This is a genomic window from Christiangramia gaetbulicola (assembly GCF_003054225.1).
Lineage (GTDB): Bacteria > Bacteroidota > Bacteroidia > Flavobacteriales > Flavobacteriaceae > Christiangramia > Christiangramia gaetbulicola.
Genome location: NZ_QBKQ01000002.1, coordinates 634,388 through 692,058 on the forward strand (window position 1 = coordinate 634,388; position 57,671 = coordinate 692,058).

Here is a 57,671-nt window from a genome sequence, read left to right on the forward strand (position 1 = left end):
ATCTCCACTGAAACCAAGTTCTATTTTCTTTCCGCTTTCAGGAATATATGCCGTACCAAAGATATAATCCCAAATACTAAGGCTTAGGCCATAATTCATTCCGTAGGGTCTGTCTTCTGGCAATTCTTTAGAATGATGCCAGATGTGCATTTTCGGGTTATTGAAAATATAACCTAAAGGGCCATAATTCCATCCCAGGTTCGCATGATTAAGGTGACCTATAAAGACCGCGAACATATGCACCACGAAAAATTCCTTTATACCGAAACCTATCATGGCCAGGGGTATATACTGCACCGTCTTATAAATGATGGTTTCCATAAAATGAAACCTGAACTGTGCGGCAAACCCCATTTCTTTCACGCTATGGTGGATCTTATGGAATTCCCATAGCCAAGGTCTCCTGTGTAATTGCCGGTGCACATTCCACTGTATAAAATCGGCGATCACGAACATGATGATCAACTGGCTCCAGGCGGGTAAATTCCCAAATTCTATGGCCACGATATTTTCAATACCAAAAAGACCAAGGAAATCATTGAAAAGCTCCACTCCAACATTGCTCAGGGCATTATAACCTATAAGCGAAAAAAGGAAAAAATTAAAAAGTATATAAAAACTGTCCAGCCAGAATCCTTTTCTAAAGACCTTCTGATCTTTTCTCCATGGAATCAAGATCTCTAAAGACCATACTAAAAGTGACAGACCAATTAACCAGTAGAAATAACTATTCCATGTTGGATGAGTTATTTCATTCACCAGATAATTGAAATACCCCGTAAAGGAATTCTGAATTATGTCTATATACTTTTCCAATCTTTTTTATTCTGGCACAAAAATATAAATATAGGAAGGTTAAGGAAGTAACTTTTGTTACAGTTATTTACAAAAGCATTAACACCCTAAAACCTTATATGTTAGAATGCGTTAAATGGAATCGTCTCCCCTGCGATTCTTATTAAATTTAAGCTACCAAAAAAATCAAAGTTATGAGTAAAGAAGTTTTAAAAGAAAAACTAGGTCTTGGTGGGGTTGCCATTGGGAATGGTTTTAAAGTAATGACAGACAAGGAAGCCGAACAAACGCTGGAAGCGGCCTGGGAAGCCGGGGTAAGGTATTATGATACTTCACCATGGTATGGTTTAGGATTAAGTGAAAGGCGCTTTGGCCATTTTTTACATAATAAAAAAAGGGAAGATTATATCCTTTCTACCAAAGTGGGCCGCGTTTTAAGCGCTACCAGTAACACTCCGGAAACCATGTGGAATGAGCCGGCTCCTTTTGATTATAAGTACGATTATTCGGCAAGTGCAGTAAGAAGATCCATAGAAGACAGCCTGCAGCGTTTAGGAGTGGAAAGCATAGATTATGTATTTATCCATGACCTGTCGCCAGACCATAATGATGAATATGAAGAAGGCACAGACTGGCTGGATCATTTTGAGGTTGCCAGAAAGGGTGCTATGCCAGAGCTTACCAAAATGAGAGAGGAAGGCATCATCAAAGGCTGGGGACTTGGAGTAAATACCATTGAACCCATCATCAAAACCCTGGAAGAGACCGATGCAGATCCAGATCTATTCCTTTCCGCCATCCAATATTCCATGGTGCATCATAAAGATTCGCTGGACAGGTTATTCCCGGTCATAGAAAAGCATAAGGTTGGATTGATCGCTGCGGCACCTTTTAATGCCGGATTGCTTTCAGGAAAAGATCGTTATAATTATTCAGGAGATATGCCCGAAGAGAAGGTTCAGAAACTGAATAAGATCAAGGAGATCGCGAAAAAACATAAAGTAGATCTTAGTACTGCTTCAATTCAGTTTTCTTTCGCCCCAAAGATCGTTAATACTGTTCTTGCAGGAGCAAGCAAGCCAGAACAGGTAAAAGAAAATGCAAAGGCGTTTGATGTTAAGATCCCTGCGGAATTCTGGGAAGATCTGAAAAATGAAAGCCTGATCGATGAGCGAGCCGAGGTGCCTGCATAGATAGAAAAGAGCTTATTTTTCTAATAGCCTAAGATACTGGTTACGGCCAAAGCTCATGAAATAGAAGATATATCCGAAAAGGAACATCATGACCGTAGCCAGGAACAGGCTATTAATATCGAATTTTAAATAGATCGCGAAATACAGGAGCCCGATAAAGACTGCTATGGGTAGCAGGTATTTAGAGTAGATAAATCCCCTTATCTCGATCCGCTTTTCTTCCCCTTCTTTTATTTCAAAATCGACCGGTTTACTGCCGCACCAATCAATTCTGGCCACTAACTGGTATTTACCCTCGGGGAGAGTATAAGATAAAACCTGCCTGTCATTTATTTCAGCAAATTTTCTTCCATTTAAATATAGTTCAAAAGACCTCATTTTATTGGCCCATTCCGAATTTCTCCTGATCAAAAGCTTTGGCATTCAATATTTTATAAGTGTCTATGTAACAAATGTTACAAAGTATTTTTGGTTTAAACTATAACTTGCGCCCCGATAAAGATGGTTTAGATTTTTTTGCCCGAACACAAAGTTTTCATGATGATTTTAACGCCGGTCTCACCCTACAGGGACTGGCGTTATTCATTATAAAAAACACCGATCTCTTCCAGAGATTTTCTTTGTATATCGGGAACGAAAGCATTATCTGCAGCATATCCTACTGGTAATAACAGAAAAGCTCTTTCATTCTTAGGCCGTTCTAAAAGATCAGCTAAAAAATTCATGGGGCTTGGAGTATGCGTGAGCGTTACCAACCCCGCGTTATGTATTGCTGAAATAAGCATACCGCAGGCGATACCTACAGATTCATTCACATAATAATTATTATGCTTTTCACCGTTCTCACCAAGCTCGTAGGCTTCTTTAAAAACCACTATGAGCCATGGTGCAATCTCCAGGAACTCCTTGTTGGTGTCTGTGCCCAAGGGAGCAAGGTCTTTCAACCAGCGCTCGCTCATCCTGTTATTATAATTTTCCTGTTCTTCTTTTTCTGCAGCTTCTCTAATGCTGGATTTTAATTCTGAACTGGATACGGCACAGAATTTCCAGGGCTGTTTGTGGGCTCCAGATGGCGCTGTTCCCGCAGCCCTGATAATATTCTCAATAACCTCCACAGGCACTTCTTTATCTGAAAAATGCCGCACAGTCCTACGTTTATCCAATTCCTGGTAAAATTCGGCAGATCTCTGGATCATTTCCTGAGCTGAAAAATTTTCGCCGTGGTAGGCGATATGCTTAAAACCATTAATGATCTTTTCTTTAAGGGACATAGAACTGTGCTTGCTGTTTTTTCAAATTTAGACAATGGAGAATTAAATCCTCTCAAATTTCAGAGCTTAGATCAAACTTTCGTGATGCTGCCCATGAACTTTATAAGCTTCTTTTTAGCATCTGTAAATGGCGGATGCAGAAAATCTGAAGCTGCAAAACTTCTCTGATGCATTACGGGTCGTTTTTTAGAGAAGGTCTTAAAACCATCATACCCATGATAATGTCCCATTCCGCTGGCTCCTACTCCACCAAAAGGCAGGTTATGTTGCGCCAGGTGATATACGGTATCATTAATAAGCACACCTCCAGACATCGTATGCCTTAGCAGCCATTTGATCCTTTTCTTTTTATCATCGAAATAATAAAGCGCCAGAGGCTTAGGATTTTCGTTAACATAGGAAACCGCTTCTTCCATGCTATCTAAATTCAATACAGGCAGTATAGGCCCGAAGATCTCTTCCTGCATGATCTGCATTTTTTCGGTAACATTAAAAACAAGCTTTGGCGTCATAAGCTTTGTTTCTTTTGACGATTTTTGTGAAGATAACTCCACGATCTTAGCGCCCTGTTCCTGGGCATCCTTCAGAAGATCTTCAAGACGATCAAAATGATCTTCGTTAATGATCTGGCTATATTGCTCGTTATTCGAGATATCTGGGTAAAATTTCTCAACCACCGCTTTTGCCTGGGTCTCAAATTCTGCATTCAAAGCTGCCGGCATGATGATATAATCTGGTGCCACACAGGTTTGCCCACAATTGAAAAGTTTACCGGCCATGATACGTTTGGCAGCTAATTTCACTGAATACGAACTATGTATGATCGCAGGCGATTTACCTCCTAGCTCGAGAGTTACCGGTGTTAGATTAGGTGCTGCGGCAGCCATGATCAATTTTCCAACCCGGGTAGAACCCGTAAAGAAAAGATGATCGAATGGCAGGGAAGAAAAATCCTTCGCCAGTTCGGCATCCCCGGTAACACAATGAATATATTCTTTGGGGAAATTTGAATTTATGATCTCTTTGATCACCTCTGCCGAGGCCGGGGCGATCTCTGAAGGTTTCAAAATAGCGTGATTGCCCGCTGCAATAGCATCAACCAAAGGGCTTAAGGTTAAGAGTACCTGGTAATTCCAGGCGCCCATAATCCCTACGGAACCGAGTGGCTGATATTGAAAATAAGCAGAACTGGGTAAAAGAAACCACGAACCTGGCACCGATCTTTTTTTGGTCCAGTTCCTAAAGTTTTTCATGGCATGGCGTATCTCGTCCTGCAGGGGAAATATCTCAAGGAAAAGGGTTTCTTCCCTGGCCCGCAACCCAAAATCTTTATACACCGCCTCAATAAGCCTGTCCTTATTTTCTTCCACGATATCTGATAGCCTCTTGAGACTTTCCATCCTGTTTTCAAAGGAAGGAGGAGCATTTCTAAAAGCGCTCTTCTGCTTTCTAAGTAATTGCGATAGTTCAGGTTTTGTCATTGTTTCCTTCCTTTAAATTCATCCATAGTACTATATATCCCGAACAACTTACCTATCACCACGTCTAGCATGCGTATAGGAAGCAATCCTTTTACCAACGGTAAGGTGTATATAATCCAGGGCGTTCTTAGAATTATTTTATTTTTCTCGATGGCTTTAATGATCTTTTCTGCAACGGTTTTAGGTTTGAGAATAGGAACCACGGGGGATTTCACTCCTGCGAACATTCCTGTATCTATATAATAAGGGGTTACGGTTAGCACATGTATGCCGGTATTGTTTTTTTCCATTTCGATACGCAGGGAATCTGACCATCCTGTCATGGCCCATTTACTAGCGCAATAGACAGACATTTTCGGGTTAGATAACATACTGGCCGCAGAGGAAATATTGATGATATGTCCGCTTTTTCTTTTGATCATACCAGGAAGTAATGCTGAAGTGAGCTTCATGGGTGCGATAGCGTTCACGGTCATATTCCTGTCTATATCCTCAAAGCTATGATCTGCAAAATTCTTTCCGGTGACCACTCCGGCATTATTTATAAGAATATCCACTTCTAATCCCGCTGAATCTATTGCTGAAACAGCAGATCTTATATCCGCTTCGTTAGTAATGTCTGTTCTTAAAGCAAGAATGTTACAGGTGGGCGATGCAAGATCTTCTTCGGTTTTACGAAGCGCTTCTTTATCGATATCTAAAATGATAACATTTGAAGCACCTTTTACAATTGAGAGCTGTGCCATGAGGTAACCAATACCGGAGGCACCACCGGTAACGAGCAGCGTTTTATCCTTAAATTTTGTCAAAATCCTATTTAGTTATGATCCTAAAAATAGAATTTTTCAGCATTAATAGCCTTATTTAAGGGTTTAACTTACGCTGATAATTCATTTAAGAATAATTCTGAAGGCCATTCTTATTTAATATGCCACTCATATTTGAATAATTGGAAATGGGTTAATTGAATTCTGAACAGTCTTCTGAAGGAATATTAACTCCGGCTGCCTGTTGATAGACAAGTTCTGCTCCCAGATGCCCAACATAGGCCAGGCTGCCTGAACCAGCTATCATTAAGATTACCAGGACAATAGAGACTATTTTTGTTTTAATAAGATCTATGAACCTCATCAAGATATCTATAGCCAGGGCCGCAGTAAATATCCAGGCCGTGGTATAGGCAAAGTTCTCATGTTCTTTTAAAACGGTTGGATCACACAATTGCCTGGAAACAATCCCATCGGCTAGATTCCCGGTATAAATGGAGACCCACACACCTAATACTCCCAGGATCAATAGAAACCTGCCTCCATGGTCCCAGGTGATCTTGGAAGACCAAAGGCCGATCAATTTAAAAAGGGTGGCCATTAATAATAAAACGATCGGAAAATGAACGGACAGAGGATGAAACACCTCTGTCCGCCAAAAATCTGGTAATTGATCCATTATTATTCCATTATTTTAACTGAAATTGGATCTAATCTTTTTCCATTTTTCTCTACTTCCACTTCTACTTTCTGGCCTTCTTCAAGCTCAGAAAATTCAACTTCGCTACCATTCCTGGTAAGGCTTGTAGTTTCTGTGAAATAAAGCTCAAGGGTTTTGTTATCGTCTGTAGTGACATAGATCTCGGTCTTATCTGCCTCTACTTCTTTAACGGTTCCCTGGTATGTTCCAGATTCCACAACATCTGTACTTTCACCACAGGCGATAAAAAGCAGAATAGTACTGAAAAATAGTCCTTTTAGAATTGAAGATTTCATATGCATTGATTTAATTAGATTTCAAGGTTGAAATTAGCCAAAAAAGCTACCATGGCAAAGCATAAGGCTAGTTTTTAGGTTTTTTTAGCAATCATTCCTGCTCTTCTTTAGAAATCTGGGAAGGCAGCCTGATCATATTGAATGATTTCATAAGGTGAAATAAGCCCGGTAAAATTATCGCCCCTCCAATGATTAGTGAATAACCAAGAACCCTGATCACAGAATCTGGCGCTGTCTCATCCATCATGTTCACCTCTCCGGTAGTAGTGATGATCAAATTAGGGAAATGAGTATGCACCGCGGCGAATAAAACCAGTAATATCTGCAGCCCGGCATAAAACCTGGTAAGCAAACTATGCTGTTCCTTGATTGCTTTCCAAAGCGGGATCAACAATAAAGCTGAAAGACTTATGGCACTAAGGGAATAGGCATTTGCCAGGAAATCCTGCACAAAGACCATTTTATTCAAAAAACCGTAGAAAAGTAGTAAACCGCCTGTAATTACTACGGCTACCGTATAGAAGGCAGATTTCTTACTGTAGATCTTCCTTACCTCTCCAGAGGTTTCCCCGATCAATAAGGTTGAAGCCAGGAAAGCGCATAAGGCGGCATAGAATAGACCGGTAAGGAAAGTGAATAAATTCAGCCATGGACGCATAAAGATATCCACGAAGCTAACTTCAGAATAATCATCGGTGATCACGATCTCGCCGCTGATAAGTGTTCCGAAGCACATTCCCAGGAAAATAGGAGTGATCAAACTCGAGATCCTGAAAATACGATTATACCACACCTGCGATTCACCAACCACGGCATCATAATGCCTGAAGATAAAAGCGACTCCGCGCATGGTGATCCCCAATAGAACAAGGGTAAGCGGAATATGCAGGTAAATAATGATAATGTTGAAATAAACCGGGAAAGCGATCCAGAGGATCACTATAAGAATGATAAGCCAGATATGATTTGCTTCCCAAACCGGCCCCATCACTTTATAGATTGTATCTCTATTGAGCTTGCGATCCTTTTTGGGTGAGAACAGCTCCACTATTCCAGCTCCAAAATCGGCACCTCCAAGTAGCACGTATAAAAAGAGGGAAAAGAAAGTAAAGAATAAAACTACGTACAGCATGATCAATCTATTGAATTATTAAGAACTCTGATCTGTCTTTTCATTAGCCAGGTTACTGTGATCGCGAGGATAATATAGACGGCGACATACAGAAAAAAGCTATATTTCATCCCAGGCATGGGCGTTACTGCTTCTGAGGTTCTCATGATATTATAAACTATCCAGGGTTGCCGGCCAACCTCTGTCACCACCCATCCTGCTTCTACCGCAACAAAACCCAGCGGACTAAGCAAAGTAAAGAGCCACCAGTATTTGCGGTTCTCTAACCAGCTTTTTTTCCTCAGACTGATAAAGAATATAAGCCCTGCGATCATCATAAGAGTTCCTATTCCCACCATAGTTTGAAATGCGTAATGTACTATGGATACCGGTGGCAAAACATCTTCCGGAAAATCATTCAGTCCCTTCACCTCAGCGTCAAAATCTCCAAAAGCGAGAAAAGATAGAGCTCCGGGTATTTCGATCTTATGCTTTACCTCTTTTTTCTCTTCGTCTACGATTCCGCCTATATACAAAGGAGCAGATTTCTTAGTTTCATAATGCGCTTCCATCGCGGCAAGTTTTACCGGCTGTCTTTCGGCGACATCTTTTGCGGAAAGGTCACCACTGAGAGGTTGCAATAAAGCTGCTACTGCCCCAAAGAATATAGCGATCTTAAAAGCTTCCTTATGAAGTTCAGGTCTATTGTTCCTGAGGATCTGAAAAGCATGAATTCCCGCCACAGCAAAACCGGTAGCGGCAAAGGCCGCCAGGGTCATATGCAGGGCCTGGGTAAACCAGGCGTCATTAAGAAAGGCAGCTACCGGGTCTATATTCACGAATTCCCCATTCACCACATCAAAACCTGCCGGGGAATTCATCCAGGCATTGGCTGAAACCACTAATATCCCGGAAGCCACTCCAGATATACCCACGATGATCCCGGTGATCCAGTGAAAAGTTTCCGGTAGTTTGTTCCAGCCATAAAGGTAAAATCCGAGGGCGATAGCCTCTACAAAGAAGGCTGCACCTTCCAGTGAAAAGGGCATTCCGATAACCGGGCCGGCGTGTTTCATGAATTCTGGCCAGAGCATTCCAAGTTCAAAGGAAAGGGCGGTTCCAGATACAGCCCCGGTAACAAAAAAAATGGCCACACCTTTTTGCCAGGCTTTGGTAAGTTTAAGGTATACCGGCTTTTTCGTATTCAGCCATTTTCTATGAGCCACGACCATAAAAAAAGGCATTACCATACCAATACATGCAAAAATAATATGAAAGCCGAGGGTAAATGCCATTTGAAGCCTGGCGTAATCGAGATTTTCCATCAAGGGAAGTTTTTGAGAATTAGCCCAGGAAAAGCCCCGGGATCCTTCTGTTCTTTCGGCGAATAAATTTAAGCAAAATTAGGGCTCTGGCCTTAGGGATGAACGGCAATATTTTAAATTTTAGCTTAGTATTAAGAAGTTGCCGGAAATAATGAACAAGGAGCATCTTTCCGGAAAAAATAATTCGAGAACGGTTAAAAAAAAGAATCCCCGATACCGGGGTATCGGGGATGATATATGTTTGAGAATAAATACCCGGATCCTGAACAGAATAACCATTCTAATAGAAATCCAATAGTCTGGACTTCTGTCAGGGAGAAGGTTTTGTATCGGTTGCAACGCGGAGTACACGTGCACTTGTTTCCCCCCAAACCATAACTCCTGAAAAACATTGTTCAGGCATCCGGATAAATCTCATTATAAGTTTATCTCATTTCAATTTTTCTGAAAAACCATAAAACAGGTTTCAGATAAATTGTGGTAAATAAAAGTGGGGGGATTATTGGGAGTATTTCAATTTTCGGAAAGGTAAAAATACATCAAATCAATGAATTAGCCTCTAACAATTGTTATAATCTTTAACTAAAACAGTGTGTTTTAACATATTATTAATATAATTCACTCCAGATTATATAGATACCCATAAGTAAAACGAACCAGCCAAAACCTTTCTTCAGCTTTTTTCCGTCGAAAAATTTATTCAGGTAAACCCCGAGAAAGATGCCCGATATTGCAATAGCTGTGAAAATAAGAAGGAAGGGCCAGTCTATTTCCTGATGTCCCAGGTCTCCCAGGAACCCAAGGAGGGAATTTATGGCGATTATTAAAAGTGAAGTCCCTACCGCTTTTTTCATAGGCAGGCCTGCCAGTAGTACCAGGATAGGTATGATAATAAATCCGCCACCTGCTCCAACTATACCGGTAATTAGACCCGTAAGAATTCCTAACGCACCCAGTAAAAAGAAATTGACAGGTTTCTTTTCCTGCTTCTTTTCCAGTAATTCTTTTTTATCATAGATCATAGAGATAGACGCGAAAAGCATAAGTATGGCAAAGAACAGCATGATCCCGATATCTCTGGTGACCATAAAACCTCCTACCTCAAATAACTCTTCGGGCAAGGCCGGCACAAGGAATTTTCTTGTACTAAAAACGGTGATCACAGCTGGAATGGCAAAGATCAACGCGGTTTTAAATCCCACCAGGCCTTTTTGCAGGTTGCGACCGGCACCCATTAAAGATGAAGATCCCACGATAAAAAGGGAATAAGCAGTTGCGGTGACCGGATTTATGGCCATCATATAGACCAGTACAGGAACGGTTAAAATGGAACCTCCTCCACCTATTAATCCTAATACCACCCCTATTAAAAGCGCTCCAAAGTATCCCAGTATTTCTAGTATATCCATTTCTCTTATTTAATTCGGGGCAAAAGTACCGTCAAAGAACAGCCTATGCAGTAACATGAGTTACAGAGTGAATTATAGATCTATTACTTTTATCTGGTTTCGTTGCAGGGAAATCTTTTTATCCAACTCCAGTTTTTTCAGTAATCTGGAGATAACCACCCTCGAAGTATGCATATCGTAAGCAATTTGTTGGTGGGTACTGTGAATGGTCTCATCGCGATTTATCTTGGCCTTATCCCGCAGGTAACGCATCAATCGTTCATCCATATTTAAAAAGGCAATCGCGTCTATGGCATCCAGCATTTCAGAAAGACGGGAATGATAAGATTCAAAAACGAAATTACGCCAGGACTTGTACTTCGCCGTCCACTCCTCCATTTTTGAAATAGGGATCATAATAAAGGTAGTATCGGTTTCGGCAACGGCACGAATCTCGCTTTTTGTTTCACCAAGGCAACAACTCAGCGTCATGGCACAGGTATCGCCACGTTCCAGGAAATATAAGAGCAGTTCATCGCCATCATTATCTTCTCTCAGGATCTTTATGGCTCCTTTAATAAGCAGGGGCATGCCGGTGACGTATTCTCCTATTTCGATGATCTTATCACCTGCCGAAGCTGTTTTGATGGTTCCGTTTTCAACTATTTCGTCAAGAAGCTCTTTTTCAAATAGAAAACCATAAGCTTCTTCCAGTTCCTTGCGCATATTGATGAGGTTTGAGAGTAAAATTAGGAAGAATTATTAAGAATTATCCCTAGCGGACTGGTAGGACATTCAAGCTAATCTCTTTAGTGAATCATAGGAACTAAGCCTAATAATGGTTAAATTTAAGGTAGCTTAATGAGGAGATAAGATCTAGAAATCATGATCACTCAAAAATATATAAGGAAAAGTATACTGTGGATGGCCCGCATCTGGGGTAGTCTTATCCTTGGGTTTGTATTGTTCTTCCTCCTGGCTCACCTTATTGAACCGGAAAGACCTTTAGCCGAGGGCCTGCAAGACCCCAGGGATTTAATAACGTTCATACTATTTCCTGTTTTAAGCATGCTTGGTCTTATCATCGCATACAAATATGAAGGCATTGGTGGTTTGATCTCCTGTGTTGCCCTGCTTACGGCCATGTTGCTGAACCGGGTACTGGACCTGAAATTTTTACTTCTCATCTTTCCGCCAGGATTCCTCTACCTCATTTACTGGCAACTATCCCGAAAGGAAAAGCAGATAAAGAGAAGGATGAAGCTGCATTAATTATGAAGGCTTCAGATGATCATTATTTTCAGCATCTATGAATCTGAAAATTACCATGAAAAAATTGCCATAATGCTACCAGATCTTCAGTAATCTAAAAATCGGTCCAAAATTTATTAAAACTTTAGTGAAACCCGGCGTATTCTAGCGCTTTGTTAACAAGGCCTTATTACAAGAAAGCTTCTTTTCTAAGTAACTTTCATCTTCAAAATATTGCTAATTAAAAGAAGAATTATGTCTGACGAAAAAAATTTAAAAACCATTAATCCTGCAACCGGGAAAACGATCAAGACCTATGATCTAATGACCGATGAGGAAATGAACAAAGGCATCGAAGATTGCCATAAGGCCTTTTTAAAATGGAAGGCCAGACCTGCGGAAGAACGTGCAGAGATCATCAAGAAAATAGGTAAAAAGATCGATGAACATAAAGATGAACTTGCCCAGCTGATGACCCAGGAAATGGGGAAACTGCTTAGCCAGGGGAAACAGGAGCTTGAGCTCTGCAGTGGCATCTGTGATTATACCGCGGCAAACGGCCCGGATAGTTTGAAGGATGAAGAAAGAGAATTACCCGAAGGTGGAAAAGGCTTTATTACCTACTCTCCACTTGGTGTTATTTATGGGATACAGCCATGGAATTTCCCAAGCTATCAGGTCGTGCGCTACTCTATCGCCAACCTTATGGCCGGGAACGGAGTGTTGCTTAAGCATGCTGAAAATGTTACCGGAAGTGCACTTATGCTGGAAAAGATATATCGTGAAGCTGGCTTGCCAGAACACCTTTTCAAGGTGCTGCTAATTTCTCATGATCAAAGTGATGCCATTATTGAAAATGATCTTGTTCGCGGAGTGACCTTAACTGGTAGCCCAGGTGCCGGAAAGATCATTGGAAAAAAAGCCGGAGAGGCGCTTAAGAAAACCGTACTGGAATTAGGTAGTAATGATGCTTACCTGGTGCTGGAAGATGCAGACCTGGAGCTTGCGGTAGAAACCTGCGTAAAAGGAAGACTGTATAATAACGGGGAAACCTGTGTGGCAGCGAAGAGATTCGTGGTGGTAGAGAAAGTGTACGATAAATTCAAGGAGGCTTTTGTAAAGCAAATGTCGAATATCAAGGCTGGTGATCCTACCAAAGAAGACAGTGATATTGGACCAATGGCCCGAAAAGATCTGAGAGAAGAGCTGCATGAGCAGGTTGAGGAGAGCGTTAAAAAAGGAGCTAAGATCTTGTGTGGAGGAAAAATGCCTGAAGGTGACGGATACTATTATCCTGCCACCGTACTAGGCGATCTCAAACCGGGTATGCCGGCTTATGATGATGAACTTTTTGGACCTGTGGCCTCGCTTATCAAAGCTAAAGATGACGAGGATGCCATGCGCATCGCCAATGACAGCAGGTTTGGACTTGGCGGAGGTATCTTCTCTAAAGATGAAGAAAAAGCCAAGGAACTCGCTAAAAATCATTTTGACACGGGAATGGTATTCATTAATTCCTTTGGCCTGGCCAAACCTAATATGCCGTTTGGTGGCGTAAAAGATTCAGGTTATGGAAGAGAGCACGGAACTTTCGGTTTACATGAGTTTGTAAATGTAAAAGCGGTCATGCTCGCCTAGACTTCAATTGAAATAAATTAGTGGAGATCCGGATGGCTTAATTGCTTCCGGATCTTTTTTTTGCAGCAAACTCATTCGGTAATTACTGGTAATTTCAAAAAATTAAATTCAGAAGCGAACTTCGCAATGATCTGATTTTAAGTATATTTAAAATGAAATCAAAATCAATCTTTTCCGCGGACTGCTCCCGGAAAGTAAAAATGAAACTTTATGGAATTTAACCTGGCGGAAAAACTGGCGATTGTAAAGGCAATAGACAAGGTGATCCTGGCAGATCAAAAAGTCGCTAAGGGTGAAATGGAATACCTGGGACAGTTAATGAAAATACTGGATTTTGATTCTGAATTTGTGGAAGAAGCGCGCAAGTTCCATATGAAACAGGCTAATGCGATCCTTGAAGACCTTAGCGAACCTAAAAAGCATTCTCTGGGCATCATGCTACATGAAATGGCCTATGCAGACGGATACCTGGGCAAGGAAGAGGTGAAAGTCCTGTTCTCGATGTTTGAAACGGCAGGCATTAAAATTGAAGAACCGGGAAACCATTTATCTGTCTTCGATATTTCAGATGTATATTTTAAATCCTCGCGGCATATTCAGCATCATAAAGAAAAAAAGCTTTCCGAAGAGAATAAGGAGAAACGCGCGATCAAAATAGAACCGCATATTGAGGGAAAGAAAGGCTTTACCATAACGACTTTCAGGCTTGATGGATTTTTACCGTTCTGGGGAAACAAGGTGGAACTTACTCCAAAGCATATGGATATTATTGAATTGAATAACAGCAGAAGTATCCTCAAGGGATTTGCTGCCCCATCAGCCGATACTTCAGATCCCGCAGAGGTGCATTCAAATTACGGCCTGAGCATCTACCACCCTGATAATGAAATTGAAAAGATCGTTTTGCATAAACACCATGAGAATATAGATATCGAATATTTGAAATGATCGTTTAGAACCCGAGCTTTTTTCTTTCTGAAAAAATGTTATAACCTCCTTTTACTCAATAATTTATTCGATTTAGACCGCTTAAAATTTTCAACCACACAACACGTAACTATCTGTTTTTCAGTTATATTTAATCCTTATTTTAAATCGATGGATAAATTATCACTTAACGAGTTCGTGCTTCGCGAAAAAGCTCAAATTGGGATTGGTTTTAGTTACGACCGGGAGTTAATAGAACATTTAAAAAAGCTGGAAGGAATCTCGTGGAGCAATACTTTTGGAACGTTCTATTTACAGGCAAGCAGGCTAAACCTGGACCGACTTTTCAAGCATTTAAATGGCAAGGGCTTTTTTGTAGACTATTCTAATCTGAATATTTCCGGATTGCCAAAAGGAGAATCGGAACTTATTTCAGTCGAAACCGAGAGACCGGAAATCCTGGATTTTAGAAAATATCTTTACGGGCAACGCTACAGTGAAAGTACTGTTGAAACTTATACGCATTTCACTGAGAAATTCCTGAGATACCATGAATTCAAACAACATTACACCCTGACAGATGTTGACCGGTTCGTTGAGAATGAGATCGCATTGAAAAAGTATTCGATAAGCTCCCACCGGCAATGCATTAGTGCGCTGAAACATTATTTTGAACTTACCGAACAGGAAGACATCGACACGACAAAGCTCAAAAGGCCAGATAAAAGCAGGTATCTTCCCGGTGTTCTTAGTAAGGAGGAAGTGATAGACCTGTTACGTGCTACTCGAAATTTAAAGCATCGCTGTATCCTGGCTCTTATTTATGCTTCAGGACTCAGAATTGGAGAAATGCTAAGCTTAAAGCTAGAAGATATTGATGTGGATCGCCGGCAGATCCTGATAAGACAGGCGAAAGGCAGGAAAGACCGTTATGTGATGCTGGCAGAAAGTTTTCTACCCTTATTTTATAATTATTTGCAGACCTATACGCCGAAAAAATATTTTGCTGAAGGCCAGAACGAGCAGCCTTATTCATCGTCTGCGGTGCGAAGTTTTCTGAAAGATTCCTGCCGCCGGGCCAGGATAAAGAAAAGGGTTACGCCCCATACCTTGCGGCATAGCTATGCCACGCATATGCTGGAAAACGGGATCGATCTGAGGTATATTCAGGAATTGCTGGGACATTCCAGGCCAGAGACTACCATGATATATACACACGTTACCCAGAAGGATCTTTCGAGGATCAAGAGTCCGCTGGACGTAAGCATCAAGGAGATGATGGATCGTTCTAAAAGCGAACCAAACCCGCGCTTATCCCGGAACATACTCGAATAAAAATGTATATTGCCGTGGATATAACTAGTTGTCGTACAATTTTGTAGATTGTATATTGTAGTCATTATTCTGACTTTTATTCCACGTGTTAGCGTTTCTACAAAACTGCAAATTTGTTTTATTCTGCATCCCTATTACTACGATCGTAATTCAGCTTCATACTTATTTCTGCCACGAATGCACAAATTCGGGCTTCGCCTACACAACTAAGAATAAGGCAAATGCTAAGATTCGTTTTCAATAACGTGATCCGTTGCCGCTTATCCTTGAGTATAATTCAAGCTTAATAACATAAAGTCTTTATCAAAAACAAAAGAATAATCCCTACTCCACCCATGAGTGTCACTTTCATTTTCACCTCCCGTTTCTCCAAAAAATATATAAATTCTATCATCATCAATATGGCATTCATCAAAAATTAATTCTACTTCTTTATCGTTTTGGAAACGTTCGATTTTTTCTATTAAAGACGGGTTGTAATCTTTAGCAGTTTCTAGGCATATCTCTTCTTCCCAAAGTTCACCCCAGTTTATATATTTATTTATATTCATATTTCAGTTTTTAAGCGGTTAATGTTTATTTATTTCTAATTAGTTAGGTTATTAAAAGGCACTTGCCTTATTCATATACGTTATATGGCATTTTTTTAGATGATGATTCGATGAAAAAAGTAATTATAATTCTGACTTTAATATTTAATTTTTCTTCATTTGCACAAGAAAATGGACAAGAAGATATTGTTTTTTCAAGAATTGGAAATTTAACTGACGAACAAATTGATTCAAGTGGTCCAACAAAATTATTCTTTGCTAAAAAATCAGAAGTAAAAAAATTAGCGAAACAAGATATAGAAAATGGAATTCCATTTTTGCTTCTACAAGGAGGAGTTGCGCCAGTTATAATAGCTACTGACCCACAGTTTGAGGAGAAATATAAAATATATTTTTACGAATATGGCTGTACAGGTCCTGATCAAAATTTAATAGAAGAATACAACAAAATAATTTTCAATTATCTGTCAGATCAATATGGCAAAAAGTGGATTAAAGAAGTTAGAGATGATGTTGTGGGTTTGAAAGATTGGACAAAGTCAAAGAGATAAATTGTAATGAACAAACTTAAAATTATCGGATTATACTTATTAGGATTAATCTGTATTTACTCATTTTTCATTCTTCATAATTCTAAATATTTATCCTCTTTAATTGAAAAAGCTAAAGATTTTAGAACCAACGGATTTTTCATCTTTTTGGTTTCAGGATTAATAGAATATGGATTACTCCTAACAGGAATATTTATAATTATAGTTTTGACATATTTTATAGTTAAAAAAAACGCCACATAACAACGGTTCATCGCCAATTGACGGCAGCGTTAGTAAGAAAATAATTAACTTGACCAACAAATCAATACTAAGCCGACAAATCCGCATCCCTCACTCCGCCAACTGGCGATAACCGAGACCGTTGTAAACAATAGCCACAGTGATTTCGATAAGAAGAAGATCGATAAAACTTTTTAATAAATTAGAAATTCTGAAAGCTAAAATATGATAAGATCATTTGTAATCCTTTTGATAATAATTCTAAGCATAAAATCAAGTGAAAATAATCAGAAAGACTTGTGCAAGGAACTATCAGAAATGATTAAAAATGACCAGAAGCACAGAAAACAATTAGGATTACAAACAGCTACCTTTAAAAAAGTTTTTGATTCATTAAAAGAAGTAAATAATTTGTCTCAAGATGAGTTTTCAAAATTAAACTCAGAAGAACGAAATAGAATCTTGACGAAAGCAAGAGAATTAGCAAGTAAACCATCTAATTCCAGCAAAAAAGAAAGAGATTCAATATGGCAGTTACAAAGTGAAATTGACAATTATAACACCCAGCGATTGATTGAAATTGTCAAAAACAAAGGTTGGATAACAAAACAAAGTTTAGGTTGCCAGGAAGAAATAAAGACCTGGATTATTTTTAGACACGCACCAAAAACATATTTTGCTCAAATAAGAGAAATAATAGACAAAGAATACAAAGGAAATCGCATTAGTCAATATGAATATGAGGTAATCGATAATCATCTAAAAGGTAGACCTCCAATGCTTAATAAAAAAGAATAATTCGTAAAGGCTACAGTTTACAACAACGGTTCATCGCCAATAGACGGCAGCGTTAGAAAGAAAATAATTAACTTGACCAACAACAAACTACTAAGCCGACAACTCCACGTCCCTTACTCCGCCAACTGGCGATAACCGAGACCGTTGTGCATAATATTTTAAATGAAAATTTCTACTTCTATTGCTAGTGTCCTATTGATAATTTTCAAATACTGTAATAAAATAGACAATAAAAAATATAGCTTCAAAGTGAAATTTAAAAGTTGAAACTAAAGATGATTAAAAAGCTATTTTTATTAGGACTTCTATTTTTGAATTTGAACTCTTGTTCGAAATCAAAAAAAAGTCTCTCAGATTTTAAATTTGAAAAAGGAGAAAGTAGCTTAGAATTGAAAATTGTAAATGGAAATGATTATTTGACTTATAACAAGCCAATTAGAACAGATTTTAAATTAGAGAATATTGATCCAAATACTCTTTCAATTTTTGGAGCTGGAATAAAAATTCTAACAATAGAAAATGGAATAACGAAAACTGAGATAAATGTTCCAGATAATTATTTGGAATCTGACACTCTAAATATAAAATTGCGTTTTGAAATAAATGGAAAAGAAACAAAAACGGAATTCAATGTTCCAATCAAAAGAGAGCAATAAAATACAATGCACAACAACGGTTCATCGCCAATAAGCGGCACCGTTAGTAAGAAAATAATTAACTTGACCAACAAACCAATACTAAGCTGACAAATCCGCGTCCCCTACTCCGCCAACTGGCGATAACCGAGACCGTTGTGTGCAATACCTCCAAATGGATATTTCAATTTTGAAACTTGTTTTTCTCATAATCATATTTCAAGTAAGTTTACAGAAATTTTAAACTATTAATGGAGGAGTTTATTCCAACCTTTACAGATATAACTAAGTGGAACCAGAAAATTTATTCAGGTACTGGTGGAACAAGGGCTAAGAACATTTATGTTAATCCTCTGAATGAAAAGGAATATTTCTTTAAAGGATCCAAAGAATTAGATGATGGAACTTTTAAATATCCTTCAGAATTTTGGAGTGAAATTATCTCATCAAAAATAGGTAGTTGGCTAAAATTTGAGCTTTTAGACTACAACATTGCCTTTGATAAAAATGATGAGCAACAAATTGGATGCTTATCTAAATCTATGGTAGAACATACGGAAAATAAATTATCCGAAGGGGTTGAATTTTTAAGAGGGTTTGATCCAACCTATCTTCCAGAAAAAGACGAATATAGATATACATTTAACTTCATCAGAGAAACTTTAAATGATTTTGGGCTGAATGAATTTGAACCTAGAATCATTGAAATGCTAATGTTTGATGCTATTATTGGAAACTCAGATAGACATCAAGAAAATTGGGGTTTTATAACAAAATTCAAAGAAACTATTGAGGAATTTAATACGAATATAAAATCGAGCACAAACATTTTAAAAAAATGGGGGATAATGCTAAAAAGATATTTTGCAAAAGCTGCGAGAGATTTAGTCCATAAAGAAAACCCTAAACAAAAGATTAATAAAAGCTTACTCCGTACTCAAAGTACATTGATAAAAAATAGCTTTTCACCAATCTACGATAGTGGTTGTTGCTTGGGAAGGGAATTGGAAAAAGATAGAATTCTCAAAATGCTTAAAGATCCAAAGATGATGGAGAGTTATGTGTTACGTGGAAGAGCAGAGATTAGATGGCACGAGGGCAAAAAAAAGCCAAAACATTTCCATCTTATGATGGAATTGAAAAAAGAATTTCCAAGTTTATTTGAAGAAATTTTGAAAAGGATTGAAGAGAACTTTTCAGAAGAAAAATTAGAATACCTAATTGAAAATATAGATTCCAATATTCCAGAGGGTTTAGAACATTTTAAATTATCAGATTATAGAAAAAATTTGATATCAAAATTGATACCTTTGCGACTTGATAAACTGAGAGCATTGTAATGAAAAGAGTTGGGAACATTTTTTTAATTTGGCGTAAAGGACCTGGATCTAGGAGAATTCCTGTAGCTATAATTAAAAGAAATTCCTCAGAAGGCACAAAATTTAAATATATTCAAGAAAACCTTAAAGAAGCTGAAAATAAAGGTTTCATACCATATACTGGCTTTCCAGATACTGAGAAGGTTTATAAAGAAAATGTTCTTGAAATTCTATCCCAACGACTAGTAAAATCTGAAAGAAACGATCTATCATCGTTTTATAAGTTCTGGCGAATAGATCCAGAAAAGAAAACTGATAAGTATTACATGCTTGCAATGACTCAAGGTCTACTTCCCATAGATAACTTTGAATTTTTAGCAGATTTCAACCCCAAAAAAGGTTTGAACTTCATTTCAGAAATTGCTGGGTTAACCCGAACAAAAATTGAATCCGACTTTTTGGAAAAAGGCGATATACTTAAATATGTATTGGATCCGAAAAATGAACAAGATAAGAATGCCGTCAAATTATTTAAAGACGAAAAATTTTTAGGTTACGTCAAAAAGATTCATTCTAGAGTATTTCATAAAGCGAAAGGCCCTATTAAAGTTAAGGTTCACCACCTAGAAAGAAATGGTGTTATTACAAGAGCTTTCATAGAAATATTGCTTTAGTCGGTAAAGCACACAACAACGGTTCATCGCCAATAAGCGGCACCGTTAGTAAGAAAATAATTAACTTAACCAACGAACCAATATTAAGCCGACAACTCCGCGTCCCTTACTCCGCCAACTGGCGATAACCGAGACCGTTGTAGTGCATTATTCACAAAATATGAAAATCAAACAAACATTTAAAACATTAACCAAAAGCACGGAGAAACTTTTGGAATTTGGAGAAAATGAAACAGTTGATTACAAAAGAGACCTAAAAGGTTTGAAATCTGAAGATTTAGTCGCTTTTGCAAATTCGGAAAATGGTGGAATAATCCTAATTGGTGTTGAGGAAAAATCTAATGGTAAAACTCAAATTGGAGAAATCTACGGTTGCGATACTTCAGACAAATCAAGACTTGTAATCATGTCAAAAGCCTTAGCATGTATACCTCCAATTTCACTATCCATTATCATTGAAAACACAAATAAAAAACCAATTTTTAGATTAGAAATTCCGAGTGGTATACAAAAACCTCATTGTACAAGCGGTGGAACTTATAAAATCAGAAAAGATGGTAGAAATTCAGTTCTAACTCCAAATGAAATATTGGAAATTTATTTAACCAAAGAAGCAAAAAAATTCAATAAACAATTTAAAAAAGCTACTAAACATCTTGTCGAAAATATTGACAATGTTTCTTCAACAATTGATTTTATGGAATCCACAATTAGTTCAAAAGTTGAAAATATTTCTAGTCTTTTAGAATGGACTGAAATGTCAGCTTCGGATACGAAAAGTACGGTGGAGACAATAGATACGTACGTTAAAACTATTCTAAAAGAACATCGAAATACTGAAATACGTGTAAAATCATTAATTGAGCATAACGAAATTAAAGATCCAGTTCGGTTACGTTACATGAGTCAAATGGCAGAAAGTCTTGTTGAAGAATATGAAAGAGACGAAAAGCTTTTCGAACAAGCATTAAAAGGTGAAATTTCATTTGAAGACGATTCCGTTTGGAAGTTGACAGATGAGGAAAAGAAATTAATTGTTATGAAATCTGCCGAATATCTGTATGAGAAAAGATATCCAGGTCAAAAATTCGATGAAGAAGAATAACGCACTACAACAACGGTTCATCGCCAATAAGCGGCACCGTTAGTAAGAAAATAATTAACTTGACCAACAAACCAATACTAAGTCGACAATTCCACGTCCCACACTCCGCCAACTGGCGATAACCGAGACCGTTGTAATGCATTTTATACAAGATTTGACTTTTAAATGGAGAAAATAAATTATTCAATTAAAGAAGCTAAAGAATTTTCCGAGGAAGAAAGAAATAGATTTAAAGAAATTGTTCTTTCAAAAGGAGAAGTTTCAGAAGAGAGTTTTGACGGTTTAATGAATAAAAATCCAATTCTTTTATTTTATCCAAATACTAAAGAAATTGAAGCTATTGGAGCTTTAAAAATTCCTCATGATAGTTATAAAAATAAAGTATTTAAAAAATCAGGAACTACACTAGATCCTGATGATTACAAATACGAATTAGGATGGATAGTTTCTTTAGTTGAGAAAAAAGGAAATGGTGCATTAATAACAAAAATTCTTCATGACCATACATCCAGAATCTATTCTACTGTTAGAAAGGAAAATATTGGAATGAATAAAATAATTAATAGAACTGGTTTTCAAAAAGTCGGAGAAGCATATAAGTCGACTAGAGGTAATTATTATAACTTCCTATACATAAAATAAATGGACAATTCACTTCGAAAGGAATCGATTGAAAAAATTAAAGAAGAATTAGCTAAAATCGATGAAAACGGCAAAAAAACCAGAACAGGTAGATTTGTAGTTTCAGCTTTGGGAAGTATCCCATGGGTTGGAGGTGTAATAGCGGCAAGTGCAGCACTACACGGAAATTTGAACAAGGAAAAATTAATGAATTACAAAAAATTTGGTTAGAAGAACATAAAAAGAAAATAGATGAATTGTATTACACTATTTATCAAATAGTTGATAAATTAAACTCAGCAGGCGAAGATATCCAGGAAAGAATTGAAAGTGAGGAATATTTAGCATTAGTAAGAAAAGGTTTCAAAGAATGGGATAATGCAGAAACGTTTGAAAAGAAAGAATATCTAAGAAAATTACTCACGAATGCAGGCGCAATTAATATGATAACTGATGATTTAGTTCAATTGTTTATTGATTGGATAAAAACATATCATGAAACTCATTTTCTAGTAATAAGAGAAATTTATAAAAATGAAGGAATAACTAGAGGTGAGATATGGAGTAATCTTAATGATTCTTATCCTAGGGAGGATTCAATGGAAGCGGATTTATATAAATTGTTAATAAGAGACCTAAGTACTGGTGGAATTATCAGACAATACCGTCCTACTAATTATGATGGATCTTTTAGAAAAATGTCTAGAAAAAGTCCAAAGTCTACTACGCTTACTTCTGCCTTTGATACTACAAAATCTTATGAACTTACTGAGTTAGGGAAAAGATTTGTCCACTACACAATGGAGGAAGTTGTCACTAAAGTGAGTGAGTAATAAAACGCATTACAACAACGGTTCATCGCCAATAAGCGGCACCGTTAGTAAGAAAATAATTAACTTGACCAACGAACCAATACTAAGCCGACAAATCCGCGTCCCGAACTCCGCCAACTGGCGATAACCGAGACCGTTGTGCACAATGCTAACAATGTCTTGAGTTAGATAAATTGATAAAACATAGTGATGAATTTTTTTTCAACTTTCTTATTACTTACAATTTTACTTTTCAATGGTAAAAATGATATTGATCCTAGTGGAATTTATAGATCAAAAAACAACCAATTTGAAAGATTCTCAGAAATGAGAATAAATAAAAACGGAACGTTTATATATAAGTATGGATTAAGTGCATGCCAAGATGAAATAACTGGGAAATATCAGGTGCAAGGCAAAAAAATTAAATTTGAGAAAGATGTTGAGTTCACCAAAAAATTCCTACAAAAGCAAAAAGATTCATTGGTAAAAATTGATTCAACATATAAAGAAATGGAGATTCTGGAATATCCAGAATTAGGTGTTTGGAAATTAAATTCAAAATATATCAAACCTGAAGTAAAAATAGATTTTGGATGTATTGTAATAAAAGAAAAACATATCAAAATTTATTAATAACGCAAAGTGCACAACAACGGTTCATCGCCAATAAGCGGCAGCCTTAGAAAGAATTAATTTAATTTGACCAACAAACCAGTACTAAGCCGACAAATCCGCGTCCCTTACTCCGCCAACTGGCGATAACCGAGACCGTTAGCCTCAAGCATTCAAATGAAAACCCTACTAAAAATTTTTTTAATCATTGGTCTAATTGGGTCTTGTTTCTCAATTAATGGGCAAACGAAAGATCATATTTCGAGTGATAGATTATCTATTGTTTATTCTGGTGAAGCTGATCTTGTCCAGTTTCGAATGTTTGAAGGACTTACACAAGATTTAAAACAAGATTCTATTTCTGGAGATTTTAAGGGAATTTTAAAAATTTCAAATCTTAGTGAAGCTATTTTTACTTACGATATTTTGGTTTATAAAAAAGACTCTTTGAATCAGATGATTGAATTAGTTCCAAATGGGAAATCAATTAAATTAAATCAAAATAATGCAATTGTAGAAGGAGATAAATTTCTATGGAAAGGAAAAGATCGAAATAAAAATTATTTAGAAAACAAAAATCTTAACGGCAAAATAAGTACTAAGAAAATAACAAGTAAATATTTATTAGAAGAAAGAGAAATAACTGTTTATAAACCAGAAAAAGTAAATTCAAAAATTCCACATATTTATTTTACGGACGGTTCAGTAGTTAAAAATTATGCTCCTTATATTGACTATTTGATTTCAAATAATAAAATAAAACCAATAAAGTTAATTGGTATACATTCTAGTTCATCAAATAGACACCAGGAGTATGTGGAAGGTTATGAGAATAATGAACTTTTTAAAAGACATCAAGATTTTTTCTACAAAGAAGTAATAGATTCAATAGAGAATAAAATAGAAAACTGGGAAGGTGAAAGGTATTTATTTGGACTTTCTAACGGAGCTGCTTTTTGCATTCATGCTGGACTTAATAATCCAACTATTTTTAAAGAAATTATAGCATTTTCAACATCAGATTATATTTCTCCATTTGCACAGTCGATAAATCCAATAAAATTCAAATTTGATAAGTATCCAATATTCTATATTGGAGCAGGAAAATACGAAACAAGTATATTAAAAGATAACATTGAATTTTTAGAGACCATGAAAAACAATGGAATTCAATTCAATTTTAAAGAATTTATTTCTGGACATGATTATAACGTATGGAGAATAGAATTTTTAAATTACATAGAAGAACATTTTAAAAAATGAATGCCAGAGGCTAACAACGGTTCATCGCCAATAAGCGGCAGCGTTAGAAAGAAAATAATTAACTTGACCAACAAACCAATACTAAGCCGACAAAGCCGCGTCCCTTACTCCGCCAACTGGCGATAACCGAGACCGTTGTAGCCAATTTTTAAAAAAAATTTTAGAACCAAATGGATTATTTTACACTGACTAAATTCTTATCAGAAAGATTAGGAACTAACCAAGAAATTTTTCAATTAGAATTTCCTTATCCTACTGATAAGGACTTCAAACAAATTCAAACAGAGAAAGTCAAAAATCATCATTATTTAAGTAAATACGAATATTGGGCAAATACTAAAGAAAATTGGAAGAGTATAAAATTATTCTTTCCTGATGGAATAAAGCTTGAAGTAATTCAAATCCTAAATGAGTATTTAAAAGAAAACGGTAAAGAATTAATTGACCTAGAAAGTATTCCAGAAGAATTTAGTCGTGATCAAGATGGTTTCAACCTAATTGTTGGGCAAAATCGAGATTATCTAATCATCGAAATTGCCCTTAAAGAAGATTAGTTTTGGCCAATAAAATCTCAGAAATAACAAGAAGAAATATTTTTGATTTCATTCAGGTAGAAAATTTCTGGTGGTCAGGAAGGCTGGAAGAAATTGATTTCTTGTCTAGAATTTACAATTTAGAAGAAATGGAATCTTACGATAGTAGATTCGAAAATGCTGCTGGAGATATTTGGCAACATCGTATAAATAACAATGATTGGAAAGATAATTGGATTTTCTACGATGACAGATTCAATCTAATGAAATGTGATGATTCAAGGTTCTTAAATTTCTTGTGTGAAATGATACATCCAATTGTGAGAGCTGATAAATCAGAGGTTAGCAAACTGTTACAAATATTTAATGATAATCTTCAGGATGATAATTTTGAATTAGTTGAAAAGACCAAAATTTCTGGTAGACCAATTTTTGTCGGTAGAATGAAAATCACAGGAAAAGAATCCTTGGCAAGGAAAACAGAAAATATTCGGAAAATTTTGAACGCTGAGTATGTAACCCAGCAAATCAATTTGATGGAAACATCGATTGAAAATTCTCCACATATAGCAATTGGCCTAGCCAAAGAATTAATCGAGACTTGTTGTAAATCTATTTTTGAAGAGAGAAAAATAGAATATGAGAAGAGTTGGGATCTTCCAAAATTAATGAAAGAGACAACTAAGCTTTTAAAATTAACCCCTGAAGATATTTCAGATGAAGTAAAAGCGGCAAAATCAATAAAACAAATATTAGGAAGTTTATCATCAGTTGTACAAGGAATAGGAGAAATAAGAAATGAATATGGCAGTGGTCACGGAAAGGATGGTAAATTTAAAGGTTTACAACCACGGCACGCTAAATTGGCTGTAGGTGCTGCTTCAACACTTGCCATTTATTTATTAGAAACCCACGAGCTAAGGAAATAAAAACTGGCTACAACAACGGTTCATCGCCAATAAGCGGCAGCGTTAGAAAGAAAATAATTAACTTGACCAACAAACTAATACTAAACCGACAAATCCGCGTCCCCTACTCCGCCAACTGGCGATAACTGAGACCGTTGTGCGCAAGCATCAAAAAAAGATTGCTAAAAAAGATGAATTATAAATTCTTAATACTGCTCACTCTATTTTTTGGGATTAACAGCTATGCTCAGAATAATAAATCTGACATTTACGATTCATTTATAGAAAATGAAAACTTTAAAGTCCAGATGAAATTATCTGACAATAAACACATAATAAAATATTCTCGTAAAATTGATTCTTTAAATTTCCACATAGAAGTAAATCCAAGTTTGAAGAAAATTTTTGATTCAGTATCTCATTTAAATAAAAATAAAAAAGTATTTATGAGAATAAGCCGAGTGCAAAATGCTTTATATCAAATAGAACAAATGAATTTCTTGAATGCGGATGGAAGGAATATTTCTCTTCACAAGAATTCAGACCAACAGTTTAATATAGATTTGTCGGATTATAAAATAAGAGTGATAAACTGCAAGAATTGTAAAAAAGATATTTCCTTTCAAATTTATGAGTCAGAAAATCTTAAAAAATAATAATCCAGGAAAATGCCAGCGCACAACAACGGTTCATCGCCAATAAGCGGCACCGTTAGAAAGAAAATAATTAACTTCACCAACAAACCAATACTAAGCCGACAAATCCGCGTCCCGCACTCCGCCAACTGGCGATAACCGAGACCGTTGGCAGCAACATTATAGAAATTTATAGAATGGAAGATATTTATGCCGAAGATTTAATGATACTATCAAGTATTCAAATTTTCGCTGCAAACCCCGATCATATTAAGCCAGAAGTGTTTGGAACAGGTTTTATTTTAAAACATAGAGATAATTTTTATCTAATAACTGTTTTTCATAACATTCAATACCGAGATCTTTCAATTTTCCTCGAAACAAATTTACCACCAGAGGACAATACTGTTCCGTTGGTACCTGTTGGGAATTTTCTTTTTTTCGATTTATTAAAAGTATCCAAAGACTCTAATTTTGAAGAGTTAAGTAATTTAATTGAGAATGGAGGACACAGACTCGATATCGCATTTAGCAAACTTGAAAAATTACCAAACCTTATACAACCAGGAATAGACTTCGGATTTACTAAAGTTGATAGAAGATCAAAACTTTATCTAACCTCTGACAGCATAACAGATCCTGATAAAAATGAAAGATACGGCTTCTATGGTAAAATAAATCATCGTTATGACAACTACTTTCTTAGAATGGAACCTACATTAAAGTTAAACTTAAAATATCACCACACAAGAAAGGAATTTCACAAATTTATAGCTCCAGAAGTTATAAGTTCTAAAAATGATTACGAAGGTTGTAGTGGTGCTCCCATTCTAGATTCACAGGGAAGATTGGTTGCTTTAGCCTGCCAGATTGCTTCTGGAACAAAATTAGTTTACGGGTTTTCTATTCAAGAATGTCTTAAACTTCTTGATATGTCAATAGATGCAAAACAAATTTAGAACACATAATGCAGCTGCCAACAACGGTTCATCGCCAATAAGCGGCAGCGTTAGAAAGAAAATAATTAACTTGACCAACGAACCAATACTAAGCCGACAAAGCCGCGTCCCCTACTCCGCCAACTGGCGATAACCGAGACCGTTGGCAGCAATTTCCAAATTAAGTAAGCACTATTTATGTTATACATACAAGAAGGAGCAGAATCAAAACTTCCAGAGAATTACCGTCGGATTAATAATATCTGTGCGATAATGTATGACCAAATAACAGAAGTTTTTGCTGACCAAAAATATGATGATTTAAAAAGTACCAAGTTTACTTATGATCGCGAAAACCATATCTTGGTAGATGAATTAGAAGACAAAAAAATTAATGTATTAGATTGGTTTAAAGAAAATAATCTTAATGAAGATATTTCAAACTTTCTAATAAAACATCTCACATTATCAATAAGCAGTGATATTGCAAATTTTATTTACGAATCACTAAGCTGCGCTCAAAGAGGTAAAATGACTGTAGCTTATGCTTTGCTTAGAAAGCCATTTACTGACGAGCTATTAATCTTAGAACAATTACTAATAGATTCAGATAATTTTATCAATAGATTCTTTCATTCAGGAGATCCGAGAAATTATGATCCAAGTTCAAGAAAAATTGAGAAAGAAAATATTATAGAGAATGCAGTTAGGAATCTTAATCCCAAATTACATTTTACAGCCGATTTCATATATAAATTAAGATATGATAAAAGTTCACCCAATGGACTTAATGGTATTACTAATCAAGCATTACATATAGTTACCAACGATAAAAATTATAAAACCCTAAATCAGAATTTAAATTTCGTTTTCAATAAAAAAGAAGATATAGAAAACTATTGGGACCACTATTACTATTTTGTACCATATTTATTAATGTATACAACTAGTATAATTGATAGCATAGTTTTCAAATTTGTAGATAACGAGAAAAGCGAGAACATAAAAAATATTAAAGCTTTAAAAAGATTTATAGGTATTCTTCAATGGATGGAAATTGTTAATGTAAGAACCAAAGAAGCTAATCAAAAAATTTATTCAGCTTTCCAAGAATCATTAAAAATTGAATGCCAGAACTGTAAAGAAATAGTAGAGTTGGACAAACCAGATTTTGATCTTTTTTTCGAAACAGAAATGTTTTTATGTCCTAAGTGTTTTACAAATATTTTAAATGGGGAAAATGCTGTGAAACCAATTAAAGAGTTTTTAAATGGCCTATAAAAATTCTGCTAGGGAAACGGCTGCCAACAACGGTTCATCGCCAATAGACGGCAGCGTTAGAAAGAAAATAATTAACTTGACCAACAAACCATTACTAAGCCGACAAATCCGAGTCCCCTTTTCCGCCAACTGGCGATAACCGAGACCGTTGTATGCTATTATTTCAGAGAAAATGCGTAAAATAAATTTCATATTCTTCACGGTAATATTCCTATTCATATTTAGTTGTAAAGAAAATCCAAAGAAAAAATTATTGTCTAAAAATGATAAATCAGAAATAAAAATTGAATTAGATAGTGTCTTTAAAACTGATCAAAAATATAGAAGAATGCTTCAAGATACTGTAGATAAGTATGGTTGGAATTCTCCTCAAATTGAAGATTTATGGAAAAGACAAAGCAAATTAGACTCTATTAACTTAATAAAGGTTTTAAAGATTATTAAAAAAATAAACACATATCCTGGGGATTCTATTGTTGGTTATCCAACTAGGAAAGCTGCATTTTTTGTATTACAACATGCACCAGATAGTATTCAAGATCAATATTTACCAATGATAATTAAGGCTTCTAAAAATGGCCAATTAGATGAAGATTTAGCAGCTATGTATCATGATCGCTATTTAATGCATCGAGGTTTACCACAAATCTATGGTAGCCAATTCTTGATTAAAACAAAAAAGGATTCAATTACAGGAAAGGAAGAAAAGGTCTTCGAATTATATAAAATTAAAGATACTTCAAAAGTTGATTCTTTAAGAAGAATGGTTGGATTGATTCCTTTGAAAGAATATAAACGTATCAATAATATACAGGAGAAGAAATAACAGCACACAACAACGGTTCATCGCCAATAAGCGGCACCGTTAGTAAGAAAATAATTAACTTGACCAACAACAAAATACTAAGCCGACAACTCCGCGTCCCTTACTCCGCCAACTGGCGATAACCGAGACCGTTATGTGGCATTAAAATAATCCGAACAATGAAAAAAATTTTACAGATTTTAATGCTCATCGTTGTTACTGCTGGAGTAGCACAAAATAACAACATCAATAAATGGAACGATCTAGCAAATCAAGATCCAAGTTTACAACCTGAGTATGGGAACATAAAGAAAACAAAAGAACAAATAGAATCCGATCAGGAATTTGTCAATAAATTACTTGAAGAATATAAAGGTGATAGAAAAAAGGCAGGTCAAAAAATGATAGAACTTGGCTTCCAATATCTTTATCAGAAAAGAGATCTAATTACTGCAATGCGGAGATTTAATCAAGCCTTCCTAATTAACCCTAAAGATGCAGATTTATATTATGGTTTTGGTGCTGTATATTTCAATCTTGGTGGAATGAAGCAAGCAAGAAAACAGTACGATAAAGGATTAGAAATCGAACCAAATCATTTCGAAATTCTTACTGACTATGGCACAACTTATTTAGGAGAATATTATAACGAAATCAATTCAGATCCTTCAACAGCAAGTAAGAATTTAGATTTAGCATTAGAGAAATTAAGGGAATCTTATTTAGTAGATCAAAACTATTCAAGCACATCATACAAACTATCAATAGTTTATTTGCTTAAAAACGATTGCAAAAATTCCAGAAAGTTTTTAGATATCACGAAAAAGATTGACTCTAATGTAATAACCCAAGATTATTTGAATGAATTTAATCTAAAATGTAGGAACGATAAAATAGATTGTTCTACTATAAAAACTGGGAAATTCAGGATTGATGATGAAGAAATTGGTATAACACTTATTACAAGAACGGATAATTTTCAAATAGAAGAAAACGAAAATCTCAATTACAAATTAAAGTTATCCATTACTTGGTTAGATGAATGTACTTATGAATTAAAACCTGTAGAGGATTTAATAAACCCGAATGCTGAATTACCAACAATGATTGTAACTTGTCATGTAACTGAAATAAATGGAAATAGTTATCAGCAAGTATCTTCTTCAAATGAAAGTTCAATTAAAATATCTAAAGAAGTAGAAATTTTGAACTAAACGCCACATAACAACGGTTCATCGCCAATAAGCGGCACCGTTAGAAAGAAAATAATTAACTTGACCAACAAACCAATACTAAGCCGACAAATCCGCGTCCCCTACTCCGCCAACTGGCGATAACCGAGACCGTTGCCAACAATTTTTAAAATATGATTGAATTACAAATTGAAAGAGAACCGATAGAGCAAGTAATAGACTTGTATTCCAGAATTAAAGAAGATCTAGGGCAAAAAATAAATTTGATTATAGAGGAAAATCCAGAAATAGATGGAAATTCTGATGTAAGATTAGTATCAATGAAACTTACTATGGAAGTCGTACAGACTAATATTTTAGTTTTTTATTGTATACGAGACAGCTTTAAAAATTTAGAAATTTGGGAATATCAAGAATTTGAAAATGAGGCTAAAAAACAGGAATTCCTAAATGATAGATTATATTTTATTTCAGGCGATTTAAGAGAAAATGTTTTTTCGAATACATTTTTAAGATTTGAAAATTTCATTAAAATAATAGCTAATTCATTAAATATTCCAGGAGAAAGAATAAACAAACTTTCTAAAGATTTAATCGAACATTTGGATATTGCAGACGATTACAAAAATTTAATCGATTTGTTTACCTACTTAAGAAATACTGTACATACAGCAGGTTTTCACAATAGAGATAATGTAACGGTTAACTACAAAGGTGTTGACTACGAATTTGTAAAAGATTCACCAACAATTTTTTACAACAATGACTTTTTAGAATTGTTAGTGAAAGAAGTAACCGATTTAATGAAACTAATTATTGACTCAGAAGAAATTAAAGAAAAAGATACAATTGAACATAATTATTCAAATTTAGTTTTTAACGATAATTAAAATTTCAAAAATGCCAATTAAGAAAACCTTCGTTGATGATAATGGAAATGAAATGATTTTTCATCTCAATACCGATGACAAACTGTACCTAGAAGTTAAAAATGAAAATTTTCCTGATCACCCAAATTATATAGTCCTAGAAAGAGATGATGTTGAAGAATTGATTTTACTACTCACAGATGAATTAAATAAAACTGTTGATTAAATTCGTGCGTAAAAACAGTTGGCAACAACGGTTCATCGCCAATAGCCGGCACCGTTAGAAAGAAAATAATTAACTTGACCAACAAACCAATACGAAGCCGACAACTCCGCGTCCCTTACTCCGCCAACTGGCGATAACCGAGACCGTTACCTGCAATAGCTCTAACAGGCTCTGATTGAACAAACAGTTAAAATTTATTGATCCTTTTAAACATTTTACTGCTTAACGGGTCTATTAAAATTGACCTGACGAAGTATTATACTGTCATTTTGAATTTCGTCTATATCAATTATGAAAATCAAAACATCTTCATCCCAACTATCATCTTCTTCAAAAGTTTTAGCAATCTTAATGTAAGGCGTTGTTCTAAAAAAATTAATGTCTAAAGTATTCCTATTTTTTAAAAATGATTTATGTTTTTGTAAGATTAAAGGCGGTTTGCCTCCAAAATGGTTATAAGCCTTTTGGCTTTGATTAAAATGTGAAAAACGAAATTTATCATCTCCATAGGAGTCTTTTTCCATTTGTCTTACCTTATAATCAATTGATTTTTCTAATTTTTGATCTGGAGATCCAGCTTGAACAAGTTCTGTAAAATCAACCTTTTCCATTTCATCATATCTCTGGTCAAATCTTATGTAAACTGTATCTTTTACTTGAGAAAAAGATAAAACTGGAACTAAATAGATAAGAATCAGAAGAACTTTTTTCATAATGGACTATATTCGTTTTATTAAATTTTTGAAAAGATACTAATCAAGTAAAGCTTAAAAAAATACAATCATAATTAGATAGTCGCTACGGCAGGTAACAACGGTTCATCGCCAATAAGCGGCACCGTTAGAAAGAAAAGAATTAACTTGACCAACGAACCAATACTAAGCCGACAAATCCGCGTCCCTTACTCCGCCAACTGGCGATAACCGAGACCGTTAGCACGCATATTTAGAGAGATAATGCCAAGAATAAAATTACTGACTCACATAAAGGCTGACAAAGAATTAGTATTCAATTTATCAAGAAGCATTGATCTCCATAAAATTTCAGTTGCACAAACTAACGAAGAAGCAATTGCTGGAGTAACAAGCGGATTAATTGGTCCTAATGAAAGTGTAACCTGGAAAGGAAAACATTTTGGAGTTACTCAAAAATTGACAACTAAAATTACTGAATACAACTACTCCAACAATTTCACCGATGAAATGGTAAGTGGTGCTTTTGAAAGTTTCAAACATCAGCACATATTTACTAAAGAAGAAAATGGAACTTTAATGACAGATATTTTTGACTACAGATCACCATTAATGTTTTTAGGTAAAATTGCAGATTATCTCTTTTTGAAAAGATATATGACAAAATTATTAGAGGAAAGAAATCAAATAATAAAAGAGTTCGCAGAATCTGATAGATGGAAAGAAGTGAATCTTGATTAAAAATATCTTTTATAGAAATTATTATCTTCCGCCAAAATTCAAACTACTACCTACAAATTTTACAATGATTGTCACTAACAATAAACCTTATCTATCCAAAAGAATTATAGCAACGATTATCGATTATGGAATTTATTACCTGTTCTTTTTCATTTATATCGGTTTCTTCGGAGAAGATAATGGTGAAGGCGGAAAACATGTAACAGGATTTTTAGGCCTCATTCCAATCATAGTTTGGTTTATATATTTTGTTCTAATGGAAGCTACTTTTTATGCAACACTAGGACATCAATTATTTGAATTAGAAGTTAGAGATATAGATGGGAGTAAGATCGAATTTACCCAGGCCTTAAGGAGAAGATTATTAGATTTTATAGACTTAGGTTTTTTAGGAATTCCAGCAATAATAGCAATTAAAAATACTGAACATCATCAAAAGCTTGGAGATTTATGGGCTAAAACCAAAATTGTAAAAATTCAAGATAAAAAAGCTGACGTAGAAGTAAGTTAGTGCTTAAATACGCGAGCTAACAACGGTTCATCGCCAATAAGCGGCACCGTTAGTAAGAAAATAATTAACTTGACCAACAAACCAATACTAAGCCGACAAATCCGCGTCCCTTACTCCGCCAACTGGCGATAACCGAGACCGTTGCCACCAATTTTAATGAGAGTAAAAAACCCCATATTTACATTTACAATTTTAGTCTTTCTTTTTGCTATACTCCTTTATGTTGTTTTAGGATTTTGGGGCATTGGCGCCATATTATGGATATTTGGAGTTTATATAATATTAATTGTTTCAAGTTTAATATTAAAAAAGCTAAAAGTTAAAAATAGAAACTTGATAGAGTGGACTTTAATCTTTCTCTTTATTTTATCTCACTTTTTATATTATTTAAATTGGGATGTTTCAAGTGAAATTTATTTTAATGATAATGAAAATCCTTTTGTAAGTAAAAATCAAAGTTTCATAATAGTTTTTGGTATTGAAAATCAACCAAAATTAGAAAACAACTATTTTTCAAACAACGAAATTCAAATTCCTGAAAATGGGATTTTATTGACTTCATCCAATAAAGAAGAATTTAAACAACGATATAAATTTCCAATCGTAGGAACTGGAAATAAATTTAAGACAAGCCATTTCGAACAATATGCTTGCTACGGTAAACAAAATCACAAATTTAATTACGTTGTTGGAACGATTAGTAATCAAAGAGATATTGATTATGAGTACAGAGACTCGATTGGTGATATATTATGTAAAAAGCTAAACAAGGAAGAAATTCATAGCAACTTAAAATCAGGTTATAAGGAAGGGAATTACTTAGATCAAAAGGATGTTTTTATAAATTATGCTAATCTTACTAAATTACCGGAAGGAGTTTTAGAACTAAAGAATCTAGAATATCTAAACGTTCATTCCAATAAGCTTAATAAAATACCGGAAGATATTATGAACTTCCCAAAACTTAAAAAGCTCTCCATTGGATATAATAATATTAATAAAATTCCCGATTGGATCGGCTCTTTAAAAAATCTAAAAAGTCTTTCTGTTAATGGAAACAATTTAAAAAAATTACCTGACACACTATTAACCTTGAGAAAGCTTGAATATTTATTAATTAGAGAAAATGATTTTGACGAAATGAAAATTGATGAAATTATTAAACCCTTTAAAAATAAAGGTATTCAAGTTCAATTCGAATAAAAACTGGTGGCAACAACGGTTCATCGCCAATAAGCGGCACCGTTAGTAAGAAAATAATTAACTTGACCAACAACAAAACACTAAGCCGACAAATCCGCGTCCCCTACTCCGCCAACTGGCGATAACCGAGACCGTTGGCAGTAATGCTTGGAGAGAAACAACAAAGTACAAATGAGAACAATATTATCAATCATAATTCTACTATTTTCAAATTTCCTTTTCTCGCAAAACCAATCACAGGAAAATACAGATAATTACATCTATAAAATTATTTCAGATTTAGAGAAAGAAAATAAAGTGACTGACAAACCGGTTATTGTAATAAATGAAATAGTTTATAAAGAAAGAAGCTGGGATACTCTAAGCTTTTCAAAATTTGACATAGAGTCAATCAGCATCATCCACAAAGATCAAAAAGATTTAGTTGAAGTTTATGGTGAACAAAGTATAAATGGTGTAATTCTGATAGAAGCAAAACCTTTCGAACAAAAAATCAAAGAAGAATATGAAGGTGATTCAAATGTACTTTTCATAATAGATGAAAAAGAAATAAGTAATTCAAAAGCAAAAAAGATAAATCCTGATTCAATTGCCCATATTCAAGTAATTAAAAACAAAGATTCGATTATAAAATACACTTCAAAAGAAGTTCAAGGCATAATTAAAATCACTTTAAAGAATAATCCGTAAAAAGCACTACAGCCAACAACGGTTCATCGCCAATAAGCGGCACCGTTAGAAAGAAAATAATTAACTTGACCAAGAAACTAATACTAAGCCGACAAATCCGCGTCCCCTACTCCGCCAACTGGCGATAACCGAGACCGTTAGGTCGCATTTAATATGAAGAAAAGTCTCAAAAGAATTGATAGAGGATTATCTCATTATCGTGATCTAAAAAAGGATTTAGAGAGTGAAGATGAAAGAATAAGCAAATCTCTTCCTCTCTTTATTAGGATAATGTATTATGACACCAATCCCTGGATCAAACAAATAAACCGATTTGACTTATTAAGATTAGCTAGTCTTGATGAGGATTTTGGGCAAATTGATTCCAAAATCAACAATCAAGTTTCATACTGCTCAAGAATAAATCCAAGAACAAAAACATACTTAGAAATACCTTTAAATGAATTCTTTGAAAGCGAAATTTTAAAAATTCAAGATAAATTATATACAGTTAAAGATTTTGTTTTTGCACTAGCTTATAATGGAGGAATTCATATGATTCCAGACAAAAAATTTGAAGAAAGCTACAATTTGATCTATGAAGAGTTTTTTGAGAAATTTCCCATAATTTCATTTGAAATCACAGAACAAATTTCAAAGATCCTAGTTCAAATTTTTGATGAATTATATTCTATTCTTGTTGGAGACAATAATGCCTACGCTTTTAATTCAAAATTTGCTCCTAAAATCGCGGAAAAGGGGAAAATATTGGAAGGAAGTTTATTTGAGCATTCCTATATGCAATTCCCTGTAAGAGAGAAAAAATCAAAAGGAATAAGATTTTGTGTGGAATTTAAAATTCGTGGCAATAATTCTAAGAACATAATATTTGAATACGGACACCGAGAAATTGAAGATTTAAGGATCAAACTTTTTAACAGTAAAACATATGTAATAGTAGAAGTTAAAACTAAAAATGATCAAGAAACTTTAAGGTATGATTTAAAAGAAAAAATCTCTGAATTTATTAATCTTGAAATTTCCCTTTATCCTAGCGGACATTTAATATTAGCAATAAACAATTTGACTGTAGCTAATGGGAAGGTTAATGATAAAATTTCAATCATTGATGGAAAGGTTATAATGGGAAGTAACCTATCAGGGAGTAATTTTGGAGAATTTTTCGAAAGAACTATTACTGTCCAATCAATTGATAATAATAATGAATTCCGTGTTCTAAATGCGTATGCAATGAAAAAATTAAGCTTACAACCACAGAATATTCCATACAATCAAATTAAAAGAGAATTCATTAATTAAACGCGACCTAACAACGGTTCCTCGCCAATAAGCGGCACCGTTAGTAAGAAAATAATTAACTTGACCAACAAACCAATACTAAGCCGACAAATCCGCGTCCCTTACTCCGCCAACTGGCGATAACCGAGACCGTTACAAGCGATAACCTCAACACGAAACACTCCCTTAAGGGTCGTGTTTCTGTTTCGCTACGCATTGAGAAACTCATTACATTCCGTTTCACCACAATGCTAATCACTTGTAACGTATCGCGGTTAACAATAAAAATAGCCCTTGCGATTTTGCAAATCGACTTTAATATGAAAAAAAAATTACACTTCGATCCTCCTAAACCAACTAAATTACATGAATACATCACTATAGAATATGGTAAAATAAGAAATGTACATTATTTACAAATGATTCAAGATTTACCACCTGGAATTCACGACGCTTTAAAGAAATCTAATTCAAAAATCACAATACCTGTCAATGATGAATATACAGTTCTTAAAAATTTCCATTTACCTCCAAAACTTGAAAAAGTTGATCCGTATATTAAAAAACAAAAAAACGCTAAATATACTCATGAATTAATACTACCTAATTGGGAATCAGTCGATAAATATTTCAAAAATTTTTCAACTACCAAAATCTATCCACCATCAGATTATATCCTAAAAACTATGGTTCGAGACAGAAAAGTATTTATAAAATTAACTCCTTTAGAAAAATTAAAAATTGATTATTATTTATTCGATTTTAGTACCCTGACAGCAGACCAAAAAATTAGTATAATTGGTATTACAATCGGAACAATAATTACTATAGTTTTAAGTGTCATAGGTTGGACATATTTTACTAATTAATAAAAACTAAAAAATTAATAATCGTATTTAGTAGTCCTAATCGTAAGAACTGTGATTCATATTTAGTGCTTTCGGTGACCGCATATAACTTCGGTTATAATCAATTGCCGTGCAATTGAGGGCTATTTTTATTGTCAGTTACCTTACGCGTTCCCGCGACTTACAAGCTAAGGCTTGACATCGCTCCACGCACGGCAACTGAACATAACCGCGATACGTTATAGGCAAGCGCTAAACAAACCTCATATTAGTTAAAGATTTTTCAAAAATAGCTGCCATTTAAAATTTTAGATAAAAATAAAAGCTATATTTGCAGTATAAATGCAAAAAAGAAGTTTATTATGCTGATTGAATTTTCAGTCCGAAACTTTAAAACCTTCAAAGAGAAGGCTACTTTAAGTTTAGTCGCTTCCAATTACGACAAAGATACTAGAGAGCAAGAGAACATCTCTATAGATAAAAAATTTAATCTTCGCTTATTAAAAAGCGCTGTGATTTATGGTGCTAATGCAAGTGGAAAAAGTAAATTTTTAGAAGCCTTAATGTTTATGAGGAGTTTTGCTAATTCTTCTTCTAAAGATAGTCAAAAAGGTGATAAAATCAATGTCGTTCCATTCAGATTGAATTCGGAGACAGAAAAAGAACCTAGTGAATTTGAGGTTATTTTTTCTAAAGAGAATGAGATGTACAGGTATGGTTTTGAAGTAGACTCAAACGAAGTGATTTCGGAATGGTTATACCATAAACCTAAAACAAAAGAAATTGAACTTTTTTATAGAGATTATCAAGATTTTGAGATTCATCCTAAAAAATTTAAAAAAGGAAACCTCGCTGTAAAGGAAGGATTGATTAGAAATAATTCTTTATTATTATCACTTGCTGCTCAATTAAATGATGAAATTGCTATCAAGGTAATCGAGTGGTTTAAGAGTCTTAAAACTATCTCAGGCTTACGAGAAGAGGGTTATGAAGGCTATACAATGCATAAAACTAAAAATGCAGAGCATAGAAGGAAAATTTTGGACCTTTTAAAGGCTGCTGATTTGGGAATTCAAGATATTAAGCTTCAAATGCTTGAGCCAGAGAAATTACCAAATGATATGCCTAAAGAATTAAAAGAAAAGATCCTTAAAGAAATTCAGGAAGATGATGCAGAGTTCTTTTCAGACATTCTCACGTTTCATAAAAAATATGATGATTTAAATAATGTTGTTGAAACGGAGACTTTTTCTATGGATAAAGATGAGTCATCAGGAACAAAAAAGTTTTTTGCACTCACAGGACCGATTCTGGATGTATTGGAAAATGGTTACACTCTAGTAGTGGATGAATTAGACTCAAAATTACATCCTAATCTAGTTTGTAAAATTGTTTCCTTATTCAACTCAACTGATTTAAATCCAAGAAATGCTCAGTTAATTTTTAATACTCAGGATACAAACTTATTAAATTCAGGACTTTTTAGAAGAGATCAAATTTGGTTCACTGAAAAAAATAAATTTGGAGAAGGTAAATTGTTCTCATTAGCTGATTTTAAATCTGAAGATGTAAGAAAAAATGAAGCTTTTGAAGATAATTATATCCGTGGTAAATATGGAGCTGTTCCTTATCTTAATTTGTTCGAAAATTTAATTCATAAAGATCTTTTTGTAGCCAATGAAAATGAAAAATAAAAAAGCTCTACAGAAAGAGGCGAGAGAAAAGCATAGGAAATTTTTAAGGAGAAACAGAAAAGATGAACCCGAGTTAGAGAGAAATAAACCTTCAAAATATGAAAAGCCTACAATTCTAATTGTATGCGAGGGCAAGAATACCGAACCATCCTATTTTAGACAATTTAAACTAACGACTGCCGAAGTTAAACCAATTGGAGAAGGATTTAATACAGTTACGTTAGTAAATAGAGCAATAGAGTTATCACAAAAAGGATATGACCAAGTATGGTGCGTTTTTGATAAGGATGACTTTCCAGATACAGATTTTAATAATGCTATTCAAATTGCAAAAACTCAAAATTTTGGAGTAGCATATTCTAATCAAGCCTTCGAATATTGGATTTTACTACATTTTGATGACCATCAGGGTGGTGGGATGCACAGGAATCAATACGATGAGAAAATAAATAATCATTTAAAAAATTTTGGATTAAGTTATGATGGCCAAAATTCAAAAGTTATTACAGAAGAAATTTTTGATCTACTAGAATCAATTGATGAAAAGTTCGAAAAGGACAGAAAAACTTTAGCAATAGAAAGAGCCAAGAGAATTTATAATAGATTAAGTAATATCAGTCCAGCAAAAGAAGAGTCTTCTACTACTGTTTTTAAATTAGTAGAAGAATTAAATAAATATATATAGTCTACAACAAACCCAATCCGCGCCAGCCTATAACAACGGTTCATCGCCAATAAGCGGCACCGTTAGAAAGAAAATAATTAACTTGACCAACAAACCAATACTAAGCCGACAAATCCGCGTCCCGCACTCCGCCAACTGGCGATAACCGAGACCGTTGCCACGCATTTTGAAGAAAGTAAACTACATATCATTAATAATCGGACTATTAGTTCAAACAGTTTTCTCCCAGGTAAACAATAATCTAGGATTTTCAGAAGCACCTGATTCAGAAAAAATCTATAAAACTGAAATAGATAATTATCAAAAAGTTCTCCTAGTTCAGACTGACAATAATAAATATTCTGGATTTGTGATAAATAAGGTTTGGAAACAAAAAAGGCATAAAAAGACAAATGATTCTTTGATCCAGAAGATTAAAATTCCAAATAAAGAAGTAAAGGAATTAATGACAAAATTGAACAAAAACGGATTTGAATCATTGATTGACTGCTATGAAATTGAAAATTGTATTTCTGGATTGGATGGAACAACTATTACGTTTTCTTTTCAGAATTCGGATAAAAGTAATAACGCATCATATTGGGAATTAAATTCAGACTATTATTACAAACAGAACAAGGTTGAATTACCAGGTGAAGTTTTAAAAGCAAGAAAAATCTATAAAATCATTAATGATAAATATGATTTAGAAAATACCTTTTCAACATTTTTAGATAGACTTCCTAAAGGAGAATATTCTTATGGAATGCTAATTATGACAAAAAAGTAACAAAACGCGAGGCAACAACGGTTCATCGCCAATAGACGGCAGCGTTAGAAAGAAAATAATTAACTTGACCAACAAACCAATACTAAGCCGACAAATCCGCGTCCCGTACTCCGCCTACTGGCGATAACCGAGACCGTTGTGATGCTATTGTTTACAAAGATTCTAATCCCATTTTATGATAAATAGGTTTATAGAAAGAACAAATACCAATAAATTTTACAATGACTGTAATTTTTATCTTGAATCTAAAAAGTTAATAACCTCCGAAAAGAGATTAGAGGTAGTTTATTCAATTAACCAAAACAGTTATGATATTCCTATCGAATATGAAGAATGGAAAATAACTTGTGATGGATATGTAAAAAGCGAAAACCTAGATAATAGATTTTTCATGCCATATGTAAAAATGGCAATTTTGGATAAACATCCATCACTTTGGAACTTTACAGAAAAGAAATTTAAATGTTATATAACTGGTATTCCTACTGATCTTAGAGAATTTTATGGGAATCTATTGATAGAACTGGAAAATGCCTCAGGCAATTGGATTAAGTTAACTGATCTTTTTTGGAATTTTGAGGATTATTTCAAAAATGAAAAGAAGAAATACAAAGAAATTCCAGAGCCTTTATTAGATGTAATAAAAAAAGCTTGTGAAGATTACGATCTAAGTTTTGAAATTAAAGAAGAAATTTCGATGCAAGAAGGAGCAAATTATAAGAAAGATCTGGGATTGCTAATTTTTGGAAATGAGATCGTAAGTCCTCATTCTTTTTATTTAAAACAACCATACATAATTGCTGATTCATTTGAGGCGATTCGTGTGAAGTAACAAAACAACAGCACACAACAACGGTTCATCGCCAATAAGCGGCACCGTTAGTAAGAAAATAATTAACTTGACCAACAAACTAATACTAAGCCGACAAATCCGCGTACCTTACTCCGCCAACTGGCGATAACCGAGACCGTTGGCACTAATTTGAACAGACAATGAAACTAAAATTTGGAATTTTCGTTTTACTATTAACTTTGAGTTTTCAAAGTTGTACCAAAGAAGAGGATGACCTAATTAGTCAAAATTGCGAAACCGATTGTACAGAAATTATTGGGAGGTTGATGACTGACAATGGAAATGTTCCGATAGTAAATCACACAATTACAGTTATTTGGGACAACACAAATTTTGGTTCTGGAATCGTAAGAACAAAAGCAACTACAAAAACTGATAATAATGGTGAATTTCAATTAAAGTTTTTTATTCGTGATGATGAATTAACTGATGGGATTCATAGAATGTATTATGAAAAATTAGATGAAAATGAGTTTCTTCGAGCAGATTTAAATGGAATTTCGATATTTCCAACTATTCGTGATACTACTATGACGCGGAATCACAATATTCCAAAAAAGGCATTTTTAGATTTAACTATATCAAATCTTGAGGATTTTCAGCAAGGTGATTATTTCTCAACAAATTTGAATTTCTTAAACCCTATTGGGTTTTCTCAATCTATCGATGGAGCAATTCATCCATGGTCAAACGAATCTGAAAACAATAGACTAATTGAGATTGCTGCAAATCAACCTGTAATTATAGAAATTGTAAGGAAAATAAATGGTGAATACGTTAGAGAGAATGACACCATACTTGTTAGAGAAGGCAATACATCGAATTATACAATAGATTTTAATAACTCAAACTAGTGCCAACACCGCTTCATCGCAAATAACGGGTGTTGCCGAAAAAGTGTAATTTAGAAAACCAAGAGACAAAAACGGTAAGCCGACAAGTCCGCATCCCTACTCCCGTAACTTGCGATAAGCGAAACCGTTGTGCGCAAGCTAAAGATTTGTCATTTCCTGATTAAGTATAATTTTATTTTTTACAGATTTCTCCCCATTTTTCAAGCAATAAAATTTGACTATTTTGAAACAATTACCTGGAATTATAAACACTTCTTAGTTTTAAAATTTTCACATGCTTGAAAAAACAGTTTTAAGGTATACGGGTTCTGATTTAAATTCATTCAATAAAGGAATTTTAGCTGAAGCTATATTATTCTATGATAAAGTAATTGTGACTTGCGGGTTTCCAGATTTAGAAAATTTTTTAAACGAAGTTGGTTATAGTGATTTGCAATTATTAACGGATAATAGTATGATAGAACTTATCATTGATTTAGATACCCCTATTTGTGCCACCTATAAAAACTCTTATGGGTTACCTGAATCTGATTTTGATTTTTATAGACATTTTCCCAAAAGCGATCCTAAGGAAGTTTTGGAAAATACATTTGAAAAATGTTTCGGGAAGAACAAGAAAAATTCTACTCTCATCGATAAAATATCTACAACGAGATTTGAACAGATCATTCATGAACAACCAGTTGAATTTGTAACATCTTTAAAAAGAAAAATTGTCGAAAATGGTTTTGGAACAAAGATCTGCCGTAAGGTAACTGATTATTTTAATCCTCCTATATCAACACCAGAAGTGTTTAACTATAGATTCCAATTCGGAGAATATGGTATTATAGGTACATCTCCAATTAAAGAAAATATTTCAATAAACCTTCCTTCTAGAATTGATGGAAAAGAAAATTTTCATTTTCTACCAGGTTCCTTTCTTACACTTATATTGGATACAGCTTATACAATTGAAATTAGTACACGTTATAAAGGTAGTCTTAGAGGTACAACTTTAGGTGCAATATGCACTAAAGAATTTTTTTTGAATAGTCTTACAAAAATTCAAAATGATATAAAAGAATTTGACTTATTTGTTAATAATACTATTACTGGATTAGCAAATTTAAAGGGAGCTATTAATTCTGGAGATAAAACTCTTAAAGATATTGTACCAATCTTTCAAAAAAAAGATAAGTTTACTAAATGGGCTCATGAAATTCCCGCAGATGCAAAATTAATTAATGAATATATTAAGAGTATTCAGAAAAGTTCATGGTTAGACAAACTTCCATACAAAACGGGTAAATTTATCATATTTTCATCAGCTGGATTAGCTATGGAACCAATCACTACCGCATTAGGAATGCCTGGGGTAGGAACAATAGGAGGTCTTGCTTTAAGTGCAATTGACACTTTTATTTTAGGAAAAATTGCCTCTGGTTGGAAACCTGACATTTACATAGATGAAGTTAAAAATAAAATCTGACGAATAATCTTTTATTGTGATAGAGAAATTAGCCAGCGCACAACAACGGTTCATCGCCAATAAGCGGTACCGTTAGTAAGAAAATAATTAACTTGACCAACAAAACAACACTAAGCCGACAAATCCGCGTCCCCTACTCCGCCAACTGGCGATAACCGAGACCGTTGCAAACAAGAACAACTTCAAAATTTTAGGTAAAAAGAAAATTATAAAAAGTAAATCGTAGATTGCTATAAATTCAAATTAGCAGACAACCAACTTTAGAGTCGCTTAGACGTATTTTAAATTTAGATTATGAAAAAATGGAGTTTTCAAGTAAAAAATAGTCCTATTGAGATTCGCCAAAAGTTAGAATCTTCTATTGGGAACGCGAACAGATTTGTACTCAATATCAATGATAATAAACAAAATCTGGTAAACTTTAAAATTCGTAAACGCCTTTTACTTCCATTTGAGATAAACACACAAAATAATATTATCGTAAATGGAAAAATAAAAAAAACTAATCCAAGAAAAGGTACAGGTGTAGAAGTCTCGTTTTCTCAACATCCTTTATCAAAGTTATTAATGTACGGACATATAATTTTAGGTTTAGGTTTTTTAGCTGCTATAATTCTAGAATACAGCAACAATTCTTATACATACCTAATTGCAGGAATATTATTGACTATAGGTACATTTTTAGGCTTTCAACTTAAAATGAATTTTGATAAAAATGTTGAGGAATACAAAAAATTGATTTCTGAGATATTAGGTCAAAAAATGAACTATTCGAAATAGATTTTCAAAAAAAGCTCGCAGTGTTGTTCCAGTTTACAACAACGGTTCATCGCCAATAAGCGGCACCGTTAGCAAGAAAATAATTAACTTGACCAACAAACCAATACTAAGCCGACAACTCCGTGTCCCTTACTCCGCCAACTGGCGATAACCGAGACCGTTGTGAGTAATAATTTCAACAATGATCTTAGTTTAAGATTTAGAAATTAAATTGAAATTATCTTAAACTCTTTTAAAAACAATAAATCCAATGCAAGAAAGAATTAATCGTGTCAAGCAGGAAAGAAAATTAAAAGGTTTACGTTGGGCAGATCTAGCAAAGGATTTACCAATTTCTGGAGAAGGTATCAGAATTGCATTTTATCGTAATAGTGTTGACCCATTATATTTAGATAAAATTGAAGAAACAATTGGATTAAAAAAATCGACACAAAAAGAAGAAAATATTAAAGAAGGTCAAAGATTCGAAGAGATAGTTGCGGAAAAAGTAATAGAAAAAATTCAACCCATATTAGATGAACTTGTAAAGTCTAATTTTGAATTGAAAATGAAATTAGAGAAAATTGAGAACGAACTAAAAAGAAAATAAAATGTCCTGATGTAGAATTCTGATAGACATTTAAAAGAAAATATATATTCTATTTTGTAATAACTCTATTTATGTTCAATCACATTTTTAATTAGAAATTACTACTCACAACAACGGTTCATCGCCAATAAGCGGCACCGTTAGTAAGAAAATAATTAACTTGACCAACCAACCAATACTAAGCCGACAAATCCGCGTCCCTTACTCCGCCAACTGGCGATAACCGAGACCGTTATATGGCATTAACTAAAACAAGATCCAGATGAAAACACTTCTACAGGTAATTTTATTTCTATTTATAAGTAATTCATTTGCTCAAAACAGTCCTTTTGAGAAATGGTCAGAACTTGCAGAAAAGGATCCTAGTCTACAGCCAGAATATGGAAATATTCAAAAAAATCAAGATCAACTTGAAAACGACCAACAATTCTTAGATGATCTTCTAAATGAATATGATGGTGATTCTAAAAAGGCTAGTAAGAAAATGACGGAATTAGGTTTTCAATATCTTTATGAAAAACAAGATTTTATTACTGCAATGAGAAGGTTTAATCAAGCATTTTTAGTTGATTCTGACAATGCAGATATATATTACGGATACGGTTCAATTTATTTTAATCTAGGTGAATTAGATAAGGCAAGAGAACAATATGATAAAGGCTTAAAAATAGATTCTAAACATTCGGAGATTTTAACCGACTACGGAACAACTTATATGGGAGATTTCTATCAAAATTTCGATACCGATAGAAAATTAGCCTTTCAAAAACTGGAACTTGCAAAAAGTTATTTAGACAAATCTTTAAAAATAGACGATAAAAACTCGAATACTGTCTATAAGCTTTCGATAGTTAATATGTACTTAGATAACTGTAAAGAAGCCTGGAAATATTTAAAGAAGGCTAAGCAAATGAAAAATCCGAATGTAACAGAAACTTATGAAAAGGAACTGATTACAAAATGTGGAAATAGTTAACGCCACATAACAACGGTTCATCGCCAATAAGCGGCAGCGGTAGAAAGAAAATAATTAACTTGACCAACAACAAAATACTAAGCCGACAAACCCGCGTCCCTTACTCCGCCAACTGGCGATAACCGAGACCGTTGTGCATAATATTTTACAGAATGAGCGATAACAAAACTGCTTTACTTTTAGATACACTTGACAGAGGTACAATTCAAACTGCTCTCCAAACTAATAACTATTACAGAATACTAAAATATCCAAATTCATCAGTAAAAAACTGGGAATCAATATTTGATATTTTAGAAAGTGAAGAGGATAATGAGAATTTTATTGTTCTTGGGAAATTAACAGAACATACTCTATTCAGAATGTGTTTACCAGAATATGAAGATGTTGTAAATCGAATAATTAAAAAGATTTCGGAAAAGAAACATTTAATATTTATTTACAAGGATAATTTAATGGGAGAATTCTCATTTTTTAAAAATGTTGAAATAAAACAATCTGTTTATGAAATAGACGAAAGAAAAGATTATTTCAATTACCCTGAAAATGAAATTACAGCTTGGATTGATTTTCATAATGTCAAATGTTCGGAGGAAGAATATCTACAAAAAGTCCAAAATTTAATCCTTAGATTAAATCAGGAGTTAAAGACTTTACCCTACGAAAAACTAATTGATATTGAGATTTCAGGTCAAAATTTCATAGAAAATGTAGCAGATGGATTATTGTTTCGAATTTACATCCCTAATGAAAGAATTTGGAGTAATGAGTTTGATAAATTCATTACCCTCTTTCGAGACTATGCCTCCACTATTTCAAAAGAAGAATTGAAAATAACTCAAAATAGAACAGATGTTGGTGTGATTTGTTCTTTATACTCAGTAAATAAAGATATATCTGAAGAAGAAATTAGTAGTCTATATAAAGAGTTTTCTAGCTTTATGGACCTATGCTCTAACAATCCATCAGAAGCAGAAAAAATCATTGATAAGACAGATTTAAGAGAGCCAGAAAAAAGAAACATTTTAAGAAAATACATTCGTGAATCAAAGCGACTACTTTTAGATATCTCTCAAGAAAGAGAATCTAAATTGCTTACTATTAAACATAGTCTTCAAAATGAATTACAGGAATCTGATCTTTCAAAAGAAATTTTAGATTATGTTGATCAATCAATTCCAGCTTCTAATTTCTCCGATAAAATTGCATTTGGAACTCAAAATGTACAGAACCAAACAATCAATATCAATCCACAAATAATAAGTCAGGTAGATGGGGTTGTATGTAATGAATTAAACGGTAATATTCATTTTAACGCCCAAGAAAAAGAACTCTCTAAATTGATTGAAAAATTTAGTGAGAATATTTCAGAGGCTAGTGAATTACAATCATCCTTATACGAATTAATTGACAAGGCCACTCCAAAGGAAAAGAAAAGAAGTTCTTGGCAGAAATTATATGGCTTTTTAAGTAAAATCGCTCCTAAAGTTGGTGAAACAGGATTAAATATTCTTCTTCATTTTATCGAACAAAAAATGAAAGGAGAGTAAAAATACTATGCACAACAACGGTTAATCGCCAATAGACGGCAGCGTTAGTAAGAAAATAATTAACTTGACCAACAAACCAATACTAAGCCGACAAAGCCGCGTCCCCTACTCCGCCAACTGGCGATAACCGAGACCGTTGTGCAAAAGTTAATATGAGTACTCCGAAGAACCACCATTACGTATCACAAGTCCACTTGAAAAACTTTTTTAATACAAAGGATGGTGAAATCTATATTTACGATAAATCGAGAAAGAATCTTTACTCTAAAAAATCAACTAAAAGCGTTTTCAGTGAGAAATTTGGAAACTCAAGATATATAAATGGCAAATTAGATCATAAGAGCTTAGAAGATGATTTAAATGAGCATTTTGAAAAAGATTTTCCAACACATTATAATACTATAAACTCTTTTATTGAAAACCGGACTTGGAATAAAGAAGTAAAAGATGCATTAGTATATATAGCAAAATATGGGATAATTGCAGATTTTCGTACGCCTCGATATAAACAAAATTTTGAAGACAATTTCTTTTCAGCTTTTCAGCAAATATCACAGAGTGCGATACCGGAATTAAAGAAAGAAATTGATCAGATGTTTGATTATAAAGATCAGGTCCAGTATATGAATGTTGTAGATTATTCTAACATAGCTAATAAGATATTAGATTTAATGGGAGATCTAATATTTAGTATTCAAGTACCTAGGGACGAAAAAGATTATTTTTTAATTCCAGATATTGCTGGTGCAACTTCTCGAGAAAAAATTAATCAATACTTCAATCCCGAAATAAAAGAAATAGCCTACATCGGAATACCACTCAGTAGTAAAATTTATATTCACTATTATTCAGAAAAATTATTTACCAAGGAAAAAAAGCCTACTTCAAGTCTTGTTTTTATTGATTCAGAAGAGGTGAATTTTATAAATAAAAAAAATTACGATTACTCACAGAATAAGGTAGCATGTGAAAATAAAGTGTTTTTAGAAGATTTTATTCGCAAAAATTAACCTTTGCACAACAACGGTTCATCGCCAATAAGCGGCACTGTTAGTAAGAAAATAATTAACTTGACCAACGAACCAATACTAAGCCGACAATTTCGCGTCCCCTACTCCGCCAACTGGCGATAACCGAGACCGTTGTGTGCTATTTTAATTGAAATTTGAACTTCATAAAAAACATATCCGACTACCTAAAATTTAAATTTTACTAGAAATTTCCAGATGCTATATTAGCAGCTATAATTTTAGATCAAGAAGAAAATCAAGTTTATGGTAGGGTAAAAAATGGATATGCAATTTTAGAAAGTTTACCATTACCCGAAACGGGTTACCGATATAAAGATATAGTCAAAGTTTCAAAAACTGATAAAGTCCAATTCTACAGAGAGGATAAAATTCAAGAATTTAAAAGTCAAAAGATTTATAGAAAGTCAAATATTCCAACCTTTGTTTTTAGATTGAAATTGTCTAAATATCAAGATTATTTTCAACTACAAGGAAAATTCAGAGAATTTGGACATAAGATTTTGATACCAAATTTTAAAGCGGATAAAATTGGAAAATGGATAACAAGTTATGGCAGCTCTGACAATCTAAAACAAGTAAAAGAAATTCTAAAAAAGTTTACTGACTCTAATAAGAACTGCAAAATAAGGAATATTGAAAAAGCGTAATAACAGCACACAACAACGGTTCATCGCCAATAAGCGGCAGCGTTAGTAAGAAAATAATTAACTTGACCAACAAACCAATACTAAGCCGACAAATCCGCGTCCCGCACTCCGCCAACTGGCGATAACCGAGACCGTTAGGTGCAAATTTTATAAAAATGATAGGAAATAAAACACTTGGAATATTAATTATCCTATTGATGATAAATTTTGGTAAACTACATAGCCAAGAACTAGTTATCGACGAACTTCAAAGAATCCAGTATTTAATACAGATGGAAAATTTTGAAAAAGCGATTGAATTTTCTAAAAAACTTGATGATAGTCTATTTTGCGAGAAAAATGAATTATTAGGGTTTTCGTATAAAAATATCGGTAATTATAGTTTAGCAATTAATCATTATAAAACTTATATCGAGCAATGTAATCCAAGCTACATACAAAGAATCAATCTAGGTGATGCATATTTCAAAATTGATAGTTTAGATTCAGCAGAAAAACAATTTAAAGAAGTAATAAAATCTAATCCAAAGATGGGACTGGCATATTTTAATATAGGCCAAATAGAATATATCCGAAATAATAAAAAAGAAGCCGCTGATTTTTATTTAAAAGCAGTAAATAATACGGGCTCAACATTAAACTTTGATTATGTAGAAATGATGATTCAGACCTTGATTGATTTAAAAGACTATGAAAAGGCAATCAAATTTTCAGATGAAGTAATTGGAATGTGGGAACAAAATACCAATGAATACAAATATTCTGAAATTCTCAAAGCAATGATTTATGGTGAAATGGGTGAATATGAGAAAGCTATTAAAAATATAGATGATATAATTGCAACTCAAATAGAACATCCCGCTATACTTTTAGAAGCATATTCAAACAAATTGAGATTTTTTGACAAATTAAAAGATAAGAATAAAGCTTGTCTAGAATATGACAAGATTAAAAATATAGATCCAAATGCTCCAATTCTCAAAAAATATGATTGCAAATAAAATCAGCACCTAACAACGGTTCATCGCCAATAAGCGGCAGCGTTAGAAAGAAAATAATTAACTTGACCAACAAACCAGTACTAAGCCGACAAATCCGCGTCCCTTACTCCGCCAACTGGCGATAACCGAGACCGTTGTGCTTAATATTTTAGAATAAAAATAATGACAATCAAAGATGTAAAATATAAAAAGAGTTTTCAAAATGATCATAAACTCTCTAAACTTCTAAATCAATTTGAAAGTCTTATCAACGAACTGAAGAAAAAAAAATTAACCGAAAATTTGGTTCTATTTATTAACTCTCAAATTGAAGAAGTAAATTCAATAGAAGACTCGAACAAAAGATTAAAAAATAAAATCAGGAAAAATCAATCAAAAATTATTCAACAAGTAGAGAAAGAAAGTAAGATCGTGCCAAAAAACCATTACAGAAATACCTGGCTGGCCCTTGGTATGGCTGTCTTTGGTATACCCATGGGAGTTGCATTCGGAACCATTTTAGGAAATTTGGCGGTTATAGGTATAGGATTGCCAATAGGAATGGCAATTGGAATAGCCATCGGAACTAATAAAGATAAACAAGCTTTAGAGGAAGGTAGACAACTTGATTTCGAAGTAAAATACTAGGCACAACAACGTTTCACCGCCAATAAGCGGCACCGTTATTAAGAAGATAATTAACTTGACCAACAAACCAATACTAAGACAACTCACGAAGCATCGGGACCGTGTCCATTACTCCGCCTCCCGATTCTTCGGGAGCGATAACCGAGACCGCTTAAAAAAATCGTTTTGAAAATATTGATTCAGATCAAATTGAAAAAGAGCAATATCCAAGAGGAGAAGGTTCTTATAATCCAGATGATAAAATAAATTGGTTAATTGAAGAATTGAATTTAGAATAAATAATAATATTATATGATCCAAAAAATTTTAAATATCAGGCCTATTTTTCTTTATATGCTTTCAGGGCTTATCACCTTTATTGCAAGAGAATTTTTCCAAATAGGAAGTGTATCTTACTACATAATGATAGCATTCGCCATTCTCCTGTTTATTTTAGCAATAATTAGATTATTAAAATAAACGCAGCCTAACAACTATTCATCGCCAATAAGCGGCAGCGTTAGTAAGAAAATAATTAACTTGACTAAGAAACCAATACTAAGAATACACATGAAGTATCTGGACCGCGTCCCTTACTCCGCCTCCTGATGCTTCGGGAGCGATAAACGAGATCGTTGTGTATAATTTTCCATTCTTGATTGTGCATCATATGTTAAAATATAATTTATACTTGTTAAATTTTTAACATAATTTTATTTTAGTCGAATCATATACTTAAGAGATTTCGCCATTATACATTAGATTTCAATTTCGATTACGTCATCTGCTCTTACTCTTCATACTCTAAGGATTACCAAATCCTGTATAAAATGTTGGAAGTAGAAATTAGAAAATTAAATACCAATAAAGCTCTTCAGAGCTCTACTTTAAATCATTTAAATGAAAAAATTATTTTTATTATTACTGTTATGTATTAGTGGAATTTCGTGTCAAAAAAGCGATGACAATTCTCCATCGCCTGAACCTACACCTGAACCTGAGCCTACTCTTGTTGAGGAGAAAATATATGAAGGTGAAGTTTCTTTGGAAACTCAGGTAGACGTAGAGAATTTTGGGGCAGAAAAATATACAGTGATAACAGGAGAACTTTATATCGGAAGTGACAATACAGATATTTCAGATCTAAGTTCATTAGGAACTTTAAAAAAAGTGGAAGGAAGTATCTATATTTTTAAAACAACTGCAGAGAACTTAAAAGGTCTACATAATCTCGATACAATTAATATGGATTTACATATTAATTATAATCACCAACTAAGTAACCTAGAAGGTTTAGAAAGTCTAAAATTTATAGATGCTAATTTCAACCTATCTTATAATGATAACCTAGAAAACTTAGAGGGTTTGACCGAAGTAAGTTCTGTTCACACATTTTATATCCAGGATAACAAATCTTTGACTTCTCTTTCAGGAATGGAAGCTATAAAGAAAGCTATTTATTATGGTTCGGTATTTCGTAATGAATCTTTATCAGATTTATGTGGTATGAAGAATGCTTACCAAAATAGAGAAGAGGAGGATATGGAATGGACAATAGACAAAAATTTATATAACCCTAGTCCTGAGCAAATTATTTCAGGGGTTTGTAAAAATTAAAATAGGCTAATTGAAGAATCGTGTGAATTTCTAGATTAATAGTATCTACAGAAAATTAGAATCTCTCTGATAAGGAAACTATTCACAACAACCCTTCATCGCCAATAAGCGGCAGCGCTAGAAAAAAAAATAATAAACTTAACCAACAAACTAATACTAAAGCCGACACCCGAAGTATCGGGACCGCGTCCCTTATTCTGCCAACTTACGATAAGCGAGACCGTTGGCTGTAATGCCAATAAAATAGAAAATATAAAATTTACATTAATCCAAATTATAATCATGAAAAATCATTACCTCCTTCTATTATTATTAATCAGCTTATTATTTAGTTGCTCGACAGATGAAAAGCCTTTATTAAGGGATCGAGATATATCCGGAACATTTGAAATGTTCCTAGCTAAGCGTATCGAACTGACTACGGATGAAAATGGGTATACAGAGGTTGATAAAGCAGAATTTATTTTACAAGAATGTCTATCCAAAAATCAAATTATTATTAAAGCTGATGGCACATTCGAACATATTGAGGTTACTGGAGCGGATTGTGAAACAGAAAAGTTAAGAAGAGGGACTTGGACTTATATACGTACAAGCTTTGGATCTTTTTACGGAGAATTAAAATTTAATAACTCTCCTATTATGTACGATACATTTACACTTGGTGGAACTGGAAATGATACACATATTGATAATATATCAATTAAAGCGGGAGAGATAACTAGCGGTCTTAAAGACACCACACAAGTGAGTTATATTTATCACTACCAAAAAATTAGTGATTAAATAATTCATACGCACTAATGCCGACAGCGGTTCATCGCCAATAAGTGGCACCGTTAGCAAGAAAATAATTAACCTGACCAACAAACCAATATTAAGCCGACTCCCGATGCTTCGGGAGCGATAATTGAGATCGTTTTAGTCAATTTGACAACTGAAATTGATAAAAAAAAACCTAAAAAAAAAATTGAGAATTGGTTTAATTAAAAAGTAATCCAAAAACTCCAACTATTATAGCTTCAGAAAAATTTGAAGCTCCATTTGGATTAAAGGAATCTCGAACAATATACCTAACGTCGTCGTCTAGCAATAAAGATCTGTTATTCATTAAAAGACTATTATTTTCTATAAACGAATCATTTCCTAAAAATAGATTTGTAAAAAAATTGGAATCATTTTTAAAAAAAGTTGATGAACCACTATAGCTATAATTGCCTTCATAATTCAAATAAGTATCATAAGAATTGGTAGTCTCATTATAAAGCACAAGAGAATTAGTGCCTGATTGAAAATTCAAATTCCTAATATCATAAGTTTGATTTTGAGAGTAAATTCTTGAGAATTTTAAAATCGATGTAGTATCATTAACGCTTTGTAAAGAATCATTTACTTGTCCATAAAATGACATACTTAGAAAAAAACAAAGTAAAATGAATACAGAATTAATATATTTCATAATTCATCAAAGATTGAAAGAAAACTAGATTCATGTAAGATATTAAGCTCAATCTAATATTAAATTAGCACAAATGAAGTCTTTTGAAAAATAAAGTCCTGATCTAATGTGTCACTAAACAGAATTAAGGTCATAATTCTGCTAAATAAAACTGGGAACAAAAACGGTTCATCGCCGAAAAAATAACTTCCGTAAACAATCAGCAAACAATGAAAAATCTACCATTTGTAATTTTATATATTCTTCTTTCAGGAGCACAAACCTCAGTTGGACAGAATAAAACAGATATTGCACTTGGAGGTAAGATTACTATTAAATCTAATATTTTAGATGAAGAAAGAACTTGCTTAATCAGTCTTCCAGATTCATATCATGATTCATTTAATCAGTCGAAAACATATCCAGTTATCATTTTATTAGATGGAGATACTCATTTCAAAACTGCATCTGGAATAGTTCATTTTATGAGTTCCAGTAGGAACCGGAACAATTTAATGCCGGAAAGCATTATTATCGCCATAGAGAATGTTGACCGTGAAAGAGATTTTACTGTCACCAAAATTAAGACGAAACGACCTAATACCATGGGAGGAGGCAGGGATTTTCTGAGTTTTATTGAAAAAGAACTTATACCTTTTATCGATGGAAATTATAGAACTGAATCTTTCAGAACTCTCATTGGGCATTCTTTAGGAGGTCTGCTTACACTGAATTCCTATATGGATAAAAATAGTGTATTCGATGCTTTCATTTCTATAGATCCAAGTATATGGTGGAGCGAGGAGATGATGAATAATAAAGTAGATTCTATTTCATCGATATCATTGAATAAAAAACTTTATATAGCTACCGCTAATCAAGGAGAGGCTAATTACGAGAGGAATAAAAAAAAACACGACTATTTTTATACCTTGATCGAAAAGAAAACAGAAGGAACCTTAAATGTTGAAATTAAATATTATGAAAAGGAAAACCATCGCTCGGTACCGTTAATCGCTATGTATGAAGGTTTAAGGTATATCTATGAACAGAATTGATCATAGATTCAAAGAATTTTTGGTAATCAAATTTCATTACCTATAGACGGCAAAGTTGAAAAGAGAATAATTATTTTGACCAGCTAATCATGAATAATTCGACTTCCGTATTATCGGGAACGTCTCCCCTACTTCGCCTAAGGGTATAAGCGAGACCGTCACCAACAAGTGGACTGTAGGTCTTAGTTTCTTGTTCTAGATTCCCTGCATGAGCCAATGAAGAACATGATCATAATCACATTTGATGTTCAGATTTTTAAAAAATGTAAATCAAAATGATGACCTAAATTCTAATTAGGTCATATTTTCATTATTATGTCTATTGCTTCGGTTTAACTGATACAGTATGAACTCACTCCAGGTACGTATTCTTTTATTGGCTTTTTTCAATTGAAAGAATAGAATGATAGTTAGTATCAAAACGATTATACTCAAGAGCAGTAAGAATAACTCGAAAAAAAGCATTATACCTTATATTTTGAATAAATCTAAATTTTAAGGACAAATTATCGTCTTTTAACATTTGTTAAAATTTTAATATTTGTATAATTAATTTGTTTTACGGTAAAACAAAACGTGTTTATCAATTCATTTTTCCCTGGAGATGATTAGAAAGGATAAGGAGCTACCTTTTACGACCGCAATAAAGCAAAGAGCTCTATAATCCTGGATAGTAAATTTTTAATATTAGCGTATTATATCGTTTAAAATCCCTGGTTTTTCTAACTAATCTACTAACAATACAGTATGAATTTGCCATAAGCAGTCTTAGATAACAAGCGTTCAGCCCCAATGAATGGTAGCTTTAGAAAGAAAATAATTAACTTGACAAACGAACCAATACTAAGCTGACTCTATGAACATAGGGACCGCGTCCTATAAAATGCCAACCGACGATAACCTAGAAGTAATTCCTCAAACACTAAAGAATTTGTAACAACCTAAATTAATATGCGTACTTAACTAAAATAGGAATATGAAATCCAGGCAACTTTATGTAATTCTACTTACTCTCTTTTCGTTTTATAATAATTATTCTCAAACTCAAATTTTTTCAAGGAATGAGGTTAGGGAAGATTTGGAAATCTTAAAGGACTTACTTGAAAAGAGCCATTACAATTTGTACGCTTATACTTCAAAAGAAGAGTTCGACTCAAATTTTGAGGAAATTGCGAGATCACTTAAGAAGGATTCGATTACTTTAAAAGAAGCCGTAGGGACATTTCAAAAAGTAATTTCAAAAGCAAACGTTGGTCACGCGGAAATCGATTTTCCAGCTATATCGTATATAGCTTTTGCTCAGCAGGGAGGAAAAATTTTCCCTTTAGAGATCGCCTTAGAAGATAGTAAAGCATATATAAGGAAAAACTATTCTAACAATCCTGAATTAAAAATAGGTTCTGAGATCCTAGAGGTCAATGGTAAAAAAATTGAAGATATCTTAGAGTTGATATATCCTCATATTTCAGCCGAAAGACCGTATCTGAAAAAAGCAAAAATTGAATTCTGGTCATTTCCAAGGCTGTACTGGCAGATTTTTGGAGAGCAAGCGGAGTTTTCAATTACCGCAAAAGAACAAAATCAAATAAAAGAATATGATATCCAATCGGTTTCGGCTATAGAAGATTATGAGTACAAAAGAAAAGATATCTTAAGTTCAGACAGGGAATTTAAATTCTATGGTAAGAATGCTTATTTAAATCCCGGGAATTTTAGCGGAGATGAAATGGACTATCGGAAATTTATTGATTCTGCTTTTTCAGTTATAAACGAAAAAGCACCAGAAAATTTAATAGTAGATCTAAGGAACAATGCTGGTGGAGATAATTCTTTTAGCGATTACCTAATATCTTATTTTGCGGACAAGCCGTTCCAATGGAATTCAAAATTCAGTTTAAAAACGAGTGAATACCTTAAAGAAAATACCAGAAGTGGCAACGATACTACCAATGCCTACTCTCAAAAAATATTAGGACACCAAAATGGAGAAGTCTTTCCATATCATTTTGAAGAAACGCAACCACAAGAATCTGGGAAAAGATTCAAAGGCAACGTAT

63 protein-coding genes (2 of these 63 running past the window's edge) are annotated in these 57,671 nt (G+C 33.8%); 48 read left to right on the forward strand and 15 right to left on the reverse strand.

Going from position 1 to position 57,671, the window contains the following annotated elements:
* Positions 1-816: the 5' portion of a sterol desaturase family protein gene (locus tag C8P64_RS09530; protein ID WP_108171837.1), read on the reverse strand. The gene continues 78 nt to the left of window position 1, outside the view; only the first 816 of its 894 coding nucleotides appear in the window; the start codon lies at positions 814-816; the stop codon falls past the left edge of the window.
* A 173-nt stretch (positions 817-989) separates the two neighbouring features.
* Here C8P64_RS09530 and C8P64_RS09535 point away from each other — a divergent pair, with 173 nt between their 5' ends.
* Positions 990-1,988, forward strand: coding sequence for an aldo/keto reductase (locus tag C8P64_RS09535; RefSeq protein WP_108171838.1), 999 nt, complete (start codon positions 990-992; stop codon positions 1,986-1,988).
* Between the two features lie 12 nt (positions 1,989-2,000).
* Here C8P64_RS09535 and C8P64_RS09540 read toward each other — a convergent pair whose 3' ends face one another.
* The 10 genes from C8P64_RS09540 to C8P64_RS09585 all read right to left on the reverse strand — a co-directional run bounded on the left by C8P64_RS09540 (position 2,001) and on the right by C8P64_RS09585 (position 11,053).
* Positions 2,001-2,411, reverse strand: coding sequence for a hypothetical protein (locus C8P64_RS09540; RefSeq protein ID WP_108171839.1), 411 nt, complete (start codon positions 2,409-2,411; stop codon positions 2,001-2,003).
* A gap of 155 nt (positions 2,412-2,566) precedes the next feature.
* A complete protein-coding gene (locus C8P64_RS09545; RefSeq protein WP_108171840.1) occupies positions 2,567-3,259 on the reverse strand; it encodes a nitroreductase family protein in 693 nt (230 codons plus the stop codon).
* Positions 3,260-3,330: 71 nt separating this feature from the next.
* Positions 3,331-4,740 (reverse strand): coniferyl aldehyde dehydrogenase, encoded by a 1,410-nt coding sequence (locus tag C8P64_RS09550; RefSeq protein ID WP_108171841.1) that lies wholly within the window; start codon positions 4,738-4,740, stop codon positions 3,331-3,333.
* Positions 4,737-5,549 (reverse strand): SDR family oxidoreductase, encoded by an 813-nt coding sequence (locus C8P64_RS09555; RefSeq protein ID WP_108171842.1) that lies wholly within the window; start codon positions 5,547-5,549, stop codon positions 4,737-4,739. Before C8P64_RS09555 ends, C8P64_RS09550 begins: the two co-directional genes overlap by 4 nt.
* Positions 5,550-5,700: 151 nt before the next feature.
* Positions 5,701-6,186: a DUF2231 domain-containing protein gene (locus tag C8P64_RS09560; protein ID WP_108171843.1), complete on the reverse strand. Its 486-nt coding sequence runs from the start codon at positions 6,184-6,186 to the stop codon at positions 5,701-5,703.
* Positions 6,187-6,188: 2 nt separating this feature from the next.
* Complete coding sequence (locus tag C8P64_RS09565; RefSeq protein ID WP_108172225.1) at positions 6,189-6,503, reverse strand: hypothetical protein; 315 nt, start codon at positions 6,501-6,503, stop codon at positions 6,189-6,191.
* 91 nt (positions 6,504-6,594) lie between these two features.
* The gene (locus C8P64_RS09570) at positions 6,595-7,635 is read right to left on the reverse strand and encodes a cytochrome d ubiquinol oxidase subunit II (protein ID WP_108171844.1); all 1,041 of its coding nucleotides are present in this window, start codon (positions 7,633-7,635) and stop codon (positions 6,595-6,597) included.
* Positions 7,636-7,637: 2 nt separating this feature from the next.
* A complete protein-coding gene (locus C8P64_RS09575) occupies positions 7,638-8,939 on the reverse strand; it encodes a cytochrome ubiquinol oxidase subunit I (protein ID WP_108171845.1) in 1,302 nt (433 codons plus the stop codon).
* A gap of 608 nt (positions 8,940-9,547) precedes the next feature.
* A complete protein-coding gene (locus C8P64_RS09580) occupies positions 9,548-10,348 on the reverse strand; it encodes a sulfite exporter TauE/SafE family protein (protein ID WP_108171846.1) in 801 nt (266 codons plus the stop codon).
* Between the two features lie 72 nt (positions 10,349-10,420).
* Positions 10,421-11,053, reverse strand: coding sequence for a Crp/Fnr family transcriptional regulator (locus C8P64_RS09585; RefSeq protein ID WP_108171847.1), 633 nt, complete (start codon positions 11,051-11,053; stop codon positions 10,421-10,423).
* Positions 11,054-11,212: 159 nt separating this feature from the next.
* Here C8P64_RS09585 and C8P64_RS09590 point away from each other — a divergent pair, with 159 nt between their 5' ends.
* The 4 genes from C8P64_RS09590 (at position 11,213) to C8P64_RS09605 (ending at position 15,478) form a co-directional block, all read left to right on the forward strand.
* Positions 11,213-11,599, forward strand: a complete 387-nt coding sequence (locus C8P64_RS09590; RefSeq protein WP_108171848.1) for a DUF7670 domain-containing protein — start codon at positions 11,213-11,215, stop codon at positions 11,597-11,599.
* 234 nt (positions 11,600-11,833) lie between these two features.
* Positions 11,834-13,216 (forward strand): NAD-dependent succinate-semialdehyde dehydrogenase, encoded by a 1,383-nt coding sequence (locus C8P64_RS09595; protein ID WP_108171849.1) that lies wholly within the window; start codon positions 11,834-11,836, stop codon positions 13,214-13,216.
* Between the two features lie 210 nt (positions 13,217-13,426).
* Complete coding sequence (locus C8P64_RS16580) at positions 13,427-14,164, forward strand: tellurite resistance TerB family protein (RefSeq protein ID WP_211307606.1); 738 nt, start codon at positions 13,427-13,429, stop codon at positions 14,162-14,164.
* Positions 14,165-14,314: 150 nt separating this feature from the next.
* Positions 14,315-15,478 (forward strand): tyrosine-type recombinase/integrase, encoded by a 1,164-nt coding sequence (locus tag C8P64_RS09605; RefSeq protein ID WP_108171850.1) that lies wholly within the window; start codon positions 14,315-14,317, stop codon positions 15,476-15,478.
* A 260-nt stretch (positions 15,479-15,738) separates the two neighbouring features.
* Here C8P64_RS09605 and C8P64_RS09610 read toward each other — a convergent pair whose 3' ends face one another.
* Positions 15,739-16,029 (reverse strand): hypothetical protein, encoded by a 291-nt coding sequence (locus tag C8P64_RS09610; protein ID WP_108171851.1) that lies wholly within the window; start codon positions 16,027-16,029, stop codon positions 15,739-15,741.
* 110 nt (positions 16,030-16,139) lie between these two features.
* Between C8P64_RS09610 and C8P64_RS09615 the strand changes: the two genes are divergently transcribed.
* The 16 genes from C8P64_RS09615 (at position 16,140) to C8P64_RS09690 (ending at position 28,939) form a co-directional block, all read left to right on the forward strand.
* A complete protein-coding gene (locus tag C8P64_RS09615; protein WP_108171852.1) occupies positions 16,140-16,580 on the forward strand; it encodes an FEKKY domain-containing protein in 441 nt (146 codons plus the stop codon).
* Between the two features lie 447 nt (positions 16,581-17,027).
* Complete coding sequence (locus C8P64_RS09625; RefSeq protein WP_108171854.1) at positions 17,028-17,600, forward strand: hypothetical protein; 573 nt, start codon at positions 17,028-17,030, stop codon at positions 17,598-17,600.
* 263 nt (positions 17,601-17,863) lie between these two features.
* Complete coding sequence (locus C8P64_RS09630; protein ID WP_146167204.1) at positions 17,864-18,256, forward strand: hypothetical protein; 393 nt, start codon at positions 17,864-17,866, stop codon at positions 18,254-18,256.
* A 230-nt stretch (positions 18,257-18,486) separates the two neighbouring features.
* Entirely contained in the window at positions 18,487-19,575 is a 1,089-nt protein-coding gene (locus C8P64_RS09635) for a HipA domain-containing protein (protein ID WP_108171856.1), read from the forward strand.
* Positions 19,575-20,228 carry an HIRAN domain-containing protein gene (locus tag C8P64_RS09640; RefSeq protein ID WP_108171857.1) on the forward strand — a complete coding sequence of 218 codons (654 nt, stop codon included), beginning with the start codon at positions 19,575-19,577 and terminating at the stop codon, positions 20,226-20,228. The genes C8P64_RS09635 and C8P64_RS09640 overlap by 1 nt, the downstream gene beginning before the upstream one ends.
* 160 nt (positions 20,229-20,388) lie before the next feature.
* Positions 20,389-21,333 (forward strand): AlbA family DNA-binding domain-containing protein, encoded by a 945-nt coding sequence (locus tag C8P64_RS09645; protein WP_108171858.1) that lies wholly within the window; start codon positions 20,389-20,391, stop codon positions 21,331-21,333.
* 165 nt (positions 21,334-21,498) lie between these two features.
* Complete coding sequence (locus C8P64_RS09650; protein ID WP_108171859.1) at positions 21,499-21,975, forward strand: hypothetical protein; 477 nt, start codon at positions 21,499-21,501, stop codon at positions 21,973-21,975.
* The gene (locus tag C8P64_RS16585; RefSeq protein ID WP_211307607.1) at positions 21,976-22,185 is read left to right on the forward strand and encodes a hypothetical protein; all 210 of its coding nucleotides are present in this window, start codon (positions 21,976-21,978) and stop codon (positions 22,183-22,185) included.
* 26 nt (positions 22,186-22,211) lie between these two features.
* Positions 22,212-22,787: a hypothetical protein gene (locus C8P64_RS09655; RefSeq protein ID WP_211307608.1), complete on the forward strand. Its 576-nt coding sequence runs from the start codon at positions 22,212-22,214 to the stop codon at positions 22,785-22,787.
* A gap of 189 nt (positions 22,788-22,976) precedes the next feature.
* On the forward strand, positions 22,977-23,402 hold the full coding sequence (locus C8P64_RS09660; protein WP_108171860.1) for a hypothetical protein: 426 nt from the start codon (positions 22,977-22,979) through the stop codon (positions 23,400-23,402).
* A gap of 156 nt (positions 23,403-23,558) precedes the next feature.
* Positions 23,559-24,644 carry an alpha/beta hydrolase gene (locus C8P64_RS09665; protein ID WP_108171861.1) on the forward strand — a complete coding sequence of 362 codons (1,086 nt, stop codon included), beginning with the start codon at positions 23,559-23,561 and terminating at the stop codon, positions 24,642-24,644.
* Positions 24,645-24,814: 170 nt separating this feature from the next.
* Positions 24,815-25,198 (forward strand): hypothetical protein, encoded by a 384-nt coding sequence (locus tag C8P64_RS09670; RefSeq protein ID WP_108171862.1) that lies wholly within the window; start codon positions 24,815-24,817, stop codon positions 25,196-25,198.
* A gap of 2 nt (positions 25,199-25,200) precedes the next feature.
* A complete protein-coding gene (locus C8P64_RS09675; RefSeq protein ID WP_108171863.1) occupies positions 25,201-26,106 on the forward strand; it encodes an abortive infection family protein in 906 nt (301 codons plus the stop codon).
* A gap of 287 nt (positions 26,107-26,393) precedes the next feature.
* Positions 26,394-26,741 (forward strand): hypothetical protein, encoded by a 348-nt coding sequence (locus C8P64_RS09680; RefSeq protein ID WP_146167205.1) that lies wholly within the window; start codon positions 26,394-26,396, stop codon positions 26,739-26,741.
* Between the two features lie 176 nt (positions 26,742-26,917).
* The gene (locus C8P64_RS09685) at positions 26,918-27,679 is read left to right on the forward strand and encodes a hypothetical protein (RefSeq protein ID WP_108171865.1); all 762 of its coding nucleotides are present in this window, start codon (positions 26,918-26,920) and stop codon (positions 27,677-27,679) included.
* 177 nt (positions 27,680-27,856) lie between these two features.
* The gene (locus tag C8P64_RS09690) at positions 27,857-28,939 is read left to right on the forward strand and encodes a hypothetical protein (RefSeq protein ID WP_108171866.1); all 1,083 of its coding nucleotides are present in this window, start codon (positions 27,857-27,859) and stop codon (positions 28,937-28,939) included.
* Here C8P64_RS09690 and C8P64_RS09695 read toward each other — a convergent pair.
* Complete coding sequence (locus C8P64_RS09695) at positions 28,934-29,158, reverse strand: hypothetical protein (protein WP_146167206.1); 225 nt, start codon at positions 29,156-29,158, stop codon at positions 28,934-28,936. The genes C8P64_RS09690 and C8P64_RS09695 overlap by 6 nt on opposite strands.
* A gap of 34 nt (positions 29,159-29,192) precedes the next feature.
* Here C8P64_RS09695 and C8P64_RS09700 point away from each other — a divergent pair, with 34 nt between their 5' ends.
* The 4 genes from C8P64_RS09700 to C8P64_RS09715 all read left to right on the forward strand — a co-directional run bounded on the left by C8P64_RS09700 (position 29,193) and on the right by C8P64_RS09715 (position 32,032).
* Positions 29,193-29,765, forward strand: coding sequence for a DUF6624 domain-containing protein (locus C8P64_RS09700; RefSeq protein ID WP_146167207.1), 573 nt, complete (start codon positions 29,193-29,195; stop codon positions 29,763-29,765).
* A 158-nt stretch (positions 29,766-29,923) separates the two neighbouring features.
* Positions 29,924-30,958, forward strand: coding sequence for a tetratricopeptide repeat protein (locus C8P64_RS09705; protein WP_108171869.1), 1,035 nt, complete (start codon positions 29,924-29,926; stop codon positions 30,956-30,958).
* 152 nt (positions 30,959-31,110) lie between these two features.
* The gene (locus C8P64_RS09710) at positions 31,111-31,827 is read left to right on the forward strand and encodes a hypothetical protein (RefSeq protein ID WP_108171870.1); all 717 of its coding nucleotides are present in this window, start codon (positions 31,111-31,113) and stop codon (positions 31,825-31,827) included.
* A gap of 10 nt (positions 31,828-31,837) precedes the next feature.
* Positions 31,838-32,032 (forward strand): hypothetical protein, encoded by a 195-nt coding sequence (locus tag C8P64_RS09715; RefSeq protein ID WP_108171871.1) that lies wholly within the window; start codon positions 31,838-31,840, stop codon positions 32,030-32,032.
* Between the two features lie 215 nt (positions 32,033-32,247).
* On the opposite strand, the gene C8P64_RS09720 is transcribed toward C8P64_RS09715, so the two are convergent.
* A complete protein-coding gene (locus C8P64_RS09720; protein WP_108171872.1) occupies positions 32,248-32,745 on the reverse strand; it encodes a hypothetical protein in 498 nt (165 codons plus the stop codon).
* 243 nt (positions 32,746-32,988) lie between these two features.
* On the opposite strand from C8P64_RS09720, the gene C8P64_RS09725 reads away from it, so the two are divergent.
* The 21 genes from C8P64_RS09725 (at position 32,989) to C8P64_RS09835 (ending at position 53,904) form a co-directional block, all read left to right on the forward strand.
* Positions 32,989-33,465: an SRPBCC family protein gene (locus C8P64_RS09725; RefSeq protein ID WP_108171873.1), complete on the forward strand. Its 477-nt coding sequence runs from the start codon at positions 32,989-32,991 to the stop codon at positions 33,463-33,465.
* Positions 33,458-33,976 carry an RDD family protein gene (locus tag C8P64_RS09730; protein WP_146167208.1) on the forward strand — a complete coding sequence of 173 codons (519 nt, stop codon included), beginning with the start codon at positions 33,458-33,460 and terminating at the stop codon, positions 33,974-33,976. Before C8P64_RS09725 ends, C8P64_RS09730 begins: the two co-directional genes overlap by 8 nt.
* 156 nt (positions 33,977-34,132) lie before the next feature.
* Complete coding sequence (locus tag C8P64_RS09735; RefSeq protein ID WP_108171875.1) at positions 34,133-35,179, forward strand: leucine-rich repeat domain-containing protein; 1,047 nt, start codon at positions 34,133-34,135, stop codon at positions 35,177-35,179.
* A gap of 171 nt (positions 35,180-35,350) precedes the next feature.
* Positions 35,351-35,869 (forward strand): hypothetical protein, encoded by a 519-nt coding sequence (locus tag C8P64_RS09740; protein ID WP_108171876.1) that lies wholly within the window; start codon positions 35,351-35,353, stop codon positions 35,867-35,869.
* A 153-nt stretch (positions 35,870-36,022) separates the two neighbouring features.
* The gene (locus tag C8P64_RS09745; protein WP_108171877.1) at positions 36,023-37,168 is read left to right on the forward strand and encodes a hypothetical protein; all 1,146 of its coding nucleotides are present in this window, start codon (positions 36,023-36,025) and stop codon (positions 37,166-37,168) included.
* A gap of 299 nt (positions 37,169-37,467) precedes the next feature.
* On the forward strand, positions 37,468-38,016 hold the full coding sequence (locus C8P64_RS09750; RefSeq protein WP_146167209.1) for a hypothetical protein: 549 nt from the start codon (positions 37,468-37,470) through the stop codon (positions 38,014-38,016).
* A gap of 341 nt (positions 38,017-38,357) precedes the next feature.
* Positions 38,358-39,689, forward strand: a complete 1,332-nt coding sequence (locus C8P64_RS09755; protein ID WP_108171879.1) for an AAA family ATPase — start codon at positions 38,358-38,360, stop codon at positions 39,687-39,689.
* A complete protein-coding gene (locus C8P64_RS09760) occupies positions 39,679-40,374 on the forward strand; it encodes an RloB family protein (protein WP_211307609.1) in 696 nt (231 codons plus the stop codon). The genes C8P64_RS09755 and C8P64_RS09760 overlap by 11 nt, the downstream gene beginning before the upstream one ends.
* Before the next feature lie 166 nt (positions 40,375-40,540).
* Positions 40,541-41,143, forward strand: coding sequence for a hypothetical protein (locus C8P64_RS09765; RefSeq protein WP_108171881.1), 603 nt, complete (start codon positions 40,541-40,543; stop codon positions 41,141-41,143).
* Positions 41,144-41,318: 175 nt separating this feature from the next.
* Positions 41,319-41,975 carry a hypothetical protein gene (locus C8P64_RS09770; RefSeq protein ID WP_108171882.1) on the forward strand — a complete coding sequence of 219 codons (657 nt, stop codon included), beginning with the start codon at positions 41,319-41,321 and terminating at the stop codon, positions 41,973-41,975.
* Positions 41,976-42,136: 161 nt separating this feature from the next.
* Positions 42,137-42,850: a hypothetical protein gene (locus C8P64_RS09775; RefSeq protein ID WP_108171883.1), complete on the forward strand. Its 714-nt coding sequence runs from the start codon at positions 42,137-42,139 to the stop codon at positions 42,848-42,850.
* A gap of 274 nt (positions 42,851-43,124) precedes the next feature.
* A complete protein-coding gene (locus C8P64_RS09780) occupies positions 43,125-44,321 on the forward strand; it encodes a hypothetical protein (RefSeq protein WP_108171884.1) in 1,197 nt (398 codons plus the stop codon).
* A 294-nt stretch (positions 44,322-44,615) separates the two neighbouring features.
* Complete coding sequence (locus tag C8P64_RS09785) at positions 44,616-45,101, forward strand: hypothetical protein (protein ID WP_108171885.1); 486 nt, start codon at positions 44,616-44,618, stop codon at positions 45,099-45,101.
* 250 nt (positions 45,102-45,351) lie between these two features.
* The gene (locus tag C8P64_RS09790; RefSeq protein WP_108171886.1) at positions 45,352-45,690 is read left to right on the forward strand and encodes a hypothetical protein; all 339 of its coding nucleotides are present in this window, start codon (positions 45,352-45,354) and stop codon (positions 45,688-45,690) included.
* A gap of 262 nt (positions 45,691-45,952) precedes the next feature.
* Positions 45,953-46,666 (forward strand): tetratricopeptide repeat protein, encoded by a 714-nt coding sequence (locus C8P64_RS09795; protein ID WP_108171887.1) that lies wholly within the window; start codon positions 45,953-45,955, stop codon positions 46,664-46,666.
* Between the two features lie 152 nt (positions 46,667-46,818).
* Positions 46,819-48,216, forward strand: a complete 1,398-nt coding sequence (locus tag C8P64_RS09800; RefSeq protein ID WP_108171888.1) for a hypothetical protein — start codon at positions 46,819-46,821, stop codon at positions 48,214-48,216.
* A gap of 152 nt (positions 48,217-48,368) precedes the next feature.
* Positions 48,369-49,226 carry a DUF4238 domain-containing protein gene (locus C8P64_RS09805; RefSeq protein WP_108171889.1) on the forward strand — a complete coding sequence of 286 codons (858 nt, stop codon included), beginning with the start codon at positions 48,369-48,371 and terminating at the stop codon, positions 49,224-49,226.
* A gap of 823 nt (positions 49,227-50,049) precedes the next feature.
* The gene (locus tag C8P64_RS09815) at positions 50,050-50,895 is read left to right on the forward strand and encodes a tetratricopeptide repeat protein (RefSeq protein ID WP_108171891.1); all 846 of its coding nucleotides are present in this window, start codon (positions 50,050-50,052) and stop codon (positions 50,893-50,895) included.
* Positions 50,896-51,057: 162 nt separating this feature from the next.
* Positions 51,058-51,522 (forward strand): DMT family transporter, encoded by a 465-nt coding sequence (locus C8P64_RS09820; protein ID WP_245889691.1) that lies wholly within the window; start codon positions 51,058-51,060, stop codon positions 51,520-51,522.
* Positions 51,523-52,401: 879 nt separating this feature from the next.
* Positions 52,402-53,118 carry a receptor L domain-containing protein gene (locus C8P64_RS09825; RefSeq protein ID WP_108171892.1) on the forward strand — a complete coding sequence of 239 codons (717 nt, stop codon included), beginning with the start codon at positions 52,402-52,404 and terminating at the stop codon, positions 53,116-53,118.
* A gap of 282 nt (positions 53,119-53,400) precedes the next feature.
* Entirely contained in the window at positions 53,401-53,904 is a 504-nt protein-coding gene (locus C8P64_RS09835) for a hypothetical protein (RefSeq protein ID WP_108171894.1), read from the forward strand.
* 196 nt (positions 53,905-54,100) lie between these two features.
* On the opposite strand, the gene C8P64_RS16665 is transcribed toward C8P64_RS09835, so the two are convergent.
* Entirely contained in the window at positions 54,101-54,229 is a 129-nt protein-coding gene (locus C8P64_RS16665) for a hypothetical protein (protein ID WP_279324122.1), read from the reverse strand.
* Positions 54,230-54,786: 557 nt separating this feature from the next.
* On the opposite strand from C8P64_RS16665, the gene C8P64_RS09845 reads away from it, so the two are divergent.
* The gene (locus C8P64_RS09845; protein WP_108171896.1) at positions 54,787-55,614 is read left to right on the forward strand and encodes an alpha/beta hydrolase; all 828 of its coding nucleotides are present in this window, start codon (positions 54,787-54,789) and stop codon (positions 55,612-55,614) included.
* A gap of 976 nt (positions 55,615-56,590) precedes the next feature.
* On the forward strand, positions 56,591-57,671 hold the 5' portion of the coding sequence (locus C8P64_RS09850) for a S41 family peptidase (RefSeq protein WP_108171897.1). The gene runs 302 nt beyond the window's last position; the window shows 1,081 of its 1,383 coding nt (coding positions 1-1,081); the start codon lies at positions 56,591-56,593; its stop codon lies off the right edge, out of view.

Coding starts and splice junctions, on each gene's coding strand:
- C8P64_RS09650 (WP_108171859.1), top strand. CDS start 21,499: ATGGAGAAAATAAATTATTCAATTAAAGAAGCTAAAGAATTTTCCGAG.
- C8P64_RS09545 (WP_108171840.1), bottom strand. CDS start 3,259: ATGTCCCTTAAAGAAAAGATCATTAATGGTTTTAAGCATATCGCCTAC.
- C8P64_RS09845 (WP_108171896.1), top strand. CDS start 54,787: ATGAAAAATCTACCATTTGTAATTTTATATATTCTTCTTTCAGGAGCA.
- C8P64_RS09805 (WP_108171889.1), top strand. CDS start 48,369: ATGAGTACTCCGAAGAACCACCATTACGTATCACAAGTCCACTTGAAA.
- C8P64_RS09820 (WP_245889691.1), top strand. CDS start 51,058: ATGACAATCAAAGATGTAAAATATAAAAAGAGTTTTCAAAATGATCAT.
- C8P64_RS09755 (WP_108171879.1), top strand. CDS start 38,358: ATGCTGATTGAATTTTCAGTCCGAAACTTTAAAACCTTCAAAGAGAAG.
- C8P64_RS09735 (WP_108171875.1), top strand. CDS start 34,133: ATGAGAGTAAAAAACCCCATATTTACATTTACAATTTTAGTCTTTCTT.
- C8P64_RS09540 (WP_108171839.1), bottom strand. CDS start 2,411: ATGCCAAAGCTTTTGATCAGGAGAAATTCGGAATGGGCCAATAAAATG.
- C8P64_RS09725 (WP_108171873.1), top strand. CDS start 32,989: ATGCCAAGAATAAAATTACTGACTCACATAAAGGCTGACAAAGAATTA.
- C8P64_RS09580 (WP_108171846.1), bottom strand. CDS start 10,348: ATGGATATACTAGAAATACTGGGATACTTTGGAGCGCTTTTAATAGGG.
- C8P64_RS09590 (WP_108171848.1), top strand. CDS start 11,213: ATGATCACTCAAAAATATATAAGGAAAAGTATACTGTGGATGGCCCGC.
- C8P64_RS09610 (WP_108171851.1), bottom strand. CDS start 16,029: ATGAATATAAATAAATATATAAACTGGGGTGAACTTTGGGAAGAAGAG.
- C8P64_RS09625 (WP_108171854.1), top strand. CDS start 17,028: ATGATAAGATCATTTGTAATCCTTTTGATAATAATTCTAAGCATAAAA.
- C8P64_RS09690 (WP_108171866.1), top strand. CDS start 27,857: ATGTTATACATACAAGAAGGAGCAGAATCAAAACTTCCAGAGAATTAC.
- C8P64_RS09775 (WP_108171883.1), top strand. CDS start 42,137: ATGAAACTAAAATTTGGAATTTTCGTTTTACTATTAACTTTGAGTTTT.
- C8P64_RS09740 (WP_108171876.1), top strand. CDS start 35,351: ATGAGAACAATATTATCAATCATAATTCTACTATTTTCAAATTTCCTT.
- C8P64_RS09605 (WP_108171850.1), top strand. CDS start 14,315: ATGGATAAATTATCACTTAACGAGTTCGTGCTTCGCGAAAAAGCTCAA.
- C8P64_RS09585 (WP_108171847.1), bottom strand. CDS start 11,053: ATGCGCAAGGAACTGGAAGAAGCTTATGGTTTTCTATTTGAAAAAGAG.
- C8P64_RS09670 (WP_108171862.1), top strand. CDS start 24,815: ATGGATTATTTTACACTGACTAAATTCTTATCAGAAAGATTAGGAACT.
- C8P64_RS09800 (WP_108171888.1), top strand. CDS start 46,819: ATGAGCGATAACAAAACTGCTTTACTTTTAGATACACTTGACAGAGGT.
- C8P64_RS09645 (WP_108171858.1), top strand. CDS start 20,389: ATGAAAATCAAACAAACATTTAAAACATTAACCAAAAGCACGGAGAAA.
- C8P64_RS16580 (WP_211307606.1), top strand. CDS start 13,427: ATGGAATTTAACCTGGCGGAAAAACTGGCGATTGTAAAGGCAATAGAC.
- C8P64_RS09780 (WP_108171884.1), top strand. CDS start 43,125: ATGCTTGAAAAAACAGTTTTAAGGTATACGGGTTCTGATTTAAATTCA.
- C8P64_RS09575 (WP_108171845.1), bottom strand. CDS start 8,939: ATGGAAAATCTCGATTACGCCAGGCTTCAAATGGCATTTACCCTCGGC.
- C8P64_RS09680 (WP_146167205.1), top strand. CDS start 26,394: ATGAAATTATCTGACAATAAACACATAATAAAATATTCTCGTAAAATT.
- C8P64_RS09790 (WP_108171886.1), top strand. CDS start 45,352: ATGCAAGAAAGAATTAATCGTGTCAAGCAGGAAAGAAAATTAAAAGGT.
- C8P64_RS09685 (WP_108171865.1), top strand. CDS start 26,918: ATGGAAGATATTTATGCCGAAGATTTAATGATACTATCAAGTATTCAA.
- C8P64_RS09745 (WP_108171877.1), top strand. CDS start 36,023: ATGAAGAAAAGTCTCAAAAGAATTGATAGAGGATTATCTCATTATCGT.
- C8P64_RS09695 (WP_146167206.1), bottom strand. CDS start 29,158: ATGAATAGGAATATTACCGTGAAGAATATGAAATTTATTTTACGCATT.
- C8P64_RS09720 (WP_108171872.1), bottom strand. CDS start 32,745: ATGAAAAAAGTTCTTCTGATTCTTATCTATTTAGTTCCAGTTTTATCT.
- C8P64_RS09785 (WP_108171885.1), top strand. CDS start 44,616: ATGAAAAAATGGAGTTTTCAAGTAAAAAATAGTCCTATTGAGATTCGC.
- C8P64_RS09835 (WP_108171894.1), top strand. CDS start 53,401: ATGAAAAATCATTACCTCCTTCTATTATTATTAATCAGCTTATTATTT.
- C8P64_RS09570 (WP_108171844.1), bottom strand. CDS start 7,635: ATGCTGTACGTAGTTTTATTCTTTACTTTCTTTTCCCTCTTTTTATAC.
- C8P64_RS09550 (WP_108171841.1), bottom strand. CDS start 4,740: ATGACAAAACCTGAACTATCGCAATTACTTAGAAAGCAGAAGAGCGCT.
- C8P64_RS09795 (WP_108171887.1), top strand. CDS start 45,953: ATGAAAACACTTCTACAGGTAATTTTATTTCTATTTATAAGTAATTCA.
- C8P64_RS09825 (WP_108171892.1), top strand. CDS start 52,402: ATGAAAAAATTATTTTTATTATTACTGTTATGTATTAGTGGAATTTCG.
- C8P64_RS09595 (WP_108171849.1), top strand. CDS start 11,834: ATGTCTGACGAAAAAAATTTAAAAACCATTAATCCTGCAACCGGGAAA.
- C8P64_RS09815 (WP_108171891.1), top strand. CDS start 50,050: ATGATAGGAAATAAAACACTTGGAATATTAATTATCCTATTGATGATA.
- C8P64_RS09665 (WP_108171861.1), top strand. CDS start 23,559: ATGAAAACCCTACTAAAAATTTTTTTAATCATTGGTCTAATTGGGTCT.
- C8P64_RS09640 (WP_108171857.1), top strand. CDS start 19,575: ATGAAAAGAGTTGGGAACATTTTTTTAATTTGGCGTAAAGGACCTGGA.
- C8P64_RS09715 (WP_108171871.1), top strand. CDS start 31,838: ATGCCAATTAAGAAAACCTTCGTTGATGATAATGGAAATGAAATGATT.
- C8P64_RS09770 (WP_108171882.1), top strand. CDS start 41,319: ATGATAAATAGGTTTATAGAAAGAACAAATACCAATAAATTTTACAAT.
- C8P64_RS09565 (WP_108172225.1), bottom strand. CDS start 6,503: ATGAAATCTTCAATTCTAAAAGGACTATTTTTCAGTACTATTCTGCTT.
- C8P64_RS16665 (WP_279324122.1), bottom strand. CDS start 54,229: ATGAATAACAGATCTTTATTGCTAGACGACGACGTTAGGTATATTGTT.
- C8P64_RS16585 (WP_211307607.1), top strand. CDS start 21,976: ATGGACAATTCACTTCGAAAGGAATCGATTGAAAAAATTAAAGAAGAA.
- C8P64_RS09750 (WP_146167209.1), top strand. CDS start 37,468: ATGAAAAAAAAATTACACTTCGATCCTCCTAAACCAACTAAATTACAT.
- C8P64_RS09615 (WP_108171852.1), top strand. CDS start 16,140: ATGAAAAAAGTAATTATAATTCTGACTTTAATATTTAATTTTTCTTCA.
- C8P64_RS09560 (WP_108171843.1), bottom strand. CDS start 6,186: ATGGATCAATTACCAGATTTTTGGCGGACAGAGGTGTTTCATCCTCTG.
- C8P64_RS09660 (WP_108171860.1), top strand. CDS start 22,977: ATGAATTTTTTTTCAACTTTCTTATTACTTACAATTTTACTTTTCAAT.
- C8P64_RS09760 (WP_211307609.1), top strand. CDS start 39,679: ATGAAAAATAAAAAAGCTCTACAGAAAGAGGCGAGAGAAAAGCATAGG.
- C8P64_RS09710 (WP_108171870.1), top strand. CDS start 31,111: ATGATTGAATTACAAATTGAAAGAGAACCGATAGAGCAAGTAATAGAC.
- C8P64_RS09535 (WP_108171838.1), top strand. CDS start 990: ATGAGTAAAGAAGTTTTAAAAGAAAAACTAGGTCTTGGTGGGGTTGCC.
- C8P64_RS09705 (WP_108171869.1), top strand. CDS start 29,924: ATGAAAAAAATTTTACAGATTTTAATGCTCATCGTTGTTACTGCTGGA.
- C8P64_RS09635 (WP_108171856.1), top strand. CDS start 18,487: ATGGAGGAGTTTATTCCAACCTTTACAGATATAACTAAGTGGAACCAG.